A 48,125-nucleotide genomic window follows, 5' to 3' on the forward strand; every position below is an offset into this window, starting at 1 on the left:
CTCACCACCGCGGCCACCTGCGGGGGGGCGTTGGCGGCGCACGAGATTTTCAGCGGCTAGCCCAACTAAAAAAGTAGCCCCCACCAACCTTCTGGTTGCTGCGGGCTACTTTTTGGTCAGGTCAGTTGCCGTTCGGGTTGGGCGTGGAGGCGCCCGCGCCGGAGCCGGCAGCGGTGCCACCGATGGCGACCGGGAGCTCGCCGGTGACCAGGTAGACGACCCGGCGGGCCATCGCGACCGCGTGGTCGGAGATGCGCTCGTAGTACCGGCTGAGCAGGGCCATGTCGACGGCGACCTCGACGCCGTGCGGCCAGTGCTCGTCCATCATCAGGCGGAACTGGTTGGACCGCAGCTTGTCCATCTCGTCGTCGCTGGCCTCGAGCTTCTCGGCGGCCTCGACGTCGCGGGAGGCGATCACGTCACCGGCGGCGTCGACCATCTTGCCCGCCACCGAGCCCATTGCCTCGATCACGTCGTGCAACTCGTTCGGGATCGCGGGCGCCGGGTAGCGCATCCGGGCGATCTTGGACACGTGCGAGGCCAGGTCGCCCATCCGCTCGAGGTCCGCGACCATCCGCAGCGCCGCGACCAGCATCCGCAGCTCGTTGGCGACCGGGGACTGCCGGGCCATCAGCTCGAAGACCTTCTCCTCGACACCCTCACCGGCGGCGTCGAGCTGGATGTCGGCCGCGATGACCTCTTCGGCCTTGCGGATGTCGGCCTCCAGGAGGGCGGCCGTCGACCGGCGGACGGCGGTGGACACCGTTCGCGTCATCCGTTCCAGCTCGGCGAGGATGTCGTCGAGCTGCTCGTGGTAGCTGTCACGCATGGTGTTCGAATCCGATCTGTGGTGTCCGGTGCCGCGGGAGAGCACCCGCACGGTACCCGTCCCACCGGGACCGTATGCCGTCGAGGTTGCCGATCGGCGACGCGTGGTGAACGCCTGGTGAACAGTTGAGACGTGTCCCGGTCATCGGGTGCTCATTCGGTCTTTCCCTGCTGGTCGCCCGCGTAGCATCGTTGCCGTGGACCCCACGCTGGCTGCGGTGCTGGGCGGCGTCATCGGCGCGGCCCTGGCTCTGCTTTCGCTCGGGGCGATGATGCTTTCCGAGCGGGCTCAGCGCAAGATCCCGGAGACCTCGGATCCGATCGTCCCGGCCGGCGTCGCCACCGTGCTGTCGGTACTGCGCTCCTCGGCGGTCGTGATGGGCCCCGAGGACCAGGTCCTGCAGGCCAGCGCCCCGGCGCACGTGCTCGGCATCGTCCGCGGCGAGCGACTGGTCGTGGACGACATCCTCACGATGGTCCGCCAGGTCCGCCGCGACGGTGAGATCCGCCAGCAGGACCTGGAGATCGTCCGCGGCCGGCTCGGCGCCACGCAGTACGTGAGTGCCCGGGTGGCGCCGCTGGGCAGTCAGTTGGTGCTGGTCCTGGTCGAGGACCGGACCCGGGAGCGCCGCCTGGACGCGATCCGGCGGGACTTCACCGTCAACGTCAGCCACGAGCTGAAGACCCCGGTCGGCGCGCTGATCCTGCTCGCCGACGCGGTCTCCGAGGCCTCCGACGACCCGGAGGCGGTGCAGCGGTTCTCGGACCGGATGCGGGTCGAGGCCTCGCGGCTGAGCCGGCTGGTCAAGGAGATCATCGAGCTGTCCCGGCTGCAGGGCGACGACCCGCTCGAGAACCCGGGCCCGGTGGACATCAACGCGATCATCGAGACCGCGGTGGACCGCTGCCGGATCGACGCCGAGGACCGCGACATCAAGATCGTCGTCAAGACGGAGCCCGAGCTCGAGGTCCTCGGCAGTGAGGACCAGCTGTCGATGGCGATCGGCAACCTGGTCGAGAACGCGATCAACTACAGCCCCGACGGCACCCGGGTCGCGGTCGCCGCGCACCCGATCGGGGACCTGGTCGAGGTGACCGTGTCCGACCAGGGCGTGGGCATCCCGAGCAGCGACCTGGAACGCATCTTCGAGCGGTTCTACCGGGTCGACCGGGCCCGCAGCCGGGAGACCGGCGGAACCGGCCTCGGCCTCTCGATCGTGAAGCACATCGCCTCGATCCACGGCGGCGACGTGCGGGTCTGGAGCGTCGAGGGCCAAGGCTCCACCTTCACCGTGAGACTCCCGTTGCGGCTCGAACCCGCGCCGGGCCAGACCGGCTCCACCAGCCAGGAGGAACCGGCCATATCCCTGACGCCCACCCCGTCAGGTCAGATCGCAAAGGAGACAGCTTCGTGACCCGAGTGCTGGTCGTCGAAGACGAAGAGAGCTACAGCGACGCACTGTCGTACGTGCTGCGCAAGGAAGGGTTCGAGGTCGCCGTCGCGGAGACCGGGCCGGATGCGCTGGACGAGTACGACCGCGCCGGTGCGGACATCGTCCTGCTCGACCTGATGCTGCCGGGTCTGTCCGGCACGGAGGTCTGCCGGGCGCTCCGCAGCCGGGGCAACGTCCCGGTGATCATCGTGAGCGCCAAGGACACCGAGGTCGACAAGGTCGTCGGGCTCGAGCTGGGTGCGGACGACTACGTCACGAAGCCGTACAGCCCGCGTGAGCTGCTGGCCCGCGTCCGCGCCGTACTGCGTCGTGGCCAGGACGTCGAGCTGCTGCCGGACACCCTCGAGGCGGGGCCGGTCCGGATGGACGTCGAGCGGCACGTGGTGACGGTCGCGGGCACCGAGATCCGGTTGCCGCTGAAGGAGTTCGAGCTGCTCGAGATGCTGCTGCGGAACACCGGCCGGGTGCTCACCCGCGGTCAGCTGATCGACCGGATCTGGGGCGCCGACTACGTGGGTGACACCAAGACCCTCGACGTCCACGTGAAGCGGCTGCGGTCGAAGCTGGAGAAGGACCCGTCGAACCCGGCGCACCTGGTCACGGTGCGTGGCCTGGGCTACAAGTTCGAGTCCTGAGTCACACCCCCACACGTCGCGACGGTCTGTGGGGTTAGCTTAGGCTCTCCTTAGTTGAGGCAAGCTAAGGAGAGTCATTCATGTCCTGGTCCCGTACCAAGGTCGTCAGCGCGGTCACCACCGTGCTGCTCGCCACGACCTCGCTGGCCGCCTGCGGCAGTGACGGCGACACGAAGGCCGACACGTCGGGCGGTACGGCGTCGTCCGGGTTCCCGGTGACGCTGAAGAACACGTTCGGCGAGACGACGATCGAGAAGAAGCCGGAGCGGATCGTCACGCTCGGCTGGAACGCCCAGGACGTGGTCTACGCGCTCGGCGAGGCCCCGGTCGGGATGCCGAAGGTCACCTACGGCCAGACCGCCGACGGCGTCACCGCGTGGGACGCCGAGAAGTTCGACAAGTCGAAGACGACGCTGCTGGACGCCGGGGACAAGTACCCGTTCGAGCAGATCGCGGCGCTCAAGCCGGACGTCATCCTGGCCCCGTACGAGGGCTTCGACGAGGCGACGTACAAGACCCTGAGCGGGATCGCGCCGACGGTCGCGTACCCGGGGGCGCCGTGGCAGACCAGCTGGCAGGACCAGACGCTGCTGGTCGGCGAGGCGCTCGGCAAGAAGGCCGACGCGGAGAAGCTGATCACCGGCATCCAGGACAAGATCAAGCAGGTCGCGACCGAGCACCCGGAGTTCAAGAACAAGACCATCACGGTCGGTTCGTTCGGTCCGGAGAACTACATCTACATGCCGGGCGACCCGCGGGTCCAGATCCTGAACGAGATGGGCTTCAAGAACGCGCCGGGGGTCGAGGCGCTGGAGAAGACCAACACCAAGAAGGAGTTCTCGCTGACGGTCAGCAAGGAGAAGGTCGCCGACGTCGACGCCGACGTGCTGATCGCGTACGTCGACGGCATCGGCACCCAGAAGTTCCTGGCCGACCCGGTCTACTCGTCGCTGAAGGCGGTGCAGGGCGGCGGGGCCTACCCGCTGCAGGACCAGCAGGTGATCTCCGGGATGAGCGCGGTCAGCGTGCTCAGCGTCCCGTGGGTGCTGGACAAGGTGATTCCCGGCCTGTCCAAGGCAGCCGCGGCCAGCAAGGGTTGAGAGCGGGTACGGCGAGCCTCGGCCACAGGCTCGCCGTACCAAGCAGAACGGGCCGTCCCGCGCCGGGGCGGCCCCTTCTGTCGTAGGTGGGGACTACTCGGCCGAGGTGGGCGGCGAGTAGTGGTCGTCGGTGAGGACCGGGACGTAGGTGGAGATCGGCGCCGCGTGGCCGAAGCTGATCGTCACGTTGACCATCTGGCCCGGCTTCGCGCCGGTGACGACCACCGCGGGGCCGTTGTCCTCAGCGCCCGGCGTCGTGGCCGACGGGGTCTCGGTCGGACCCGCGCTGGGGGTCCCGGACGGTGTCGCGGACGGGGTGGTCGACGCGCCCACGGGCTCCGTCGAACTGCTGCCCGGCAGCATCAGTGCGGTGTGCGGCGCGAGGTCCACGGGGTCGCTCAGGCCATCGAACTTGACCGTGCCCGACTGCGGCTGGTCGCCACCGGCCTGGCCGTCCTGCGTCCCGGCCGGGGCCTGCGTGATGCTGACCAGTGTGTCGGCCACGTCGCCGTCGTTGACGATCACGCTGTGCAGTTCGCCCTTGCCTTCGGCGTCGGCCAGCACCAGCATGTTGCGGACCTTGATCTGGCCGGACTCGGCGTTCGTGCCCTCGGCGGCCTGGTACGGCTGCAGGGTCGGCGCATCGAAGCTCGCGCTGCACGCCGCCAGCGCGATACTGAGAGTGGCGGCGGCACCCGCCAGCGCGGTGCGCCGGGCGAACCGCGAGGACAACGTGATCGGCACTGGAATCCCTCTCGTGCAAGCTGAATCGAGCTGGTCTGCGACAACTGTGAACACCGTCAGGCGGCCGCCTCCGGCGCCCCACAGCGTAGCCCTCGGCCGTCCCGGGCCCGACGCCGGGATGCCCCGGCCGGGACGTCGCGGTGCTCCCGGACCGGTGCCCGGAGCAAAGGCCCACACGCGCACGAGGCACGCAAGCGAGCGTTTGTCAAGGCGGGAAGTGGGCTCTGACCAGCGCAAACGTCCCGACCGGACCATGAGCTACGTGGTAATATGGTTCTCGGAAAGGGGCACTTCACACATGACTTTCACAGTCGGCGAGACGGTTGTTTACCCCAATCACGGAGCGGCCGTCATCGAGGACATCGAGACCCGTCAGATCAAAGGTGAGGACAAGACCTATCTGGTCTTGAGGATCGTCGCCCAGAACGACCTGGTCGTCCGGGTCCCCGCGTGCAACCTCGATCTTGTCGGCGTGCGTGACGTCGTGGATCAGGCCGGCCTGGAGCGCGTCTTCGACGTGCTGCGTGCACCGCACACGGAGGAGCCGACCAACTGGTCGCGACGTTACAAGGCGAACCTGGAGAAGCTGCACTCGGGTGACGTGCTGAAGGTGGCGGAGGTCGTTCGCGACCTTTGGCGCCGGGAACGTGATCGTGGCCTGTCGGCCGGTGAGAAGCGGATGCTGGCGAAGGCTCGCCAGATTCTGGTCTCCGAGCTGGCGCTGGCCGAGCACACCAACGAGGACAAGGCCGAGGCCATCCTCGACGAGGTCCTCGCTTCGTAGTTCGGTCGAACACCAACCGAAGTAGTCCTGATGAGTAGCGCGGTCGTGATTCCCGCGGCCGGGCTGGGGCTGCGCCTGGGTGGCGACACCCCGAAGGCATTTCGAGAGGTCGGTGGCGACTCGCTGCTGGTCCACGCGGTGCGTGGGCTGCGGGCAGCGACCGCCGCCGACCTCGTTTGTTTCGTGGTCGCCGTGCCGCCCGGATCCGAGGAGACGGTCGGCAAGGAGCTCGAGCCGTACGTCGGGGACGCGCGGCTGCTCGTGGTCGCGGGCGGGGCCGAACGCCCTGCCTCGGTCCGGGCCGCGCTGGACGTGGTCCCGGTGGACGGCATCGACTGCATCCTGGTGCACGACGCGGCCCGGGCGTTCGTCCCGGCGGACGCCATCGAGCGCGTCGTCGCGGCGGTGCGAGCCGGCGCCGAAGCCGTCGTACCCGTGGTGCCGGTGACGGACACCATCAAGCGGGTCGGGCCCGGTGGCGAGGTGGTCGAGACGCCGGACCGTTCGACCCTGGCCGCGGTGCAGACGCCGCAGGGTTTCGCTCCTGAGGTGCTGCGGCGGGCGCATGCCGCCGGCGCGGATGCCGGTGTCACGGACGACGCGATGATGTGTGAGCGGCTCGGGGTGACCGTGCAGACGGTCGAGGGATCTCCGGACGCGTTCAAGGTGACGCGCCCGCAGGACTTGTTGCTGGCCGAAGCGCTGTTGGCGGAGAGGCGGACCTCGTGAAGCTCCCTCGGGTGGGCAACGGGATCGACGTACACCCGCTGGAAGCCGGGCGCCCGATGTGGCTGGCCGGTCTGCACTGGCCGGACGAACCTGCTGGGTTGTCCGGACACTCGGACGGCGACGCGGCAGCTCATGCCATCTGTACGGCGCTGCTCACCGCCGCGAAGCTGGGCGATCTCGGGTCGAACTTCGGCACGGCCGAGCCGGAGTGGGCCGGCGCCGCCGGGACCGCGCTGGTGAGCGAGGCGGCGCGACGGGTCCGGGCCGCCGGTTTCGAGATCGGCAACGTCACCGTCCAGATCGTCTGCAACCGGCCGCGGATCGGCACCCGCCGCGTCGAGGCCGAGAAAGTACTGTCCGCGGCCTGCGACGCAGAGGTCTCGGTCAGCGCCGCCACCACTGACGGCCTCGGCTTCCCCGGCCGCGCCGAAGGAATCGTCGCGATGGCGACAGCTCTTATCTACTGACCGGCTCCGAAGAGAACCGGGCCTCGCGCGGGTTCAGTTCGTTGCCCATCGGCTGGGTGAGCAGGGCGTAGAGCTCGGGGCGGCGGCCGCGAAGCCAGCGGCGTCCGGTTGCCAAGGGCACCAAGTCGACATCCAGGTCGGCGGGGACCACTGCCTCGATGCAGCTTGCGGTGCACGTGGACGTGCCCGTCGGGCAAGCAGACGGCGTACGCGTTGAAGAGCGTGCCGTCCGCGCTCTCCAGGAAGCCGACGCCGAGGCCGGCGCCGAGTTCCTTGGCGAGAGCAAGGACCCGGCTGACCAGCGGTCCGTCGGCCGGCTCGGCGAGTTCGTGCAGGCGCTCGGGGGTGTGCCGGCGGAGGTGCCAGTAGCCGAGCAGGCACAGCTCCGGGAACACCACCAGCCGGGCGCCGTCGGCGACCGCTTCCCGGGCCAGTCGTTCGACGGTGGCGAGATTGGCGGCGGGCTGGTCAGGAACGGCTTCGAACTGGACAACGGCTGCGCGGAAGATCGTCATACCTCCATCGAACGCCGCTCGATCCATGACGTCCAATAGTGGTTCTTGGGCTTTCCATATCCTGGGGTTATGGATCTCCGTCTGCTGCGGGCGTTCGTCACGGTGGCCAGACTGCGGAACTTCGGCGCCGCGGCGGCGGAGCTGTCGACCAGTCAGCCGGCGCTGACCAAACAGATCCAGGTACTGGAGCGCCGGCTCGGCGCGGTGCTGTTCAGCCGGGGCCGCAACGGTGCCCGGCTGACCCCGGCGGGAGAGCTGCTGCTTGCTGACGCTCTGGAGTTGCTCGCCCGGTCCGAGGCCTTCGAACGGCGGGCCGCGCAGGTGGCGTCCGGGGCGGAAGGATCGCTGGCGATCGGGTTCGGGCTGTCCGGGATCGAGCTGGCGCCCCGGGCGGTGGCGCTGTTCCGCAGCCGATGGCCGAGAGTGACGATCTCGCTGACGGACCTGCCGTCATCGGTGCAGTTCGAGCGGCTGCTGGCCGGCAGTCTGCAGATCGGGTTCGTGCGGCTCCCGGTCCCCGCCGGGCTCGAGCACCTTCGGTTGCGGCGGGACCGTCTGGCGCTCGCCGTACCGGCTGATCAGGGGCTGCCGCGGGACCTGGTCGGCTGGATCGACGCGCGGCCGCTGATCCGCCTGACCCCGCGACGCGGGCCGGGGCTGACCGCGCAGATCAACAGCCTGTACGCCGAACTCGGTTGCCACCCGCAAGTACTTCAGGAGGCCGACGACCTGCAGACCGTGCTCGCCCTGACCGCGGCGGGTGCCGGGCCGGCCGTCGTACCGCAGTCGGCCGAACGGATCGCGCCGCCCGAGATCCGGCTGGTCCCGCTGCCGGGGCGCGCGGCGACCTGGTGGACCGGGGCCGCGTGGGCGACCAGGACACCGCTGACGGAACGGTTCGTGAAGGCCGCGGTCGAGGTGGCCCGTTCGGGCTAAGGGCCCGAGGAGAACCCGGGATTGACGACCTGCTTGACCTGCCCGCCGAGCTTGCGTCGGTGCCGGGCCGCGGCGACCACGATGGCCGCCGCACCGAGCAGGCAGAGGATGCCCGCGACCAGGTCGACCTTCGCGTGGGCCTGGCCGACGAACTGTGCCTTCAGGATGTCGTGCGGGTCGACGATCACCTGCGCCCGGCCGCCCGGGAACTGATGCAGACGATCGGTGGTGAAGTCGTAGTGCCGGCCGTTCGGGCAGTCCACCGTGAAGTCCGAGACGCCGTAGGAGTGGTAGTCGCGCACCGTGCAGGTGAGCGTCTGGCCGACCTTCGCGAGCCCGACCGGCGTCGGCGTCATGAAGAACGGTACGGCGGCCAGTCCGCTGGCGAGCGCGCCGAAGTAGCCGTAGTACCCGCCGCCGAGGATCGCGATGCCGAAGGTGAAGAACGCGGCGCCGAGGACCATCACCAGTACCGCGGTCACGACCGAGTGTGGCGGGAACGTGGCGAGCAGACCGGCGACCACGAACAACGACGTACCGAACGCGATGTAGCCCCACATCGGCCCGTGCGGGGACCCGCGCCGCCGGAGTGGCTTCCCGGCGACGATCGCGATCGCGAGGATCGCCGCGACTCCGAGGAAGAACTCCAGCGGCACGTACTTCATCTGCGCCGCCGGGGAAGTGGCGGCAGCTCGTAGGAGTCCAGCCAGGCGGCGAACAGGTGCCGGAGCGCGTCCTCGTCGGGGCTGAACACGGTGGCCAGTGCGACGAACTCCGCCGTCGTGACCGAGCCGTGGCGATGGTTCCTGGTCCAGGTCCGCAGCAGCTCGAAGAACGCGTCGTCGCCGAGATGCCTCCGCAGGACGTGCAGGGTGATCGCGCCGCGCTTGTAGAGCCGGTCGTCGAACATCAGCTCCGGACCGGGATCCGACAGCAGCAGGTCCTGCTGGAGGCCGCGCAGCCGGGTGTGTGCCTTGGTCGCCTGCTGGTCGGCGGTGAGGCCGCCGGAATGCTCCGACCACAGCCACTCGGAGTAGCAGGCGAAACCCTCGTTGAGCCAGATGTGCTGCCAGTGCGCCGGGGTCAGGCTGTTGCCGAACCACTGGTGCGCCAGCTCGTGCGCGACCAGCCGCTCCGACCCGCGCCGACCGTCGACGTGGTTGCTGCCGAACACCGAGATGCCCTGCGCCTCCAGCGGAATCTCCAGCGGGTCGTCGGTGACGACGACCGTGTAGCCACCGAACGGGTACGGCCCGAACAGCCGGCAGAACAGCTTCATCATGTCCTGCTGACGCCCGAAGTCGTGCCGGAACGCGCGGATCTGCGCGCCCGGGAGAACGCCCCGGATCGTCACCGGCGAGGTCGCCACGTCAACCTCGTCGTACCGCCCGATCTGCACGGTCGCGAGGTACGTCGCCATCGGCGCGGCCTGGTCGAACACCCAGGTCGTGCGACTCGCCTTCACCCGGCGCGACACGAGCCGCCCGTTCGCGACCACCTGGTACGGCGAGTCGGTGGTGATCGCGATCCGGTAGTGCGCCTTGTCGCCGGGCTCGTCGTTGCACGGGAACCAGGTGGCCGCGCCGCTCGGCTGGCTGGCGACGATCACGCCCTCGGTGAGCTCTTCCCAGCCGAGCTCGCCCCACGGGCTGTCCTCGGGCCGCGGGTTCCCGTTGTACTGGACGTCGACCGAGAACTCCGAACCGTCCGGGATGTCCGCGGTGATGTAGAGCTTGCCCGACCGGTGACTGTAGCGGCGCGGGCGGCGGCCGTTCACCGACACCTTCGTCACCCGCAGGCCGTTCAGGTCGAGGCTGAACCGGGACAGCGCCTCGGTGGCGAAGGCGGTGATCGTCGCCTTGCCGCTCAGCCGGTTGCTGTTGACCCGGTAGTCGAGCTCGAGATCGTACGACTCGACCGTGTAGCCGGTGTTTCCATGGGTGGGCACATACGGGTCAACCATCAGCCCTGCCAGGGACCGATCGGGTTCCCTGCCCAGCGCGTCCCGGCCGGCACACCTTCACCACGCATCACGAGCGACACCGGCCCGATGGTAGCTCCGGCGCCGACGGCGGCGGCCGGCAGGACGATTCCGTGGGGCCCGAGGGTCGCTCCGGGCCCGAAGGTGACTGTGTTCATGGAGAGAACTCGATCATGAAAAAGGTGCGTCTGCAGCACGCAACCGCGATTCACCGTGGCGCCGTCGCCCAGGGTGACCAGATCCGCCTCCGGCAACCAGTACGTTTCGCACCAGACACCCTTGCCGATCCTGGCCCCGAGTGACCTGAGCCACAGGTTGAGCACCGGCGTACCGGCGGCGGCGTTCGCGAACCAGGGGGCGGCGACCAGTTCGACGAAGCTGTCGACGACCTCGTTGCGCCAGACGAACGAGCTCCACAGCGGGTACTCGACCGCGCGGGTGCGGCCGACGATCGCCCACTTGGCGACCGTTGCCAGCCCGCCCGCGACCGCTCCGGCGGCCAGGATCACCGCTCCGGACAGCAGCAGGGCCGGCACCGGGCCGAGCCAGATGTCGAGCGCCTGCAGCGCGAACAGCACGCCGAGCGCGATCAGGACCGTGCACATCATCGGCACGAACCGGCACAGCTCGACCAAGGCGCGCAAGACCTTGAGCTTGAACGGCGGGTTGAAGGTCCGGCTCTGGTCACCGGAGACGGCCTGGCGGCGCAGTTTCACCGGCGGCGACCCGAGCCACGACGTACCGGCCTTGGACTTCTTCGGGGCCGCGGACAGGACGGCGACCAGGCCGTTCTTCGGGACCGAACGCCCGGGGGCGGTCATCCCGGAGTTGCCGAGGAAGGCGCGCTTGCCGACCTTCGCGCCGGCCACGTGCAGCCAGCCGCCACCGAGTTCGTACGACGCGATCATCGTGTCGTCGGCCAGGAACGCGCCCTCGCCGACCGTCGTCATCTTCGGCAGCAACAGCACGGTCGACGCCTCGACATCGCGGCCGATCTTCGCGCCGAGCGCCCGCAGCCACCACGGCGTCAGCAGGCTCGCGTACAGCGGGAAGAGCAGCGTGCGGGCCGAGTCGAGCAGCCGCTCGGTCGCCCAGACCTGCCACCCGATCCGGCTCCGGACCGGGTGGTGGCCGGGCTTGATACCGATCCCGAGCAGCCGGACGCCGAGCAGCGTGAGGACGGCGATCGTCGCGAAGCCGACCAGCGTCATCAGCGGGATCGCGGTCAGCGCCTTCAGCGCGGCGTCACCGAGTGTCTGGGTGCCCCGCAGAGCCTGGCCGAGGACGATGAAGGCCGCAGCCGCGCCGGCGACCGGAATGAGTGACATCAGTGCGGACTGGGCGCCGTACGCCGCTACCCACCAGGGCGCCCGGGCCGGACGGTTCTCGGGCCACGGGTGCCGCGCGCGGCCGATCCGGGCCGCGGGGGAGCCGGACCAGCGCTCGCTCTCGGGGACCTTGCCGGAAACCGCGGAGCCGGCCATGATCTCGGCGTTCCGGCCGATCTCCGTCCCGGGCAGCAGCGTGCTCCGGGAGCCGACGACCGCCTCGGCGCCGACGGTGATCGAGCCGACGTGCAACCGGTCGCCGTCGATCCAGTAGCCGGCCAGGTCGACCTCGGGTTCGATCGAGGCGCCGCGGCCCATGGTGAGCATGCCGGTGACCGGCGGGAGCGTGTGCAGGTCGACGCCGCGGCCGACCTTCGCGCCGAGCGCGCGGGCGTAGTACGCGATCCACGGTGCGCCCGCGAGGTTGGCGGCGCCGGCCGCGTCGGCGAGGTTCTCGGCTGCCCAGAGCCGGACGTGGACGTTGCCGCCGCGTGGATACGTGCCGGGCTTGAGGCCGCGGAGCAGGATGCGGGCGCCGATGACGGCGATACCCATCCGGCCCGCCGGGCTGATCAGGAGCAGCCAGCCGGCCAGGATCCACCACCACGACACGGTCCGCGCCCAGGGCAGCGGGTCGACCAGCTCGGCGAGCAGGTTGTTCAGCGTGAACAGATAGACCAGCCAGCGGACGCCGACGACGGTCTGCAGGATCAGCGTCAGCGCGGTCTGCAGCAGTTGGGTACTGCGTGGCGTCGGCCGGATGTCGCGGATCTCCACCGGCTCCATCGCGGCCGGGCGGAAGTCGTCGAGACGCTCGGCGAGCGCGCCGAGCCGCGGGTACTCGTAGATGTCGCCGACGGTGACCTCGGGGTACCGCTCGCGGAGGGCCGAGACGAGTTGGGCCGCGGCGAGGCTGCCGCCGCCGTGCAGGAAGAAGTCGTTGTCCGCTCCGGTGACCTTGGCGCCGAGGACCTTCGTCCAGCGCTCGGCCAGCCAGCCCGCAGTGCCACTGAGCTCGGCGGCCGGGGCGTCGCTGTCCATCCCCGGCAGCGGCCACGGCAGCGCGTTGCGGTCGACCTTGCCGGATGTTCTGGTCGGCAGGGTGTCGACGATCGCGAGCAGCGGTACGAGGGCTGCGGGCAGGCCCTCGCGGAGCCGCTCGGTGGCCTTCGCGGTGTCGAAGCCGGCCGGCTCATCCGGTACGACGTACCCGACGAGAAGCTGATTACCCGCGGCACTGTTGCGTACGGCGGCTGCGGCGCCGGTGACCCCCGGGAGGGCCTGGAGGGCGGCGTCGACCTCGCCGAGCTCGATCCGGCGGCCACCGAGTTTGACCTGCTCGTCGGCGCGGCCCTGGAACAGCAGGCCCAACGGGTCGGACCTGACCAGGTCGCCGCTGCGGTACGCGCGTTCCCAGCCCAGCGTCGGCATCGGCGCGAACTTCTCGGCGTCCTTGACCGGGTCCAGGTACCGGGCCAGGCCGACGCCGCCGATGATCAGCTCACCGATCTCGCCGGTGGCGACTTCGTTGCCTGCAGCATCTACAACGGCGAGGTCCCAGCCGTCCAGCGGAAGGCCGATCCGGACCGGTCCTTCGCCGGTGAGCTGCGCCGCGCAGGCGACGACGGTCGCCTCGGTCGGACCGTAGGTGTTCCACACCTCGCGGCCGTCGACGGCGAGCCGCTCGGCCAGCTCGGGCGGGCAGGCCTCGCCGCCGAAGATCAGCAGCCGAACCTGGTCGAGCGCGTCCGCCGGCCAGAGCGCGGCCAGCGTCGGGACGGTCGAGACAATTGTGATGCCCTGGGCAACCAACCACGGACCGAGGTCCATGCCGGTACGGACCAGTGAGCGCGGCGCCGGGACCAGGCAGGCGCCGTGCCGCCAGGCCAGCCACATCTCCTCGCAGGACGCGTCGAACGCGACCGACAGACCGGCGAGCACCCGGTCGTCCGGGCCGATCGGCTCGTGCTGCAGGAACAGGCGCGCCTCGGCGTCGACGAACGCCGCGGCCGAGCGGTGCGTGACGGCGACACCCTTCGGTACGCCGGTCGAGCCCGAGGTGAAGATGATCCAGGCGTCGTCGGTGGTCTCCGGGCCGGACGTGCCACGCGGGGAGACCGGCGTACCGGAGGAGTCCATGCGGGCGGAGTACGGGTAGTCGAAGGCGCCGTTGGCGGCTTCGTTGTCAGTGATCGGCGGCTGCTGCGGGCGGGTGATCGTCAGCGCGAGTTCGTCACCGACGGTCGCCGCCACCGCTGCCTCGCCGAAGACCAGCTCGGCGCGCTCCTCCGGGTCGTCGGCGTCGACCGGGACGTACGCCGCTCCCGCCTGCAAGGTGCCGAGGATCGCGATGTACAGATCGTTGTGCCCCGACGAGATCCGGATGCCGACCCGGTCGCCCGGGCCGATCCCGGACGCGGTCAGCCGGTGCGCGAACTTGGTCGTCTGGTCCAGCAGTTCGCGATAGCTCAGGCTGACGCTGCCGTCGTCGAGCGCCGGCTCGTCGGCGTACTTGGTGGCTGTTTCCCCCAGCACATCAACCAGCGTTCGCGCGGCCGTCGCCCACTCCCCGCGTCGCAACGTCACGGCCGGATAATACGCCGCTCAGTTACCAGTTCGATAACCCGAAACGAACAAGTGGGTCCAACCATCAACCGTTTGCAGCGTCCCATCGCGCAGCGTGCGCGAACGTCTTGAAGGAGCGGGCGGGTCGGCCGAGTGCCTGTTCGACGTCGCCGGTCGGTTCAGCGGCCTGACCGTTGGCGATCGACACCAGGATGCTCGTGAGCAACTCGGCGCCGGATCGTGGGACTCCTTGAGCCACGTGCTGTTCGGTGTAGTCGGCGGGTTCCATGGCGACGTACTCGACGCGGCGACCGCTTGCCTCGCTGATGTGGTTGGTTGCTTCGGCGAAGGTGATGGCTTCGGGGCCGGTCAGTTCATAGGTCTTGCCGTCGTGGTTGGACGTCGTGAGGGCCCCGGCGGCTACGGCGGCGATGTCGTCCACGTCGATGAACGGAGTGCGGCCGTCGCCGGCGGGAAGAGCGAGGACCCCGCTGTGGACGGCCGAGCGCCACGCGCCTTCGCTGAAGTTCTGCGCGAACCAGTCGGGGTGCAGGATCGTCCACGCGGCGTTCGAACCGCGCACGGTCTGCTCGACGGAGTGCAGAGGGTGCGCGGGGTCGGCGGCGCGGGCAGCAGACAGCAGTACAAGGCGGCGTACCCCGGAGGTCAGAGCCGCCTCGGTGAAGCGCGCCAGTCGGCCGCCGGGGCGGACGGTGGGTTCCATCAGGTAGGCGGCGGTGATGCCGGTCAGTGCCGGCTGCCAGGTCGCGGGGTCATCGAGATCCAGCGGTACGTCGCTTCCGGCGCGGGACGCCGTACGGACGGAGTGGCCGGTTGAACGGAGGAGGTCGGCGACGCGGCGACCTGTGGTGCCGGTGCCGCCGAGGACCAGGTAGTTGTGCATGGAGTCCAGTCAACGACTGCAGGACTGGACGGATCCATGGGAGATCGTCGCCGATGCCTTTGTGATCGTCTAACCTCGGGCGTGTGGACGTGCTGAGCGACCTGCTGCAGCGTGCGCAGGCGAAGGACGCGGTGGCCCGGCAGATGATCGCCACCGCGCCGTGGTCGGTGACGTACGCCGACGTACCGTCGCTGTCGGTCGTCGCGACGCTCGGTGGTAGCGCCTGCCTTCGACTGAGTGACGACCTACGGACACTTGCGGCTGGTGACATCGCGCTGATCACCGGCGTCGACAGCTACACGATCGCGGACAGTCCGGAGACGCCGCCGTACTACGTCATTCGCGGTGGGCGGAAGCTTACGGTTGATGGTGAGCTGGTGGAGTGGCATGAGTTCCTGGCGCCGCGGACGTACGGCGACGGACTGCCCGGGGCGACGACGATGGTGCGAGGTGCGTACGACCTACGTGGTGCGGTCGGGCAGCGTGTCCTGGCGCTGCTGCCGCCGGTCGCCGTCGTGTCCGCTACACCGCAGACCCGTCCAGCGCTCGACCTCCTCACCACCGAGGTCGCACGCGAGGAGCCCGGGCAGGACGCCGTACTGCGGAGGCTCCTCGACTTCGTACTGGTCCTCGCACTCCGCGCGTGGTGCGCGAGCCCCGAGGCGAAGCTCCCGTCCTGGTACGAAGCCCTGACTACTGCCGGAGTGGGCGATGCGCTCCGTCTGATCCACGAGGACCCCGCACGCAGGTGGTCAGTCGCAGAACTGGCCTCCAAGGTCGGCCTCTCCCGCGCCACCTTCGCCGCCCGCTTCACCACCCACGTAGGCCAGCCACCCCTGACCTACCTGACCGCCTGGCGCATGACCCTCGCCGCCGACCTCCTCCGCACCACAACCGCCACCATCGCCACAGTCGCCCACCAGGTCGGCTACGAAGACCCCTTCGCCTTCACAGTCGCCTTCAAACGAGTCCACCACCAACCACCTACCACCTGGCGAAATGACCAGGGCTAGGCGACGACGTACACCTCGAGCAGGTGTTCGCGGTCGTTGGAGCCTGGGACGAATAGTTGGGTGTAGCCGGGCTCCAGTGGCGTCGGGTCCTCGCCTGCGAACAGCTTCTGCTTCTGTGAGGACCGCAGTGGCAGGCGGCCGGTCACTGCGAGCCACCACTGGCCAGACCGGTAGCTGATCGCCCCGTGCATCCGGCTGACTCGCGCATCGTCCTCGCCGACGCACACGTGGACCTCAGGGCGGTTTCGTCCGAACAGAATGGTGCGGTGCGGTCCGGGGTCGACGGAAACACCACCGCCTGCGGTCAGCACGAACAGCGTGCTGGGCTGGGCGTCAGGCACCCCTTGGGCCAGGCTGGCCTGCTCCTGCGGGAGTTTATAAATCGCGTCCATCTCAGACCTTCGCCGGCCGGTCGGTCACTTCACCAGGTCCGCGGACACCGCGAACGTGTCACAGGCCTTGTTGGCGCCGATGTTGAAGCCGTTCTGGATCCAGAAGCCCTGGCTGGTCGCCAGACCATGCGTGCGTTCGTCCTCCGGGGTGTCCGCTGACTCACCGAAGCTGTTGCTGGACTGCTCCTTGAACTCAGCCAGCCGATCCGTCAACGGATACGACTTCTCGACGGCCTTGCTGAACACTCCGCCGAAGCAGGAGGCCTGCAGCTCGTTCCGCCGCGAACTCTCCAGCTTCTGGTCCGGGTGGTCCTGCAGGTACGCCGCACGCGCGTAGAACAGACCGGTGACGCCCTGCACGTGGTGGCCGTACTCGTGCGCGATCGTCATCAGGTACGCCAGGTCCTGCTTCGGACCGAACGCACGGTTCATCTGCTTCACGTCGACGTACATCACCTGGTTGCCGTAGCAGTAGAACGCCAGCACGCGGCCGGACAGCGGCTGGAAGTTGCCGCAGGCGGTCGTGACCGGCTTGTCGAACACCACCAGGCCTGGGTCCGGCTTGTCCTGCCCGACTTCGTGGAAGACCGGGCGCCAGGCGTCGTTCAGGCACTTGAAGAGGCGCTGGTAGTAGACCTTCTGTACCGCCAGGCTGCCGTCACCGAGGTTCGCCGCTGGGCAGTTCTCCTCGGTGAGCGGGCCGGTGCGGTAGACGTCCGCGTTCAGCAGGTAGTCCTCGGCCGAGCCCTTCTCGGGGTTGGTCGACGGGGTCGGCACGATCGACGGGCCGGTCACTCCGGGCTCCGCTGTGTCCTGGCTGCTGCTGCCGCCGAGGACGGTGGCCAGCACCGCGACCGACACACCGATGAAGATCAGCAGCACGAAGCCGAGCAGGATCAGCCGGAGCGGCCCACCGCGCCGGCGTGGTGGCTGGAACCCGTTGAAGTGGCCCGGGCCGCCGTAGTACGGCTGCCCCCACTGACCGCCGTACAGCGGGCCCTGCATCGGACCGCCTTGCATGGGGCCGCCCTGCATCGGGGGACCTTGCATCGGCGGGCCCTGCATCGGAGGGCCTTGGAACTGGCCCGGGCGCGGCGGGAACTGGCCCTGCTGCGGAGGCCACGGAGCGGACTGCGGCGGTGGCAGGACGCCGGGCGGCGGGCCGAGCGGGCGACCCTGTGGCTGGCCCAGTGATTGGCCCTGCGGTTGGCGCTGTGGTTGCCCCTGCGGCGGGCCGCCGTAGCCATACGGGCTGCTCACAGCTTGGCCTCCATGCTCGTCGGTCACGCGGTCGGTCGGGTTCGCAGGGCGAACCGGCACGAGACTACTCTCGACCCATGTCACCGAAGCGCCGCCTCCTTCCGGCTGCCCTGCTGATGTCCCTGACCGCCCCGGTCGCCGCCCTGTTCGTTGCCCTCAGCCCGCTCTCCGCGCAGGCGGCCGGCCAGGCCGACGACCAGATCACGGCGTACACCGCGGACGCGACGCTCACCAAGGACGGTGCGCTGCAGGTCAAGGAGACCGTCGACCTGACCGCCGGCGGTACGACGTTCAGCCGGACGCTGGCCACCCGGGTCCGGTCCGACTCCGAGCGCGACCGCACGTACGACCTGAAGGACGTGTCCGCGACGGTGAACGGGCAGCCCGCGCAGGGCTTCCAGAACCAGAGCACCGACGACGGCCGCAAGCTGACGCTGAACGTGTCCGGCCAGTCGAAGATCGTCTACAGCTACACCGTGGACAACGTGGTCGCCGACTCGATCGAGGGCCGTGAGGTGAGCTGGCCAGTGGTCCAGGGCTTCGGTGTGTCGATCCCGAAGGCCGACCTGAGCATCAGCGTCCCGTTCGCGACCTGGGTGACCTGCTTCGCCGGCCGGACCGGTTCGAGCATGCCGTGTACGTCGTCGCAGCTGGCCGAGTCGGCGGCGCTGGAGATCCAGCAGAACGGCGTACCCGCTGGTGGCCGGGTGACGTTCCTGACCGGGCTGAGCGACCAGGCCACGGTGCAGCCGAACGCGAAGTTCGCGGACCGCTGGTCGCTCGGCCGGGCGTTCACGGTCGACTCGAGCACCGTCGGTCTGGCCGTGATCGTCTTCGGCATCGGGCTGCTCGGTGCGGTCGGGCTGTGGTTCTTCCGCGGCCGGGACGCGGCGAAGGTCCACGACGGCGGGCCGGAGCGCCCGGTGCTGGACGGCACCGACGGGCCGCAGTTCGCCGCGCCGGACGGCATTCGGCCGGGCCAGGTCGGCACGGTGGTCGACGAGTCGGCCGATGTCGTCGACATCACCGCCACGCTGCTGGACCTTGCCGTGCGCAACTACCTGACGATCGTCGAGCAGCCCCGGGAGTCGCACTTCGGCAAGCTGGACTGGGAGCTGCAGCGGTTGCACCCGGGCGGACCGGAGCTGCTGGCCTACGAGAAGGCCTTGCTGGACGCCGTGTTCGCCGACGGCGACACCGTGCTGGTCTCCGGGCTCGGCCCGTCGCTGCGCCCGCGCCTCAACCTGGTCCGCGAGCAGCTGTACGCCGACGTGGTCACGCAGGGCTGGTTCAAGAGCCGCCCGGACGCCGACCGGAACCGCTGGACCACTGCGGGCCTGGTGCTGCTCGGCGCCGGCGTCGTACTGACTGTGGTGCTGGCGATCGTCAGCAAGTTCGCACTGGTCGGTTTCGCCGTGATGGCGGCCGGACTGGTGCTCGCACTCGTCGGCCAGGCCGCACCGGCGCGGACCGCTCGCGGTGCCACCGTGCTGGGCCGAGTGGCCGGTCTGCAGCACTACCTGGCCAACGAGTCCTCGGCTGACCTGCCGGAGAGCCACCGGCTCGAGTTCGCGTCCCGCTGCCTGCCGTACGCCGCTGTGCTCGGGCTGACCGAGAAGTGGGCGCTCGAGATCGCGGCGACCGATGACGACGACGACCCCGACGCGGGCATCGGCTGGTACTCCGGTCCGGAGAACTGGCACCTGTCCGACATCGGGGAGTCGCTCAGCAACTTCGTGACCGCCTTCGGCGGTTCGCTGACCACCGCCCGTCGCCTCTTCGGCTGACGGGCGGCGGGCCAGCCCCGCGGTCTAGTTCACCCGGACGTCGGCCGCGGTGAAGGTGTTGCAGGAGTCCGGCTTCTTGCCGTTGAAGCCGGTGATCGACCACTGGTAGTTGCTCACCCGGTTGCCGTGATCGTGCACACGCGGCCGGGCGTAGTCGTCACCGGAGTGCGCGATCAGGAACTTCCAGTTGACCAGCAGCGGGCCGTTCATCGGGATGGCGGCCGCGTTCGCGCCCAGGTAGGCGGCGCCCAGGCAGGTCGCCTGCAGCTCCCGGCGGCGGCTCTCGGTGAGCTTCTGGTTCGGCGTCAGCGTCGCCTGCCGGGTCATCGACGCGGCGAGGATCCCGCTCAGCTTCTGTACGTGGTGCCCGTACTCGTGGGCGAACGTGTTCAGCATGATCGCGCGGGCGTACACCGGGTTCGCCTTGTAGTACCGGTTGTCGACGGCGAACGGGAGGTAGATCGTCTCGTTCGCACCGCAGTACGCCGCACGGACGCTGCGCTGGATGCCACACGGGGAAGGGGTCTTGCCGACGTACACGACGGCCTTGGGGTTGCGGAACGGCAGCTTGACCTTCGTCAGTGCCAGCCACCAGGTGTGGTTCATGCAGGGCAGCAGACGGTTGTAGTACTGCTGCGCCGCGGCGACCGTCACCGGGGCGAACGGCGGCTCCGTGCACTTGGCCGCGGCGACCGGGCCGATCGTGTACAGCTTGCTGTTCTTCACGACCTCGTCGGCCGTGGGTCCACGCGGGGCGGTCGGGGACGGGGACGGGCTCTCCGACGGCGACGGGGACTCCGAGGCCGGCGCCGACGGGCTGTTGTTCGCCTGCGGGTCGTCGTTGCCGCCGACGCTGCGGACGATCAGCGTGACACCGGAGCCGACCACCAGGACCGCGAGCACGACCAGGCCGATCAGCAGGCCGCGGGACAGCTTCTTCTGCTTGCGCCGGCGGCCGCCCGGGGGCTGCGGGATCGGGATCGGCGGGTACTGCCAGGTCGGCGCCTGCTGAACGGGCTGACCCATCGGGCCGTGCTGGCCGGGTCCGCCCGGCGCGGCGTGGCGGGGGCCGGACTGCTGCTGCGGTTGCGGTTGCGGTTGCTGTTGCTGTGGTGGGAGCGCGTTGCTCCACGGTGAGGATTGTTGCTGCTGGCCCTGACCTGGGGAGCCCCACAGGTAGGAGCCTTCGGAGTGCGGGCCGTTCTGCGGACGCTGGGGTTGCTGGGACGGCGCGGACTGCCAGGCGCTCGACTCCGACTGACCGGTGGCGGACCAGCCGGACGACTGACCGGAGTCGGACTTCGCCGAGTCGGTCTCCAGGCCCCACGACTGCCCTGCCCAGGAGTCCGACTGGTCGGACGCGGGCTGGTTCGGTGCCGGCCGCTGCGGAGCTGACTGGCCCGGCCCGGGCGGCGTCGGCCCGGACTGCCACGACTGCTGTCCCGGCTGCTGCCCGCTCTGCGCAGGACCCTGCTGGTTCGGACCCGACTGAGCCGCCCCGGACTGCCAAGAGCCCGACTGACCAGGACCGGACTGCGCGGGACCGGACTGCGCGGGACCGGACTGCGCGGGACCGGACGATGCGGTGCCGGACTGCGCCGGGCCGGACTGCCACGGGCTGGACTGACCAGGACCTGACTGTGCGGGACCGGACGATGTGGGGCCGGACTGGGCGGGATCCGACTGCCACGGGCTGGATTGAGCAGGACCCGGCTGAGTGGGACCGGACTGCCACGAGTTCGACTGCGCCGGACCAGACTGACCGGGACCCGACTGGCGCGGACCTGACTGCGCAGGGCCGGGCTGGTTGGGGCCGGAGCGGGGCGGCGGGCCGGAGTAGTTGCCGGACTGGTTCGAACCCCGCTGGGCCGGACCTGACTGATTCGGACCGGACTGCTGGGGACCCGACTGCGGGCCCGACTGGTTCGGGCCGGGCTGGTTCGGGTTCTGGGTGGGGACGGGCTGGTCGGGGTGTTCGCGGCGGACCGGGTTCCAGCCGCCGTCGAACCAGTTGTTGGCGGGCTCGTCGGACTGCGACGGGTTCTGGAACTCGCGCTTGGCCTCGTTGTCGCCGGACCACCACGAGGCGGCCGGCTGTCCGTCGCCGGGCCCCTGCCTCGCACCACCCTGGCCGCCCCGCGGACCGGAGTCCTCCCGAGCACCGAACCAGCTGCCGGGCGCCCCCTGGTCGCCGCCACCGCTTTGACCAGCGTTCTGGCCTGCGTTCTGACCTGCACCAGGACCGGCCGGGTCCTGTCCGGGACCGGTCTCCGGTGGGGGCGACGGCTGATGATCAGCCGGGTCGCTCCCCGGGGGCTGGTTCCAGTTGTCCGACATCGATGCTCCTCACGACCTTGCTTGGGTCTGTCTCCACGCTTTGTGGGGGCCCGAAGCCGCCTCCCCCTGAAACATCCTGCGCACCATCTCGCGCGACATACTCTGCGCGATCAGGGACCCACCAGGCTAGCTACCCCGGCCAGTCGTCTCGAACGAGATCGTGCCCAGCGCCCCCGGCCACCGTCACTGCACCTTGCTCGACGACGACGCGAAGGTGTTGCACGCGCTCGGGTTCCGGGCGTCCCACCCGCGCATCGCCCAGTACTTGTGGTTGGCCGGTGCACCGTGGTCACGGCCCTTGTCGATGGTGTTGGCGATCAGCCAGCGCCACTGGAACAGCGACTGCCCGGTGATCGGGTAGGTGCGCTTGTTCGAGCCGATGAAGATGTCCGAGAAGCAGGACGCCTGCAGCTCGAGCCGCCGGCTGTCCTCCAGTTCCTTCGCGTACGTCGGCCGCTCGTACCGGATCCGCGCGTACGCCTGCAGGATCCCCATGTTGTTCTGCACGTGGTGCCCGTACTCGTGGGCGAACTGGTGCAGCATCCACATCCGCGCCCAGACCTTCTGGTAGGACTGCGAGTACCTGTTGTAGTTGCCGACGTCCTCGGTCAGGTTCATGTAGATGGTGTCGTTCGTCCCACAGAAGAACGGCGGGGCGGTGTCGTAGTGGGTCCCGCAGGGCGTCTCCACCGAGCCGCTGAAGACCAGCACGTTCGGCGCCCGGAACCGGCCACCGGCCTTGGCCACCAGCGGCGCCCACGACTTGTTCAGGCAGCCCACCAGGTTCTTGTAGTTGGCCTTGGCGCCGGCCGCGGAGCTCGGGCGGGTCTTCGACTCCTTGCAGCCCACCGGCGACATCGCACCGGCCTTGTACAGCCGGTTCTTCAGCACCAGGTCGCTGTCGGACGGCCCCGGGTTGGTCGTCGGCTTGGTGGTTGTCGTCGACCGGGTCGTGGTCGGCCGCGGCGCCTGCGTGGTCGACTGCGTCGTCGTCGGCTTGGTCGTGGGCCCGCTCGAGGACGGCCCCGTCGTCGGCTCGGTCGTCGGGCTGTACGACGAGGTCGTGGTCGGCTCGGCGTACGACGGGTCGCCGTTGTGTTTCAGCGTGTTCGACAGGATCTTCAGCCCGACCACGCCGACGACCAGCACACCGAGCAGCGTGAACACCGCGATCGCAGCGCCGCGGCCCTTCTTCTTCGGCGGCCGCTGGCCACCCTGCGGAGCGCCCCAGCCGAACTGCGGCTGACCGGGCCCACGCCCCTGCCCCTGCCCCTGGAACTGAGGTCCCTGGAATTGCTGCCCGTGGAACGGCTGCCCCTGGAACCCCTGCCCTTGGAACGGCTGGCCAGGTCCTTGGAACGGTGGCCCCTGGGGCGGTCCAGGCGGGCGGCCGGGCTGCGGCTGGCCGCCGTACCCAGGTCCTTGTTGCCACGGCTGAGGCGGCTGCTGGGAGTTGGGCGGTTGGCCGGGCGGCGGGCCCCATTGGTTGCCTGACACATCCGAGACGCTACCGGAGCCCAGGCTCAACTTATCCCTGCGGGGGAGGCCGACCAGGTGCCCGTTGGTGGCCTGACACTGCACAGACGTTAAGGTGCCCGGTGTCAACCTGACCCTCTTTCTACGGTGTGATTGGGCGATGCGTCTACGTCTCCTCGGGCTATCCCTGTGTGCCCTCGGCCTGCTCGGCCTGTCCGCTGTCCCCGCCGGCGCAGTCGCTACCAGCGCTGCCGCCGACCCGGTGGTCACCAACTACGACAGTCAGGTCCGGGTCGAGCGTGACGGCCTGCTCCGGGTGTCGGAGACCTGGAAGCTCAGCAACGTGTCCGGGACCTTCACCCGGTTCGTCGTCACGCGGGACCACCTGCCCGACGACATCGACCACGTCCAGGAGATCGGCGACTTGCAGGTCAAGGCCGGCGGCCAGGACAAGAAGGCCGAGCTGAAGACCGACGGCGATGTGACGTCGATCGGAGTGCCGGACGTCACCACCGGTACGACGGAGCTCGACTTCACGTACACCGTGAAGGGCGCGGTGGCGAAGACCCTGGACGGCACCGAGGTCCGGTTCGCGCCGCTGACCGGCATCAACCTGCCGATCCAGAGCGCGAACGTGGTCTTCAGCGCCCCCGAGGTGTCGCACGTCTCCTGTGTCGCGGGCCCGATGGACAGCAACATCCCCTGCACGCTGGCGCAGATCGGTGAGACGTCCGGACCGACGTTCCAGCAGACCAACCTGCCGCCGGGGAACACGGTGAAGATGGCGGTCGGCTTCCCGGCCGGCCAGATCGCCGCGAACTCGATCGTCGAGTACCGCCACACCTTCGCGCGCGCCTTCTCCACCGACGCGGCGCAGCTGATCACCGCGCTGGCGGTGCTGCTGCTCGGTGCGATCGCGCTGCTCGTGCTCTACCGGATGCGCGGCCGTGACCAGGTCGACCCGCGGCGCGTCGTACCGGCGTCGCTGTTCAGCCTCGGGACCGACGCGCGGATCGACTTCACCCCGCCGTCCGACCTGCGGCCCGGCGAGGTGGGCACGCTGATCGACGAGCGCATCGACCCGGTCGACGTGACCGCGACGATCATCGACCTGGCCGTCCGCGGTCACATCACGATCGTCGAGCTGGAGCGCACCACCGAGTACGCGCGCCCGGACTGGGAGCTGCGCCGGGTCTCGAACGCCCGGTCGGAGGAGCTGCAGCGCTACGAGAACGTCCTGATCCGGGCGATCTTCGGTGACGCCGACTCGGTGCTGGTCTCCGAGCTCGGCAAGCAGGTCCGCGAGAACCTCGAGCAGGTCCAGGACGCCCTGTACGACGGTGTGGTCAAGCGCGGCTGGTTCAGCGAGCGCCCGGACCGCACTCGGTCGCTCTGGGCAACGATCGGTATCGCCACCACCGCGATCGGTGTCGTCGCCACCGTCCTGCTGGCACTGCTGTCGACCTGGGGTCTGCTCGGTATCGCGATCACCCTGGTCGGTGTCGGCCTGCTGGTCGTCGGCCGATACATGCCGGCCAAGGCGCCGGCCGCTGGTCGCGTCCTCGGTCAGGTCGCCGCCATCCGCGGTGAGCTGCTGGAAATGGACGTCAGCGAGCTGCCGACCGACCAGCACGCGGAGCTCTGCTCGCGCGCCCTGCCGTACGCCGTCGTACTCGGCGGCTCGGAGCGCTGGATCGACGCACTGGTCGCCACCGACACCACGCCGGACGAGGCGGACGAGGGCTTCCCCTGGTACCGCGGTCCGTCCGGCTGGCACCTGCAGTACCTGCCGGACTCGCTCCGCAACCTCACCACGAACCTGACGGGTGCGCTGTTCGCCCGCTGAGCCGTTCGAGGGTCTGACATGACAGAGCCCGCCACGCCGCCCCGGCGTGGCGGGCTCTGTCGTTCCTGGGGGTTGTTACCAGTTGTGCTGCGGGTCGGACGGTGCCGGCAGTGGCATGCCCTCCGGGTGCAGCACGTAGACCAGTCCGCCCGAGTGCGGTACCCAGGCGTTCTCGAACGCGGTCCGGTCGTACGTCGTGCGCACCTGCTCGTCACTCGCGATCAGATGCGACGCCGGGTCGTTGACGACCACATTGCCGTCCTGGTCGAACCCGACGATCACCATCAGGTGCCCGTTGGTCCCGTACCCCGCACCGGGCAGGTCGCCCTTCTTGAACGACAGCGAGGCGATCAACGGGATCCCCGCCTTGATGAACTGCTCCGCCTCGGTCAGCGACCGCAGCCGGGTGACGAAAGCGTCCACTCCCCGCGAACCGGCGTACGCCGTGTTGAACGGCCAGTTCCCCGCTCCGTCGTAGGAGTAGTCGAAGACCGAACGGGCGGAGTGGTCCACCTGTGGGTCGGCGTCGGACGGGTCGACCCAGCCGCTCTCGGCCCGTGTCGGTCCGGCACCGTAGTAGTCCAGCACCATCGCGGTCGACGTCGCCGAGCACCAGGCCTCCCCACCACCGTCCCACTGCGGGTAGTGCCCGATATGCGTCTCCTGCGAGTACGTCGGTACGTCGAGCACGGTCCCCTCCGCGCCACCAAGGGGGCTCGCGGCAACCTTCTTGTCGGACGGCAACCGGGAGGCCATCGCCCCGACTGACCGGACCACGGGTGACTGCGTCGTACCGCTGAGCCGGTACAGCGTGACCTTGAGCTGCCAGCGGTCCAGCCACTGACCGGTCGCGGCCCGGAAGGTGTCGACGGCAACGGATCCGTTCGCATCACCCTGGCTCGGCACCGAGGTGCGGTGGATGTCGCCGGCCGTGGTGTCGTCGCCACCGGACCAGCGGCCGAGCACGTACCACTTGGTGGCCGTGCCGAGGTTCGTAGTACCGGCCATCGAGACCTCGACCCAGGTGCCCGGTGGCGTGCTCGCGTTCCAGGACGCGACCAGTTCGGTGAGGCCGAAGCCGGTGCTGACGTGTGGCGAGACCCAGCTGGTCTGGTCGTAGGTCTTCGCGGTGCCGTCGCCGAACGGATCGACGTACGACGTGGTGCCGGTCGACGTACCGAACGTGAGGGCGCCGTCCGTGACGGTCGTCCCGGACCCCTCGCCGGCCAGGAAGTCGGCGCTCGAAGTCCAGGTGCGGTAGGCGATCTCGCGCGCGGGCGCGACCTTGACAGCTTCGCTCGGCAACGCGCCGGCACTGAGCACGACCGCGCCGACAACGAGCGCGGTGACGGATCGGGCGGAGGTCATAGTTCGACGGTAATGGCCGCGACAGTCCCTGTCACTGGGGCGGCGTGGCGCGGTAAAAACTTACGAGCGCTGTTTCCATTCGTCGGCGAGCATCGCGAAGACCAGTTCGTCGGTCCACTCGCCCTTGAGGTACTCGTTCCGCACGAAATGCGCCTCCTGGCGCAGGCCGAGGCGCTTCAGCAGGTTCACCGAGCCGTCGTTGCGGTAGTCCAGCCGGGCGATGATCCGGTGCATCCCGAGCTCCTCGAACCCGAGCCGCAGCAACTCGACCGCCGCCTCCCGGGCGAACCCGCGACCGTGGAACTCCGGGTGGAACACGTACCCGATCTCGCCGGTGCGCTGCTCGACGTTGTTCATGAACAGCACGACCTCACCGACGTGCTGACCGGTGTCCCGGACGATGACCGCGGCGGTGAGCGCTTGACCGTCGCGGTCCATCGGCACGTCGGCCATCCGGCCGGCGAGCGCCTCCTGCACCTGCTCCGGCGTACGGACGTCGTACAGCAGGAAGCGGGTGACATCGGGGTTCGACTGCAGTTTCAGCAGGTCGTCGAAATCGGTCTCGACGTAGCGGCGCAGGGTCAGGCGGTCGGTCTCGATCGGCAGCGAATAGCTCACCGATCGAGACTATGCGACCGCCGCAACAGGTTTAGCCGTTGGCGAGGGCCTGCAGCCGCGACATGTCGCCGTTGAATCGGTCCTGGTCGATCGGCGACGAGCTGTACTGCCAGATGGTGTGGAACGGCCAGCCGCCCGGCAGCGTGCCCGGCGAGGAGGCGTACTTCGCGACCCACAGCGGGTTCGTGGAGTTGAAGGCGGTGCTGTTACCGGTGCAGCGCGTCCACCAGTCCAGGTTGGTGTAGATCGGTACGTCGCGGCCGGTGCGAGCCTTGTAGGTGTTGGCGAAGTCGCGGATCCAGCTGACCATCGCCGACGCGCTCAGCCCGTAGCAGGTCGCGCCGTACGGGTTGTACTCGATGTCGAGCGCACCCGGCAGCGTCTTGCCGTCCTTGGACCAGCCGCCGCCGTGCGCCAGGAAGTACGTCGCCTGGTTGGCGCCGCTGGAGTCGTTCGGGGTGGCGAAGTGGTAGGCGCCGCGGATCATGCCGACGTTGTAGGAACCGTTGTACTGCTGAGCGAAGTACGGGTTCGTGTAGTAGTTGCCCTCGGTCGCCTTCGTGTAGGCGAACCGCTTGCCCGCGCTCCACTGCGCGGCCCAGTTGACGTTGCCCTGGTGACTCGACACGTCGATACCTTCAACAGTTGCCGCCGGCGCCATCACGGCCGGCGTTGCCGCGGCAGTTGCTGCCGTGGTCTTGTTCTGCGTCCAGCCCATGTAGGCGTCGCCGGCGCGGTCGATGCCGTGCTGCCGGGCCTGGGTGGTGGGCTGGTGCGGGGTGCTTGCTTGGGCGGAGCCGACCGAGGCCAGGAGCAGGCCAAGGGTGACGGCGGCACCCGTGAAAAGGGCGGACTTCACGGTTTCCTCCAGAGCGATGAGGGGCGGACAGAGCGCTCGGAGTTGATTCTTACCCGGCCCGGGAAAGAATCAACCATTTCGTCTGTGATGCAGGTGAACAATTACCGAACCAGTCTGGCCGCCGCGATGAACGTGTTGCAGGACGCCGGACTCCGGCTCTTGAATGCGGGCGTGGTCCACAGCGGAAGGACTTCGCGGCTGCCGTGGTCCGGCTGCGTGCCGTACTCGTCACCCTGGTGGGAATGCAGGTAGTCCAGCTGGTACTTCATGTCGCCGGTGATCCGGAAGCTGGACTTGTTCGCGCCGAGGAAGACGTTGCCGAAACAGCTTGCCTGGAGCTCTTTGCGGCGACTGATCTCCAGCGCCTTGGTCTGCGACGACTCGTACTGCAGGTTCAGCTGGGCGGTCAGGATGCCGGTCATGTACTGGACGTGGTGGCCGAATTCGTGGGCGACGGTGTCCGCCATCGTCATCCGCTTCCAGTGGTTCTGGTACGAGACGTTGCTGTTCTGCCGCCAGAACTGGACGTCGGTACCGGCGTCCATGTAGATCGTGCGGTTCGTCGAGCAGTAGAACGAGATTCCGCCACCGCCACCACCCCCGCACGGACTCTCGGCGTACCCGGTGAACACGAGGAGCGTCGGCGCCGTGAACCGGCCGCCGGCCGCGGTCACCTGGCGTGGCCAGGCGCGCAGCAGGCAGGTGAGCACGCCGGCGTAGTACTTGCGGGCGTTGGGGAGGCTGGTCGGCCGGGAGGCCGGCTCGCGGCAGTTCACCGTCTTCATCACGCCGGTCTTGTAGATCCGGTTCTTCGTGACGATGGTGTTGTCCGACGGCTGCGGTGCCGTGGTCTGGGTCGGCTTCGGCTGGGTGGTGGTCCGAGTGGGGACCGGCTTCGGCTGTGTCGTCCGCGTTGCGGGCACTGTCGGTACCGTCGGCGCTGTCGTCGACGTCCCGGGGGTCGGCGCCGCGGAGGTCGTGTACGTCGGCTCGGGTTGCGTGTACTGGTCGTCGCGGTTGTGCTTGAGGATCGTGCTGACGGTCAGGAGCCCGACGACGGCCAGGCCCAGCAGCGCGATCGGAATCACGATGTACGGGGCCTTGCTCTTCTTCCTGGGCGGTGGGAAGCCGTTCGAACCGAACCCGAAACCCGGGCCCTGCGGAGGGCGCGGCGGCGGACCCCAGTACTGCTGCTGTCCACCGGGTGGCGGTCCGTACTGCGGCGGCGGTCCCTGCGGCGGCGGTCCCTGCGGCGGCGGTCCCTGAGGAGGTGGTCCTTGCTGCTGCCCGGGGGGCGGCCCGTACGGTCCCTGGTACGACAAGAGTCCTCCTTTGCCTGGTGCCCGACATCTTGTCAAGAGGGCGTGTCACTTCCCGGTACCCTTGGTCGGTGACACTTCGCTTGTACGACACCGCGACAGCAGTAGTGAGGGATTTCGAACCGGTCCATCCGGGCAAGGTCGGGATCTACCACTGTGGGCTGACGGTGCAGGGTGCCCCGCATGTCGGGCACATCTACAAGGAAGTGGTCTTCGACGTCCTGCGCCGCTGGCTGGAGCGCTCCGGCTACGAGGTCACCGTGATCGCGAACGTGACCGACATCGAGGACAAGATCCTCGCCAAGTCCGCCGAGCGCGGCGTCCCGTGGTGGGCCCACGCCTACGAGTTCGAGCGCGAACTGCACTGGGCGTACGACGTGCTCGGCTGCCGCCCGCCGACGTACGAGCCGCGGGCCACCGGGCACATCCCGGAGATGCTCGAGATGATCGAGCAGCTGATCGAGCGCGGCCATGCGTACGTCGCTCCGGACGGCTCGGGTGACGTCTACTTCGACGTCCGCTCCTGGCCGGAGTACGGCGCCCTCTCGCACCAGAAGATCGACGACATGGAGGCCGCCGAGGACGCGGACCCGCGCGGCAAGCGCGACCCCCGCGACTTCGCCCTCTGGAAGGGGTACGTCGAGGGCACCCCGCGGACCGCCTCGTGGCCGACCCCGTGGGGCCGCGGCCGCCCGGGCTGGCACCTGGAGTGCTCGGCGATGGCGGGCAAGTACCTCGGCGACGAGTTCGACATCCACGGCGGCGGTCTGGACCTGCGGTTCCCGCACCACGAGAACGAGCTGGCCCAGTCGACCGCGGTCGGGCAGAAGTTCGCCCGGTTCTGGATGCACAACGCGCTGGTCACCACGGCCGGCGAGAAGATGTCGAAGTCGATGGGCAACAGCGCCGTCGTCCGGAACGTCGTCGAGCGGGTCCGTCCGATCGAGCTGCGGTACTACCTGGTGCAGTCGCACTACCGCTCGGTGGTCGAGTTCTCCTTCGAGGCGCTCGACGAGGCCGCGAAGAGCTTCCAGCGGCTCGAAGGGTTCGTGGACAGGGCCACCGAGGTGACCGGTGGGGTCGAGCCGGCGGCGGAGCTGCCGTCGGACTTCGTCACCGCGATGAACGACGACCTCGGGACGCCGGCCGCGGTCGCCGTTCTGCACAACACCGTCCGGGACGGGAACAAGCTGGTCGCCGACGGCGACTCCGCGGACCTGCGGGAGGTGCTCGCCTCGGTGCGTGGCATGCTCGGCGTGCTGGGCCTGGACCCGCTGACCGAGCCGTGGGTGTCGCGGGCCGGCGGCAGCGACGAGCTGACCGAGGTGGTCGACGGGCTGGTGAAGGCGCTGCTGGAGCAGCGGCAGGCCGCTCGGGAACGCAAGGACTACGCCGCCGCGGACGCCGTCCGCGACCGGCTGAAGGCGCTCGGCGTCGTCGTCGAGGACACCCCCCAGGGACCACGCTGGTCCCTCGCCACAACAACTGACGAAGGAAACTGACGTGCCAGGCAGCAGCCAGCGCAAGGGAGCCATCCGGAAGAAGCCGAAGGGCAACCCGACGGCCGGATCCGGTGGGCGGGTCCGCCGCGGACTGGAGGGCAAGGGCCCGACGCCGAAGGCGGTCGACCGGGTCAAGCACCCGGCGCACAAACGGGCCAAGGCGGCCGAACGCGCCAAGGAGCGGGAGCAGCGCGGCCGGCGCCCGGCGGGGCGCAGGGACGGCGACGCGACGGTCGAGTGGGTCTACGGGCGCAACCCGGTGGTCGAGGCGCTGCGCGCCGGCGTACCGGCCGCGGCCCTGCACGTTGCCGAGGGCACCGAGCGGGACGCCCGGCTGCGCGAAGCCCTGCTCGTCGCCGTCGAGACCGGTGTCTCGGTGCTCGAGGTGCCGCGGACGGAGCTCGACCGGGTCACCGCCGGCGGTTCGCACCAGGGCGTCGCGCTGCAGATCCCGCCGTACGAGTACGCGCACCCGGACGACCTGCTGGACCGGGCGCACGACGCGGGCGAGGTGCCGTTGATCGTGGCGCTGGACGGCGTCACGGACCCGCGCAACCTCGGTGCGATCACCCGCTCCGCGGCCGCCTTCGGCGCGCACGGAGTGGTTGTCCCGGAGCGTCGTACGGCGTCGATGTCGGCGTCGGCGTGGAAGACCTCGGCCGGTGCCGCGGCCCGGATCCCGGTCGCTCGGGCAGGCAACCTGAACCGCGCGCTGAAGTCCTACAAGGACGCCGGGCTGCTGGTGATCGGCCTGGACATGAACGGCGCCGTCGAGCTGCCCGATTTCGAGGCCGCGACCGAGCCGATCGTCTTGGTGATCGGCTCCGAGGGTAAGGGCCTGGCCCGCCTGGTCCGGGAGAACTGCGACCTGATCGTCTCCATCCCGATGACCAGCGCCACCGAGTCCCTGAACGCCGGCATCGCCGCCGGCGTGACGCTGTACGAGATCTCGCGCCGCCGGGGCTAGAAGACGAGTGTGGGGCCGGGGAGAGCTTCCCCGGCCCCACAGTCATGTCTGGATCAGTAGACGCTCACGCCGTAGCGGGAGAGCGCTTCGGTGACGGGCTGGAAGTAGGTGGTGCCGCCGGAGCTGCAGTTGCCGGAGCCGCCGGAGGTCAGTCCGAGCGCGACCGAACCGGCGAACAGCGCGCCGCCGGAGTCGCCGCCCTCGGCGCAGACGTTGGTGCGGATCAGGCCGGTGACGGTGCCTTCGGCGTAGTTCACCGTGGCGTTCGTCGCGGTGACCGAGCCGCTGTGCACACCGGTGGTGCTACCGCTGCGCTTGACCGCCTGACCAACAGTCGCGTTGCCGGCGGACGTGATGTCCTGCGTGCTGCCGTTGTACAGGTCCACCGTGCCGGGGTGGTTCGTGTACGACGTGCTGTACTTCACGATCGCGTAGTCGTTCCCGGGGAAGCTCGACCCGTAGGTCGTCCCGAGCAGCGTGGTCTTGCTGGAGTTGGAGTACCAGCTGGAGGCGATGTTGCCGCAGTGACCGGCGGTCAGGAAGTAGTAGGTGCTGCCGCTGCGCACGTTGAAGCCCAGCGAGCAGCGGTACTGCCCGCCGTAGATGGCGTCGCCGCCGGCGATGTACTTCGTCAGCTTGCCGGAGATCTTCTCCAGCGTGACCCGGTCACCGAACTGCTTGGTGACGCCGGTCAGCTTCGACAGCTTGGTGCCGCTGACGGTGTCGTCGTACGAGACGATGATCCGGCCGTCGGGATTGGTCTGCCACGCCGTACCGGGGATCGTCGCGTCCTTGCTGAGCGTGGACGTGATCGCGGTCGCGGACAGGGTGGACGGGTTGACCGGTGCGGCCGAGGCCTGCGTCGCCAGAAGTCCGGCGGTGGCAAGCCCGGCCGCGGCCAGGACAGCAGTGGTACGGCGGAAAGATGACAGGTTCACGGTTTCAGCCTCCTCACGAATCAGGACGCCAACGGGGCGGGACGTCCTTGACTTCAACCGTGAGCAGTCCTACCCACTCTTCTCCCTGAGTATTCAGGCAAACTCGGAGAGTGTCGGAGAGTAGGGGAAACCTCCGTCGCGAGAACCCTTAGTAGATGTAGACCCCGTACGCGTTCAGTGCCTCCACGACCGGCTGGAAGTAGGTCACGCCGCCCGACGTGCAGTCGCCGGAACCACCAGAGGTCAGTCCGAAGGCGTACTGCCGGTAGAACAGCGGACCACCCGAGTCGCCCGGCTCCGCGCACACGCTGGTCCGGATCAGGCCCGCCACGCGGCCGTCGCCGTAGTTCACGACCGCGTTCAGACCCGTCACCCGACCGCTGTGCAGACCGCTGGTGGCGCCGGAGCGGTACACCAACTGGCCGATACCCGGGTTCCTCGCGACGGTGATGTCCTGCGAGCGCCCGTTGTAGAGGTAGACGCTGCCGCCCGGCGGCTTCATCTTGATGTCGGTGCGGTAGACGACCAGCGAGTAGTCGTTCCACGGGTAGCTCGCGTGGTGCACCGCGCCGGTGTAGACCCGGTGGTTCGGGTCCTGGTACCAGCGGGCCGCGTCGACGCCGCAGTGACCGGCGGTCAGGAAGTAGTACTTACCGCGCCGCTGCACGTTGAAGCCGACCGAGCACTTGTAGTCGCCGCCGTACGTCGCCATTCCGCCGCTGATGTATTTCTGCAGCTTGCCGGGCAGCTTCTCCAGCTTCACGTTCGAGCCGAGCTGCTTCGTCAGACCGGTCAGCTTGGTCAGCTTCGTACCGGTGACGGTCGGGTCGTACGACACCACGACGGTGCCGTCCGGCTTGGTCATCCACGCCGTACCGGCGGTGTGGATCTGGTCGTTCAGTGTCTCGGTGATCGCTCGGGCGGACAGCCGGGGCGGCTTCACCGGATCCGCACTGGCCGGTACGGCGGCGGCCAGTGCGAGACCGGCGGCCGCCACCAGGGCCGCGGTTCTGCGGAGAGATTTCATGGTCATCAGCCTTCCGGGGCGTACGGCTCTGATGCGCTGTGTGGCAGCAAGAGGACGGGCACCCACCCTAATTGGCCGTGCGGTTCAGTCGAGGCGTAGGGAGTGCAGCACGAACGACGCCAGTTCGCGGTACGCCTCGGCGTCGTTCAGCCCGGTCCGGCGGGCGATGTCGCCGCGCTGGATGGCCTGCATGGTGTGCGCGATCATCTCGGCCGCGAACGCGATGTCGACCTGCCGGAACGTCTTGTGGTTGATGCCGTCCTCGATCAGCTGCCGGACCCGCTCGGCCGCGATCCGGGTGTTCCGCTCGTACACCGACCGGGCCGGCGCGAACGTGGCCACGTCGTCGAGGAAGGTCCGGCTGGCCGGCCGCAGCGCGTCCGCGACCGCACCCAGGTACGCCGCGATCCGGCGGTCGTGCCGGGTCTGCCGGCCGACCGCGGATTCCACCTGCGCGGTGGCATTCTTGAAGTAGTGCTTGACCACCTCGACGGCGAGCTGTTCCTTGCTCGGCGCCAGTGCGTACAGCGTCGTCTTGCTGCAGCGCAGCTCGGCGGCCAGGTCATCCAGGGTGAACCGGCTGAAGCCCTGCTCGAGGAACAGCGAGAGGAGTCGGTCGAGCAGCTCGGACTGCCGGCGGGTCCGCCGCCCCGGAACGACTGTTGTCATATCGAGACAGCATAGAACGATACTCAGCTATGTGCTTCAGTATCGTTCCGAGTATCATTTTGGGCAGTTGCGAGAGGGGGGTTCCAGATGGCTGTCGACCGACTCCTGCCCACTGAAGAATCCGTTGATCTGCTCGCCCTGGTCCGTGACCTGTGCGAGCACGAGCTCGCTCCGCACGCCGCGCGCGCCGAGGAGAGCGAGACCTTTCCCCGGGACGCGTTCCGCACCCTCGGGAAGGCCGGCCTGCTCGGCCTGCCCTACCCGGAGCAGTACGGCGGCGCCGAGCAGCCGTACGAGGTGTACCTGCAGATGCTCGAGGAGATCGCGTCCGCCTGGATGTCGGTCGGGGTCGGGCTCTCGGTGCACACGATGACCAGCTACGGCCTGGCCACGTTCGGTAGCGACGAGCAGAAGGCGCGGCTGCTGCCGGAGATGGTCGGCGGGGAGTGGCTGGGCGCCTACGCGCTGTCCGAGCCGCAGGCCGGGTCCGACATCAGCTCGATGACCACGAAGGCCGTCCGGGACGGCGACGATTACGTCCTGAACGGGACGAAGGCGTGGATCAGCCACGGCTCGCACGCCGACTTCTACACGACCTTCGCCCGGACTTCGGACGACCGCAAGCACGGCATCACCGCGTTCCATGTGCCGGCCGGGGTGGCCGGGCTGAGCTTCGGGGCGCCGGAGCGGAAGATGGGCCTGACCGGTTCGACGACCACACTGGTGAACTACGACGACGTCCGGGTCCCGGCCGCGAACCTGATCGGCGCCGAGGGGGACGGCATGCGGATCGCGCTGTCCGCGCTCGACTCCGGCCGGCTCGGGATCGCCGCGTGTGCGACCGGCCTGGCGCAGGCGGCGCTCGACCTCGCGACGGCGTACGCGAAGGAGCGGCAGCAGTTCGGGCACGCGATCGCGGACTTCCAGGGTATGCAGTTCCTGCTTGCCGACATGTCCGCCGCGGTCGAGTCCGGGCGGGCGACGTACCTGCATGCGGCCCGGCGGCGGGATCTCGGCCGGACGTTCACCCGCGAGGCGGCAATCGCGAAGCTGGTCTGCACGGACGCGGCGATGAAGGTCACCACCGACGCGGTCCAGGTGCTCGGTGGGTACGGTTACACCCGGGAGTTCCCGGCCGAGCGGTACATGCGCGAGGCCAAGGTGACCCAGATCTTCGAAGGAACGAACCAGATCCAGCGGCTCGTCATCAGCCGCGACCTACTCAGGAGCGCTTCATGATCCTCAGCCCGTCCGATGTCGCCCTGGTGACCGGTGGTGGTTCCGGGCTCGGAGAGGCGACGGTACGGCGGCTTGCCGCGGACGGGCTCGCGGTCGTGATCGTGGACCTGCCCTCGTCACCGGGCAAGGCGGTCGCCGACGAGCTGGGCGACCGGGTGGTGTTCGCGCCGGGCGACGTCACGGACGAGGCCGCGGTGACTGCTGCGCTGGATGCCGCGGCGGAGCTCGGCACGCTGCGGGTGGTGGTGAACTGCGCCGGCGTCGCGACCCCGGGCCGGGTCGTCGGTCGTAAGGGCCCGTTGCCGCTGGCAACGTTCCGGCAGGTGATCGAGGTCAATCTGATCGGGACCTTCAACGTGCTCCGGCTCGCCGCCGAGCGGATGATCGCCGCGGAGCCCACCGCGGACGGTGATCGTGGCGTCGTGCTGATGACCGCGTCGATCGCGGCGTACGACGGTCAGATCGGGCAGGCGGCGTACGCGTCCAGCAAGGGCGGGATCGTCGCCCTCACGCTGACCGCCGCGCGCGACCTGGCCGACAAGGGCATCCGCGTCGTGACGATCGCGCCGGGCACGATGGAGACGCCGATGCTGGCCGGTCTGCCGGAGGAGACCCGGACGGTGCTCGAGCAGCAGGTCCCGCACCCGTCCCGGCTCGGCAAGCCGTCGGAGTACGCCGCCCTCGTCCGGCACGTCCTGGACAACCAGCTCCTGAACGGCGAGGTCATCCGCCTCGACGGCGCCCTCCGGATGCCGCCACGCTGATGCGGGTTCCCGCCGTTCTGCTGCGTGCGGGTTCGCCGTTCGTTCAGCTGTGGTGGCGGATCCGCAGGCCGACCACGTTCGGCGTCAAGGCCCTGCTGCGGCAGGCGGACGGCCGCTTCCTGGTCGTCCGCCACTCGTACGCCGACACCCGCCGCTGGGGCTTACCCGGTGGCGGCTACAAGCCCGACCGCGAGACCCCCGCCGAAGCGGCTGCGCGGGAGATCCACGAGGAGCTCGGGATCGTCGTACCGGCGGATGACTTCACCGTGCTCGACACCACCGTCACGACGTTCGAGGGCAAGCACGACACGTTGACGACGCTCACCGCGACCGTCGCCGGTGACGAGCTCCGCCGCTCGCCGGAGATCGCCGAGGCCCGCTGGATCAGCAGCCTCGACGACCTGGGCGATGCCCCGATTTCCCGCTGGCTCGTCAGGGCGCTGGACTGAACTTCAGCCACCGCACACCGTGCGCCGGCACGTCCCCATCGATGGGGTCACCCCACAGGTTCTGCGCGGAACCCTGCGCTGCAAGGGATTCCAGCGGAACGGACACCTCGCGTGGTGTCGACCCGGTCCAGAAGATCGCGGCGTACGAGCAGTCCTGTCCTCTCGCGGTCCACACGATCAGCTCGCCGTCGTCGAGCGGCTCGCGGATCACCTCACGGCCGTCGAAGGACATCGTCAGGAGCTCGGCGAGCGCTGGATTCGCCAACAGGGCAAGGGTTTCCGGGGACGAGGTGGGGAGATCGCCACCCATCATCAGCGGCGAGCGACCCATCACCCACAGCGTGAGCAACGTCTTCTGCTCGTCGACAGTGAGTCGACTCGGGCGGTCGTCGCCGCGTTCGGCGCGGATGCCGATGTGGCCGAGCGGGAGCATGTCCGCGTCCGCCCAGGCGCCGGCCTGCTGGAACGGCGCCCACCGCGCCAGCCGGGCGAACTGCGCGTGCACGTCCTCCCACCGGTCCCACAGGTCGTCGGAGATCCGCCACATCCGCGCGTTGGCCCGCAGATGGTCGACGTGATGCGTCGACAACTGCGTGCCGGGCGACAGCGACAGCACGATGTCCCGCCCGCTCCGCTCGATCGCCCGCGCGTACGCCGCGATCTCACGCTCGTGGTACGGCGCCAGCATGTCGTCCGCCTTCACGAAATCCACCCCCCACGCGGCGAACTGCGCGACCTGCGCGTCGTAGTACGCCTGCGCGCCGGGGTGGTCGTGGTTCAGCCCGAAGTTGTCCGGGTTCCACGTGCAGACGTGCTCCCGGTCCGCGACCTCGCTCGCCGTCCACGACGTGCCGTGGATCGGCAGGTCGAGCTCGACCGCCCGCCGCGGGATGCCGCGCATGATGTGCAGCCCGAACTTCAGCCCTAGCTCGTGCACCTTGGCGGCCAACGGCCCGAACCCCGCACCGTCGACGGCCGACGGGAACCGGTTGGGCGCGGGCAGCTGCCGCCCGTAGTCGTCGAGCACCACCGGCGCGTTGTCGTCGTACCCGTGCGAGCGGGCGGTCGGGTCGTACCACGCGATGTCCACGACGATCGTGTCCCAGCCGGCGCCGAGCAACTGGTCGTGCATGACCTGCGCGTTCGCGAGTACTTCGGCCTCGGCGACCGTCGTACCGAAGCAGTCCCAGCTGTTCCACCCCATCGGCGGGGTCTGCGCGCTCACCATTCCGCGAACGAGCCGTCGTCGTGGCGGAAGACGGGGGAGCGCCAGCGGTGCGGGTCCGCTGCGGCCGCGCGGACCACGTCCTCATTGACCTCGATCCCCAGCCCGGGTCCGGTCGGGCGCTGCACGTGCCCGTCGGTGAAGGCGAACACCTCCGGGTCGACCAAGTAGTCGAGCAGGGCGTTGCCGCCGCCGTACTCGATGCCGAGGCTTTGTTCCTGAATCAGGAAGTTCGGGATGGCGAAGTCGATCTGCAGACTCGCGGCCAGCGTGATCGGTCCGAGCGGGCAGTGCGGGGCGACGCTGACGTCGTACGTCTCGGCCATCGCGGCGATCCGCCGTACCTCGGAGATGCCGCCGGCGTGGGAGATGTCGGGCTGCGCGACGGCGATGCCCGTGGTCAGGACGTCGCGGAAGTCCCAGCGGGAGAAGAGCCGTTCACCGGTGGCGATCGGGATGCTGGTCGACTCGGTGATCCGCCGCAGGTCGCGGGAGAACTCGGGGAGTACGGGCTCCTCGATGAACATCGGCAGCAGCGGCTCGAGCAGCGGCAGGATCTGGCGAGTGGCCGCCGTACTGAACCGGCCGTGCAGATCGAGGGCGATGTCGATGCCATCACCGAGGGCGGAGCGCAGCGCCTCGACCCGGCTCACCGCCGCCCGCAGCTGAGCGGCCGACGGGATCGGCGGCAGCGCCTCGGACAGGTTGAGCTTGAGGGCGGTGAACCCCTTCGCCACCTTGGCCTGAGCCTGGTCGACGAGCTCCGCGTTGTCGCGTCCGTGCACCCAGGTGTACATCCGGGCCCGCTCACGCACCGGGCCGCCGAGCAACTCGTGCACCGGAACCTCGTGGTACCGCCCCTTGATGTCCCACAGCGCCTGGTCGATCCCGGCCACCGCACTCGACAGCACCGGACCGCCGCGGTAGAAGCCACCCTTCGCCATCACCTGCCAGTGCTCCTCGATCCGCAGCGGATCCGCGCCGACCAGGTACTCCATCAGGGCCGCGACGGCGCCCTGCACGGCCTCAGCACGTCCCTCGACGATCGGCTCACCCCACCCGCTGATCCCCTCGTCGGTGTCGATCCGCAGGAACTGCCACCGCGGCGCAACCAGGAACGTCTCGTACCCAACGATCTTCACAAAGCCTCATTCGGTTGGCGGTCTACGCGTGTAACCCTACTCAGCGCAACGGGGTCGAGGTGAGCAGAACTGCCTTGTGGACAACGCCTTCGCGCGGCCGGAACACCCGTACCTTCTCTGCCGACAATCAACACAGAGGCGGTGTCAGACAAATATGTACTATTTTGGAGTCATGGCTGAAGTTCCGATTCGGACGTTGAACCAGGAAACGGCCCGGGTGCTGGCCCGGGTCAAACAGGGCGAAGAGATCGACATCACCGAACGCGGCGTGGTCGTCGCCCGCCTCGTCCCGGCGAAGCCGTCGCCGTTGGCGCGCCTGATCGCGTCAGGCAGCTTCAGGCCGGCGTTGTACACAAACCCGATACCCCGGCCGAAGGGTGAGCTGCGCACGGACAACGAGGCCGGGGAGCTCCTCGAGCGGATGCGGGACGAGGAACGGTACTGATGATCTACCTGGACACGGCGGCGCTGGTGAAGCTTGTCCGGCTGGAGGTGGCATCGAACGAGCTCGCGGACTGGCTCGATGCGCAGGAGGATCGACTGCTGGTCTCATCCGCGCTTGCAGAGGTGGAGCTGCCACGAGCGCTTCGACGGAACGAGCCTGCCTTGGTGACCAGCGCACCCGTCGTGTTGTCGCGGATCGGCATCTGTGACGTCGACTCGACAGTGCGTTCGACCGCCGCCGGATACGACGATCCCTTGATCCGCGCGCTCGACGCTATTCATCTGGCAACAGCGGAGGTGGTCATCGGCGACGATCTGACCGCGTTCGTCACCTACGACCGCCGGCTCCTGGCCGCTGCCAAGGCGATAGGTCTGCCTGCGGCCAGTCCGGGAGCGTCCTGATCAGCGGGGCAGCGACGGGATGGGTTTGACGGCGTCGAAGAGGTCGGCGCCTTGGGTTTGGTGATGCGGGCCGGTCTGGATGAGGTTGAGGCCCGGCGGGCGGTAGTGAACGGAGCAGGTGGTGTAAGAGACGTGGACGGGCCACGACTGTTTGGCGGTGCGGAGGTGGACGACGTACTCACGAGGTGCCGGGTCCTGGCAGCCGGCTGGCCGCGGGCCTGGGCCTGAGTGTGGCTCGGGTGGACTGAGAAGTTCGCCGGCCAGTTCGGCAACCTGGTCCGACGGGACGCTCGAGCCGGCGATCAGCGTGCCGTTCCAGTACTCGCAGATCGAGGCCGCGGTGACCTGCGCCGTTGGCTCGCGGTCCGGTCCAGCGGCCGGTTGCCGGAAGCTGCAGCCGTAGTAGTCGGTGTCCGTTCGACGATGTCCAAGCGCCAGGAATCAAACGGTACGACGGTGGCTGGACCGAGGAGACGCGACTCATCGGCGGCGTGAATCTGAGCGTGCGGACCTGGGACGACGCGCTCCGCCGTACCATCCTCGACTCGGCGCGACCGACGGCGCCCCGTTGGGTGACCCACTCGTCGAAGTCGGGTGTCTGCATCCGGCGCCTCCCACCCTGTTCACGCCGGTGCGGCCCCGAACGTTGCAAGGGTCAGTCGGGCTCGGGGACGCCGGGGGTCGGGAGGGCGAGCTTCTCGTCGGGTTTTGCGGAGAGTACGTCGTTCACGTACGAGCGGGCCGCTTCCATGGTGTCGACCTCGTGGCCGGCCTGTTCGGAGAGGAACCAGCGGTGCTCGAGGACCTCGTGGAAGACCTCGGCGGGCTCGAGCTTGCGGCGCAGGTTCCGGGGGACGGACCGGACGACGGGCTCGAAGACGTCGGTCAGCCACTGGTGGGCGACGATCTCCTCGTCCTCGTTCTGCTGGTCGGTGGCGGCGGCGAACGAGTCCAGGTCGTTCAGCAACCGGCGCGCCTGGTTCTCCTCGACGTCCAGGCCGGTGAGCCGCAGCAGCCGCCGCGAGTGGTGGCCGGCGTCGACGACCTTCGGCTGGATCCGGACCTGGCTGCCGTCCCAGTCGGTGATGATGTCGATCTCGGCGACGTCGAAGCCGAGCTCGTTCAGGCGCCGGATCCGCGAGTCCAGCCGGTGCATCTCGTCGTTGGCGAACTCCTCCGGCGCGGTCAGCTCGGCCCACAGCGCCTCGTACCGCTTCTGGATCGACTCGACGGTCTCCTGCGGGTCGATCGACTCGTCGAGCAGACCGCCCTCCTGCAGGTCGAGCAGTTCGCCGAACAGGTTGATCTCCGCGGCGTAGAGGTCGTGCGCCCGCTGGCCGTCGGAGATGTCCTGGTGCAGCTCACCGGTCTCGGCATCCACCAGGTACGCCGCGAACGCGCCCGCATCGCGCCGGAACAAGGTGTTGGACAGTGAACAGTCGCCCCAGAAGAAGCCGAGCAGGTGCAGCCGGACGATCAGCGCGACGAGCGCGTCGATCAGCCGGTTCACCGTGTCCGGCCGCAGCGTGCTGGAGAACAGTGCGCGGTACGGCAGGGAGAACTGCAGATGCCGGGTGATCAGGATCGAGTCGATCGGCTCGCCGTTGCGGTCCACCCGGTCGGTGATCACACCGACCGGTTCGACCGAGGGGGCCTCCAGGCGTTCGAGGTCGCGGAGCAGGCGGTACTCGTGCATCGCGAGATGTTCGAGGACCTCCTTGATCGCGTACACGCTGCCGTTGACCCGGACGAAGCGGACCACGTGCCGCGAGATACCGCGCGGCAGCGCGACCAGCTGGTCCTCGGGCCAGTCCTCCAGCGGGACGTCCCACGGAAGCGACAGCAGACCGGTGTCCGGGCGGGTAGCGACAAATCGGGGCACGGACACCAGTCTGTCAGCAAGCTGACCTCGCAGGGAGCCGATCCGCCCCGCGAAACGGCGTACGCAAGCTCTTGCAAATTCTTGCGTTGAAAGGCGTAGGGTTTGCGTCATGACACGACGACTTGCAGAGGTGGCCAAGAAGGTCGGCGTCAGTGAAGCGACCGTGAGCCGCGTCCTGAACGGGAAGCCCGGCGTGTCCGAGGCGACCCGGGAAGCCGTCCTGACCGCCCTCGACGTGCTCGGGTACGAGCGGCCCACGCAGCTTCGAGGCGATCGCGCGCGACTCGTCGGCCTGGTGCTGCCGGAGTTGCAGAACCCGATCTTTCCCGCGTTCGCCGAGGTGGTCGGCGGCGCGCTCGCGCAGCAAGGGTTCACGTCGTTGCTCTGCACCCGGACGGTCGGCGGCGTGTCCGAGGCCGATTACGTCGACCTGCTGCTCCAGCAGCAGGTGTCCGGCGTGGTGTTCGCCGGCGGTTTCTACGCCCAGGCGGACGCGCCGCACCAGCACTACGAACTGATCCAGGAGCGGAAGCTGCCGACCGTGCTGGTGAACGCGGCGGTCGACCACCTCGGCTTCCCGCAGGTCTCGTCGGACGATCACGTCGCCGCGGAGATGGCGATCGGGCACCTGCGGGCGCTCGGTCACCGCCGGATCGGGATGGTGCTCGGCCCACGCGACCACATCCCCTCGCGCCGCAAACTGGACGCCTACCTGGCCGCGGAGGAGGCGGATCCGGAGCTCGTCGAGCACACGATGTTCTCCCTCGAGGGCGGGCACGCGGCCGCCACCCGGCTGGTCGGCCGCGGCGTCACCGGCATCGTCTGCGCCAGCGACATCCTTGCCCTCGGCGCCATCCGCGCGGTCCGCCGGGCCGGTCTGAGCGTCCCCGACGAGGTCTCGGTGATCGGGTACGACGACTCCGCGATGATGAACTGCACCGACCCGCCGCTGACCACCGTGCGGCAGCCGATCGACGCGATGGGTCGGGCCGCCGTCGACATGCTGATCGCGCTGATCGAGCGCGCCGTCCTCCCCGCCGACGAGCTGCTTTTCGAGCCGGAACTCGTCGTACGCGCCTCCACCGCGCGGGCTCGCAGCTAAGCCTCCGGGCAGCTCCCAGCAGCCGCTGACCTCTCAGGTCGGCGGCTGCTGTCGTCTGCCTTCTGGCGCCCAATCTCCAGAGAAAGTCACGTTTTTGCAATCCCCAATTGAAGTATTGCGTCCATGCGTCGAGTTCCCTACGGTGTCCCCACGATCTGAGGGAGAGGGTGGAAATGAGGACAACGCGCCGCGGGCTCAGCCTGCTGCTGGTCGCGGGACTCGGGCTGGTGGCCGCGTCCTGTGGGTCGGACGACGCGAAGAAGTCGTCCGCCGGGGGCTCGGCCGACGGGCCGGTGACGATCACGGTCGGCTGCGAGCCGCCGAAGAGCAACCCGAAGGAACGCGAGGCCTGGGAGGCGGACGTCGCCGCGTTCCAGAAGCTGCATCCGAACATCACGGTCCAGGGCAAGGACGCCTTCCCCTGCATCAACCCGGACACGTTCCAGGCGAAGCTCGCCGGCGGGACGCAGGAGGACGTCTTCTACGTCTACTACACCGACGTGCAGAAGATCATCGCGAAGAAGCAGGCCGCCGACATCAGCCAGTACGTCGGCAGCGTGAAGCCGCTGAACGACCTGCGCAAGGACGTGATGAGCGTCTTCAAGGACGCCGACAAGACCTACGGCCTGCCGCGGAACAACTACAACATGGGCCTGGTCTACAACCGGAAGCTGTTCACCCAGGCCGGTCTGGACCCGGCGAACCCGCCGAAGACCTGGGAAGAGGTCCGCGCGGCCGCGAAGAAGATCGCCGCGCTCGGCCCGGCGTACGTCGGGTTCGGTGAGTACTCGGCCGGGAACACCGGCGGCTGGCACTTCGCCGCGGAGCTGTACGCGCGGGGCGGGTCGATGGTCGGCGACGACGGGAAGACCGCCGCGTTCAACAGCGACGAGGGCAAGGCGGTGCTGGAGAACCTGCAGAAGATGCGCTGGGAGGACAACTCCATGGGCAGCAAGCAGCTGCTCCAGTGGGAGGACCTGATGCGCATGATGGGTGGCGGCAAGCTCGGCATGATGATCGGTGCGCCGGACGTCGTGCAGTCGGTGAACAACGACTTCAAGGGCAAGTTCGACGACTACGGCGTGACCGCCGTACCGGAGTCCGAGGGGAAGTCGTCGCTGAGTGGTGGTGACGGGTACATGTTCAACCCGAAGGCTTCGCCGGAGAAGATCAAGGCCGGTCTGCAGTGGCTCGAGTTCCACGAGCTGACACCGGGGCAGGGACAGTTCAACTACGAGCGGTCCAAGCAGCAGGGCCGTCCGGTCGGGTTGCCGATCCCGGACCTGTACGGGACGAGTGCCCCCGGCAACGAGATCAACGCGCTCCGGAAGCAGTACGCGACGGTTCCGGTGGACAACTTCACGCCGTACGTCAGCGCGCAGGGCGACATCACCAACAAGCTCGAGCCCCCGAAGGCACAGGAGCTGTACGCCGTCCTCGACGTCGCGATGTCCGCGGTCCTCACCCGCCAGAACGCCGACATCAACAAACTCCTGAGCGACGCCGAGTCGAAGGCCAACAAGATCCTCGCGAAGAACACCTGATGGTCGAGGACACCACAACAAACACCCGCCGCCCCCGCTCCGCGGGGACGGCGGGTGCGGGGCGGCGGTCGGTGGTGGTGATTGGCTCTGACGAACACCCCACCCCCGACACCACGGGTGCGCTGCGAAGGGCCGTGGGGCGAAATCTCACGGCGTACGGGTTCTTGTGTGGGGCTTTGGTCTGTTTCGCCTTGTTCTCCTGGTATCCGATGGTTCGCGAGGTGGTGCTGAGTTTTCAGCAGAACAACTTCGTGGATCCGGGCCAGTGGGTCGGGTTCGACAACTTCCGCACGGTGATCGCGGACCCGGCGTTCCGCGCGGCGTGGTTGAACACGGCGGCGTTCAGCGGGCTCGCGCTGGTGATCGGGTACGCCGTCCCGTTCGTCCTCGCCGTCGTACTCAACGAACTGAAGCACGCGAAGGCCTACCTGCGCTTCGTCGTGTACCTCCCGGTGATGCTGCCGCCCGCAGTCGCCGTACTCCTGTTCAAGTGGTTCTACGACCCAGGAGCCGGCCTCTTCAACCAGGCGCTCGACGCGGTCCACCTCCCGCCGCTCAGCTGGCTCGACTCCACGAGTACGGCGCTGATCAGCCTGGTGATCGTGTCGACCTGGATGAACCTCGGCACCGGCACCCTCATCTACCTGGCAGCGCTGCAGAGCATCCCCGGCGACCTCTACGAGTCGGCCGAGCTCGACGGGGCAGGCCTGTTCCGGAGGGTCTGGCATGTGACGATCCCGCAGACCAAGCTGATCCTGCTGGTGATGCTGCTCCTGCAGGTCGTCGCGACCATGCAGGTCTTCATCGAGCCGTACCTGCTCACCGGCGGCGGCCCCGAGAACGCGACCGTCACGGTCGCCTACCTGATGTACCAGTACGCGTTCAACTTCGGCGACTTCGGCGGCGGCTCCGCGCTCGGTCTGATGCTGATGATCGTGCTGCTGGTCTTCTCCACCATCTACCTACGCGTCTCGCGAGAGGAGGACGCCCGATGAGGACCCTCGTGTCCCCGCTCGCCCTCCGGACCCCGCACGGCCGGATCATCTACTGGACGATCCTGGCCGTGACGGTGATCGGCTTCACCGGCGCGTTCGTGTTCCCGCTGTACTGGATGGTGACCGGCGCGCTGAAGTCACCCGACGAGCTCGCGCAGATCCCGCCGAGCTTTTTCCCGAAGCACTTCGACGTCAGCGTCTACAAGGACGCGTGGGATCAGCTCCAACTCGGCGTCTTCCTGAAGAACACGGTCCTGTACGCCGGTGGCGCGTGGCTGTTCACGCTCGCGGTCGACGTCACCGCGGCGTACGCGCTGTCGAAGCTGCGCCCGATGTTCGGGAAGCTCGTGCTCGGGGCGATGCTGGCGACGTTGATGATCCCGCCGATGGTGCTGCTGCTGCCGACGTACCTGGTAGCGAAGGATCTGCCGATCTTCCATCTGGATCTGCTGAACACCCCGTGGGCGATCTGGTTGCCGGCGGCAGCGAACGGCTTCTTCGTGTTCCTGCTGAAGCGATTCTTCGACTCGATCCCGAAGGAGCTGCTGGAGGCCGCCGAGATCGACGGCGCGTCGCCGCTGCGAATCCTCTGGTCGATCGTGCTGCCGGTGTCCCGGCCGATCATCGGCGTGGTGTCGATCCTGTCGGTGGTGACGGTGTGGAAGGACTTCGTCTGGCCGCTACTGGTGCTGCCGGAAACCGAGAAGATGTCGATCAGCGTCGGCATCGCGTCACTGTCCGCACAGATGCCGCAGAACGTCCTGATCGCGTCGCTGGTGATCGCCAGCCTTCCCACAATCCTCGTGTTCTTCGTGTTCCAGAGAAGCATCATGGCGGGCCTCACCGCCGGAAGTCTGAAAGGTTAAGGAGATTGATGGCCGGCGAATGGTGGCGGGGAGCTGCGATTTATCAGGTCTATCTGCGGAGTTTTGCCGACGGCAACGACGACGGTGTCGGCGACCTCGCGGGGTTGCGCGCGAAGTTGCCGTACCTGGCGGATCTCGGCATCGACGCGATCTGGCTGAACCCGTGGTACCCGTCCCCGATGGCCGACGGCGGGTACGACGTCGCGGACTACCGCGCGATCGACCCGGCGTTCGGCACCCTCGCGGAGGCCGAGGCGTACATCGCGGAGGCGCACGCACTCGGCATCCGCACGATCATCGACATCGTGCCGAATCATGGGTCCGACCAACAGGACTGGTTCGTCCAGGCGCTGCAGGCCGGCCCGGGCTCACCCGAGCGCGCACGGTTCCTGTTCCGCCCGGGCCGCGGTGACGGTCCGCCCAACGACTGGCAGTCGATCTTCAACGGTCCCGCGTGGACCCAGGTCCCGGACGGCGAGTGGTACCTGCACCTGTTCGCTCCCGAGCAGCCGGACTTCAACTGGCGCAATCCCGAGGTGGTCGAGGAGTTCCACGACATCCTCCGGTTCTGGCTCGACCGTGGCGTCGACGGGATCCGGATCGACAGTGCCGCCGTACTGTTCAAGGACCTGGACAGCGTCGAGGAGTCGTACACCGACCACGACGAGGTGCACGAGGTGTACCGCGGCTGGCGGCAGGTCTCGGACGCGTACGACGACCGGTTCTTCGTCGGCGAGATGTGGATGCCGGACCAGGAACGGTTCGCGCTCTACCTGCGGCCCGACGAGATGCAGACCGCGTTCAACTTCGACTTCCTGTCCCGCCCCTGGGAGGCCGCGGAGCTCCGGGCGTCGATCGATCTCACGCTGTCGACCCACGTCCCGATCGGCGCGCCGCCGACCTGGGTGCTGTCGAACCATGACGTGACCCGCCCCGTGACGAAGTACGGCCGGCCGGACACGTCCTTCTCGCACCAGGACCGGAAGCACGGCATGCGGACCGATCTGGTGCTCGGCGAACGCCGGGCCCGCGCCGCGGCGCTGCTCGCGATGGCGCTGCCGGGCGGTCTGTACGTCTACCAGGGTGAGGAACTCGGCCTTCCCGAGGTCGAGGACCTGCCGGACGACGTACTGCAGGACCCGATCTTCGCCCGCTCGGGAGGTACCGATCGCGGCCGAGATGGTTGCCGAGTGCCCCTACCGTGGTCCGGCAAGGAGCCGCCGTTCGGCTTCGGCAGCGGTACGCCGTGGCTCCCGCAACCGCGCGACTGGAAGAACCTCACCGTCGAGTCCCAGCACGACGACCAGAACTCGATGCTCACGCTCTACCGCACCGGCCTCCGCCTGCGCCGCGGTCTCCTCGGCGACGGCACGCTCACCTGGCGCGACGCGCCCGCCGACGTCCTCGTCTTCGAACGCGAGAACCTCACCTGCATCACCAACCTGAGCGCCGCCCCAGTCGACCTCCCGCCCCACGAGGAGGTCCTCCTCACCAGCATCCCCCTCGACAACGGCCGCCTTCCGAGCGATGCGACCGCTTGGATCCGCTGACCTCGAACAGCAGCAGAGGTGGCGGGGGGAGGCAGAAATTTTGGGGGGGAGGGGAGGCTGGGGGGGGAGGGGGGGGGGGGCGGGGGGGTGATCCGGGTGGGGGGGGCGGCGGTCGGGGTGTGGGCCGCACTCCCCCTCCTCGGCCTGACCGGCTGCGCGGCATCGGACGGTGC

43 protein-coding genes are annotated in these 48,125 nt (G+C 69.0%); 22 read left to right on the top strand and 21 right to left on the bottom strand.

The window, feature by feature from the left end; genetic code table 11:
• Nucleotides 1-121: 121 nt before the first annotated feature.
• On the bottom strand, nt 122-829 hold the full coding sequence (phoU, locus tag ACWGID_RS33095; RefSeq protein WP_452203258.1) for a phosphate signaling complex protein PhoU: 708 nt from the start codon (nt 827-829) through the stop codon (nt 122-124).
• 196 nt (nt 830-1,025) lie between these two features.
• Here phoU and ACWGID_RS33100 point away from each other — a divergent pair, with 196 nt between their 5' ends.
• The 3 genes from ACWGID_RS33100 to ACWGID_RS33110 all read left to right on the top strand — a co-directional run bounded on the left by ACWGID_RS33100 (nt 1,026) and on the right by ACWGID_RS33110 (nt 4,017).
• Nucleotides 1,026-2,243, top strand: coding sequence for a sensor histidine kinase (locus tag ACWGID_RS33100; RefSeq protein ID WP_452203259.1), 1,218 nt, complete (start codon nt 1,026-1,028; stop codon nt 2,241-2,243).
• Nucleotides 2,240-2,917 carry a response regulator gene (locus tag ACWGID_RS33105; protein WP_184837161.1) on the top strand — a complete coding sequence of 226 codons (678 nt, stop codon included), beginning with the start codon at nt 2,240-2,242 and terminating at the stop codon, nt 2,915-2,917. Before ACWGID_RS33100 ends, ACWGID_RS33105 begins: the two co-directional genes overlap by 4 nt.
• Before the next feature lie 80 nt (nt 2,918-2,997).
• Nucleotides 2,998-4,017: an iron-siderophore ABC transporter substrate-binding protein gene (locus ACWGID_RS33110; protein ID WP_452203260.1), complete on the top strand. Its 1,020-nt coding sequence runs from the start codon at nt 2,998-3,000 to the stop codon at nt 4,015-4,017.
• Nucleotides 4,018-4,110: 93 nt separating this feature from the next.
• Here the strand turns inward: ACWGID_RS33110 and ACWGID_RS33115 are convergent, their stop codons facing one another.
• Nucleotides 4,111-4,761 (bottom strand): hypothetical protein, encoded by a 651-nt coding sequence (locus ACWGID_RS33115; protein ID WP_452203261.1) that lies wholly within the window; start codon nt 4,759-4,761, stop codon nt 4,111-4,113.
• A 298-nt stretch (nt 4,762-5,059) separates the two neighbouring features.
• On the opposite strand from ACWGID_RS33115, the gene ACWGID_RS33120 reads away from it, so the two are divergent.
• The 3 genes from ACWGID_RS33120 to ispF are packed head-to-tail and all read left to right on the top strand — an operon-like array spanning nt 5,060 to nt 6,741.
• A complete protein-coding gene (locus ACWGID_RS33120; RefSeq protein ID WP_130446326.1) occupies nt 5,060-5,545 on the top strand; it encodes a CarD family transcriptional regulator in 486 nt (161 codons plus the stop codon).
• Nucleotides 5,546-5,575: 30 nt separating this feature from the next.
• Nucleotides 5,576-6,274, top strand: a complete 699-nt coding sequence (gene ispD / locus ACWGID_RS33125) for a 2-C-methyl-D-erythritol 4-phosphate cytidylyltransferase (RefSeq protein WP_452203262.1) — start codon at nt 5,576-5,578, stop codon at nt 6,272-6,274.
• Nucleotides 6,271-6,741, top strand: coding sequence for a 2-C-methyl-D-erythritol 2,4-cyclodiphosphate synthase (gene ispF, locus ACWGID_RS33130; RefSeq protein WP_452203263.1), 471 nt, complete (start codon nt 6,271-6,273; stop codon nt 6,739-6,741). Before ispD ends, ispF begins: the two co-directional genes overlap by 4 nt.
• Here the strand turns inward: ispF and ACWGID_RS33135 are convergent.
• Nucleotides 6,735-7,256: a nitrilase-related carbon-nitrogen hydrolase gene (locus tag ACWGID_RS33135; protein ID WP_452203264.1), complete on the bottom strand. Its 522-nt coding sequence runs from the start codon at nt 7,254-7,256 to the stop codon at nt 6,735-6,737. The genes ispF and ACWGID_RS33135 overlap by 7 nt on opposite strands.
• Nucleotides 7,257-7,325: 69 nt before the next feature.
• Between ACWGID_RS33135 and ACWGID_RS33140 the strand changes: the two genes are divergently transcribed.
• Nucleotides 7,326-8,192 carry a LysR family transcriptional regulator gene (locus tag ACWGID_RS33140; RefSeq protein ID WP_452203265.1) on the top strand — a complete coding sequence of 289 codons (867 nt, stop codon included), beginning with the start codon at nt 7,326-7,328 and terminating at the stop codon, nt 8,190-8,192.
• Here ACWGID_RS33140 and ACWGID_RS33145 read toward each other — a convergent pair.
• From ACWGID_RS33145 to ACWGID_RS33160, 4 genes are all read right to left on the bottom strand, one after another.
• A complete protein-coding gene (locus ACWGID_RS33145) occupies nt 8,189-8,857 on the bottom strand; it encodes a hypothetical protein (protein ID WP_452203266.1) in 669 nt (222 codons plus the stop codon). The two genes, ACWGID_RS33140 and ACWGID_RS33145, sit on opposite strands and share 4 nt — an antisense overlap.
• Nucleotides 8,854-10,155 (bottom strand): M1 family metallopeptidase, encoded by a 1,302-nt coding sequence (locus ACWGID_RS33150; RefSeq protein ID WP_452203267.1) that lies wholly within the window; start codon nt 10,153-10,155, stop codon nt 8,854-8,856. Before ACWGID_RS33150 ends, ACWGID_RS33145 begins: the two co-directional genes overlap by 4 nt.
• Entirely contained in the window at nt 10,155-14,087 is a 3,933-nt protein-coding gene (locus tag ACWGID_RS33155; protein ID WP_452203268.1) for a Pls/PosA family non-ribosomal peptide synthetase, read from the bottom strand. Before ACWGID_RS33155 ends, ACWGID_RS33150 begins: the two co-directional genes overlap by 1 nt.
• Before the next feature lie 64 nt (nt 14,088-14,151).
• Nucleotides 14,152-14,970 carry an NmrA family NAD(P)-binding protein gene (locus tag ACWGID_RS33160; protein WP_452203269.1) on the bottom strand — a complete coding sequence of 273 codons (819 nt, stop codon included), beginning with the start codon at nt 14,968-14,970 and terminating at the stop codon, nt 14,152-14,154.
• Nucleotides 14,971-15,053: 83 nt separating this feature from the next.
• Between ACWGID_RS33160 and ACWGID_RS33165 the strand changes: the two genes are divergently transcribed.
• On the top strand, nt 15,054-15,983 hold the full coding sequence (locus ACWGID_RS33165; RefSeq protein ID WP_452203270.1) for an AraC family transcriptional regulator: 930 nt from the start codon (nt 15,054-15,056) through the stop codon (nt 15,981-15,983).
• Here the strand turns inward: ACWGID_RS33165 and ACWGID_RS33170 are convergent.
• Together ACWGID_RS33170 and ACWGID_RS33175 are read right to left on the bottom strand one after the other, a co-directional pair.
• Nucleotides 15,980-16,375 carry a hypothetical protein gene (locus ACWGID_RS33170; RefSeq protein ID WP_452203271.1) on the bottom strand — a complete coding sequence of 132 codons (396 nt, stop codon included), beginning with the start codon at nt 16,373-16,375 and terminating at the stop codon, nt 15,980-15,982. The genes ACWGID_RS33165 and ACWGID_RS33170 overlap by 4 nt on opposite strands.
• A 24-nt stretch (nt 16,376-16,399) precedes the next feature.
• On the bottom strand, nt 16,400-17,380 hold the full coding sequence (locus tag ACWGID_RS33175; RefSeq protein ID WP_452203272.1) for a neutral zinc metallopeptidase: 981 nt from the start codon (nt 17,378-17,380) through the stop codon (nt 16,400-16,402).
• 332 nt (nt 17,381-17,712) lie between these two features.
• Between ACWGID_RS33175 and ACWGID_RS33180 the strand changes: the two genes are divergently transcribed.
• Nucleotides 17,713-19,422, top strand: a complete 1,710-nt coding sequence (locus ACWGID_RS33180; protein WP_452203273.1) for a DUF2207 domain-containing protein — start codon at nt 17,713-17,715, stop codon at nt 19,420-19,422.
• Between the two features lie 24 nt (nt 19,423-19,446).
• Here ACWGID_RS33180 and ACWGID_RS33185 read toward each other — a convergent pair whose 3' ends face one another.
• Complete coding sequence (locus ACWGID_RS33185) at nt 19,447-21,759, bottom strand: neutral zinc metallopeptidase (protein WP_452203274.1); 2,313 nt, start codon at nt 21,757-21,759, stop codon at nt 19,447-19,449.
• Nucleotides 21,760-21,942: 183 nt separating this feature from the next.
• Nucleotides 21,943-23,256 carry a neutral zinc metallopeptidase gene (locus ACWGID_RS33190; protein WP_452203275.1) on the bottom strand — a complete coding sequence of 438 codons (1,314 nt, stop codon included), beginning with the start codon at nt 23,254-23,256 and terminating at the stop codon, nt 21,943-21,945.
• A 139-nt stretch (nt 23,257-23,395) separates the two neighbouring features.
• On the opposite strand from ACWGID_RS33190, the gene ACWGID_RS33195 reads away from it, so the two are divergent.
• Nucleotides 23,396-25,081, top strand: coding sequence for a DUF2207 domain-containing protein (locus tag ACWGID_RS33195; RefSeq protein ID WP_452203276.1), 1,686 nt, complete (start codon nt 23,396-23,398; stop codon nt 25,079-25,081).
• A gap of 75 nt (nt 25,082-25,156) precedes the next feature.
• On the opposite strand, the gene ACWGID_RS33200 is transcribed toward ACWGID_RS33195, so the two are convergent.
• The 4 genes from ACWGID_RS33200 to ACWGID_RS33215 all read right to left on the bottom strand — a co-directional run bounded on the left by ACWGID_RS33200 (nt 25,157) and on the right by ACWGID_RS33215 (nt 29,248).
• Complete coding sequence (locus ACWGID_RS33200) at nt 25,157-26,449, bottom strand: peptidase C39 family protein (RefSeq protein ID WP_452203277.1); 1,293 nt, start codon at nt 26,447-26,449, stop codon at nt 25,157-25,159.
• Between the two features lie 60 nt (nt 26,450-26,509).
• Nucleotides 26,510-27,067 (bottom strand): GNAT family N-acetyltransferase, encoded by a 558-nt coding sequence (locus ACWGID_RS33205; RefSeq protein ID WP_452203278.1) that lies wholly within the window; start codon nt 27,065-27,067, stop codon nt 26,510-26,512.
• Nucleotides 27,068-27,098: 31 nt separating this feature from the next.
• Nucleotides 27,099-27,926: a lysozyme gene (locus tag ACWGID_RS33210; RefSeq protein ID WP_452203279.1), complete on the bottom strand. Its 828-nt coding sequence runs from the start codon at nt 27,924-27,926 to the stop codon at nt 27,099-27,101.
• A 101-nt stretch (nt 27,927-28,027) separates the two neighbouring features.
• A complete protein-coding gene (locus tag ACWGID_RS33215) occupies nt 28,028-29,248 on the bottom strand; it encodes a neutral zinc metallopeptidase (RefSeq protein WP_452203280.1) in 1,221 nt (406 codons plus the stop codon).
• A gap of 68 nt (nt 29,249-29,316) precedes the next feature.
• On the opposite strand from ACWGID_RS33215, the gene cysS reads away from it, so the two are divergent.
• Complete coding sequence (gene cysS, locus ACWGID_RS33220) at nt 29,317-30,747, top strand: cysteine--tRNA ligase (RefSeq protein ID WP_452203281.1); 1,431 nt, start codon at nt 29,317-29,319, stop codon at nt 30,745-30,747.
• A gap of 1 nt (nt 30,748) precedes the next feature.
• Nucleotides 30,749-31,714, top strand: coding sequence for a 23S rRNA (guanosine(2251)-2'-O)-methyltransferase RlmB (rlmB, locus tag ACWGID_RS33225; protein WP_452203282.1), 966 nt, complete (start codon nt 30,749-30,751; stop codon nt 31,712-31,714).
• Nucleotides 31,715-31,767: 53 nt separating this feature from the next.
• On the opposite strand, the gene ACWGID_RS33230 is transcribed toward rlmB, so the two are convergent.
• The 3 genes from ACWGID_RS33230 to ACWGID_RS33240 form a co-directional block, all read right to left on the bottom strand.
• A complete protein-coding gene (locus ACWGID_RS33230) occupies nt 31,768-32,652 on the bottom strand; it encodes a S1 family peptidase (RefSeq protein ID WP_452203283.1) in 885 nt (294 codons plus the stop codon).
• A gap of 148 nt (nt 32,653-32,800) precedes the next feature.
• Nucleotides 32,801-33,679, bottom strand: a complete 879-nt coding sequence (locus ACWGID_RS33235; RefSeq protein ID WP_452203284.1) for a S1 family peptidase — start codon at nt 33,677-33,679, stop codon at nt 32,801-32,803.
• An 84-nt stretch (nt 33,680-33,763) separates the two neighbouring features.
• A complete protein-coding gene (locus ACWGID_RS33240; RefSeq protein WP_452203285.1) occupies nt 33,764-34,348 on the bottom strand; it encodes a TetR/AcrR family transcriptional regulator in 585 nt (194 codons plus the stop codon).
• Nucleotides 34,349-34,435: 87 nt separating this feature from the next.
• Between ACWGID_RS33240 and ACWGID_RS33245 the strand changes: the two genes are divergently transcribed.
• The 3 genes from ACWGID_RS33245 to ACWGID_RS33255 are packed head-to-tail and all read left to right on the top strand — an operon-like array spanning nt 34,436 to nt 36,800.
• Entirely contained in the window at nt 34,436-35,587 is a 1,152-nt protein-coding gene (locus ACWGID_RS33245) for an acyl-CoA dehydrogenase family protein (RefSeq protein ID WP_452203286.1), read from the top strand.
• Nucleotides 35,584-36,351, top strand: a complete 768-nt coding sequence (locus ACWGID_RS33250; protein ID WP_452203287.1) for an SDR family NAD(P)-dependent oxidoreductase — start codon at nt 35,584-35,586, stop codon at nt 36,349-36,351. The genes ACWGID_RS33245 and ACWGID_RS33250 overlap by 4 nt, the downstream gene beginning before the upstream one ends.
• Nucleotides 36,351-36,800 carry an NUDIX domain-containing protein gene (locus ACWGID_RS33255; protein WP_452203288.1) on the top strand — a complete coding sequence of 150 codons (450 nt, stop codon included), beginning with the start codon at nt 36,351-36,353 and terminating at the stop codon, nt 36,798-36,800. Before ACWGID_RS33250 ends, ACWGID_RS33255 begins: the two co-directional genes overlap by 1 nt.
• Here ACWGID_RS33255 and ACWGID_RS33260 read toward each other — a convergent pair.
• Both ACWGID_RS33260 and dgoD read right to left on the bottom strand, forming a co-directional pair.
• Entirely contained in the window at nt 36,784-38,004 is a 1,221-nt protein-coding gene (locus tag ACWGID_RS33260; RefSeq protein WP_452203289.1) for a glycoside hydrolase family 27 protein, read from the bottom strand. The two genes, ACWGID_RS33255 and ACWGID_RS33260, sit on opposite strands and share 17 nt — an antisense overlap.
• A 17-nt stretch (nt 38,005-38,021) precedes the next feature.
• Entirely contained in the window at nt 38,022-39,167 is a 1,146-nt protein-coding gene (gene dgoD / locus ACWGID_RS33265; protein ID WP_452203290.1) for a galactonate dehydratase, read from the bottom strand.
• Nucleotides 39,168-39,339: 172 nt separating this feature from the next.
• Between dgoD and ACWGID_RS33270 the strand changes: the two genes are divergently transcribed.
• Both ACWGID_RS33270 and ACWGID_RS33275 read left to right on the top strand, forming a co-directional pair.
• Nucleotides 39,340-39,612: a type II toxin-antitoxin system Phd/YefM family antitoxin gene (locus ACWGID_RS33270; protein ID WP_452203291.1), complete on the top strand. Its 273-nt coding sequence runs from the start codon at nt 39,340-39,342 to the stop codon at nt 39,610-39,612.
• Complete coding sequence (locus tag ACWGID_RS33275) at nt 39,612-40,013, top strand: type II toxin-antitoxin system VapC family toxin (protein WP_452203292.1); 402 nt, start codon at nt 39,612-39,614, stop codon at nt 40,011-40,013. Before ACWGID_RS33270 ends, ACWGID_RS33275 begins: the two co-directional genes overlap by 1 nt.
• Nucleotides 40,014-40,668: 655 nt before the next feature.
• Here ACWGID_RS33275 and ACWGID_RS33280 read toward each other — a convergent pair.
• The gene (locus ACWGID_RS33280; RefSeq protein ID WP_452203293.1) at nt 40,669-41,895 is read right to left on the bottom strand and encodes a DUF4032 domain-containing protein; all 1,227 of its coding nucleotides are present in this window, start codon (nt 41,893-41,895) and stop codon (nt 40,669-40,671) included.
• A 109-nt stretch (nt 41,896-42,004) separates the two neighbouring features.
• Between ACWGID_RS33280 and ACWGID_RS33285 the strand changes: the two genes are divergently transcribed.
• The 5 genes from ACWGID_RS33285 to ACWGID_RS33305 all read left to right on the top strand — a co-directional run bounded on the left by ACWGID_RS33285 (nt 42,005) and on the right by ACWGID_RS33305 (nt 47,952).
• Nucleotides 42,005-42,997, top strand: coding sequence for a LacI family DNA-binding transcriptional regulator (locus tag ACWGID_RS33285; RefSeq protein WP_452203294.1), 993 nt, complete (start codon nt 42,005-42,007; stop codon nt 42,995-42,997).
• Between the two features lie 173 nt (nt 42,998-43,170).
• Nucleotides 43,171-44,541, top strand: a complete 1,371-nt coding sequence (locus tag ACWGID_RS33290) for an ABC transporter substrate-binding protein (protein WP_452203295.1) — start codon at nt 43,171-43,173, stop codon at nt 44,539-44,541.
• Between the two features lie 209 nt (nt 44,542-44,750).
• Nucleotides 44,751-45,536, top strand: coding sequence for a carbohydrate ABC transporter permease (locus ACWGID_RS33295; protein ID WP_452203296.1), 786 nt, complete (start codon nt 44,751-44,753; stop codon nt 45,534-45,536).
• Nucleotides 45,533-46,402: a carbohydrate ABC transporter permease gene (locus ACWGID_RS33300; protein WP_452203297.1), complete on the top strand. Its 870-nt coding sequence runs from the start codon at nt 45,533-45,535 to the stop codon at nt 46,400-46,402. Before ACWGID_RS33295 ends, ACWGID_RS33300 begins: the two co-directional genes overlap by 4 nt.
• An 8-nt stretch (nt 46,403-46,410) precedes the next feature.
• Nucleotides 46,411-47,952, top strand: coding sequence for a glycoside hydrolase family 13 protein (locus ACWGID_RS33305; RefSeq protein WP_452203298.1), 1,542 nt, complete (start codon nt 46,411-46,413; stop codon nt 47,950-47,952).
• The last annotated feature ends 173 nt before the right edge of the window (nt 47,953-48,125 follow it).

Source organism: Kribbella sp. NPDC054772 (genome assembly GCF_053611945.1).

Bases quoted from the DNA above. Each gene is read 5' to 3' on its own strand.
- ACWGID_RS33260 (WP_452203289.1), bottom strand. From the start codon at position 38,004: ATGGGGTGGAACAGCTGGGACTGCTTCGGTACGACGGTCGCCGAGGCC.
- ispD (WP_452203262.1), top strand. From the start codon at position 5,576: ATGAGTAGCGCGGTCGTGATTCCCGCGGCCGGGCTGGGGCTGCGCCTG.
- ACWGID_RS33195 (WP_452203276.1), top strand. From the start codon at position 23,396: ATGCGTCTACGTCTCCTCGGGCTATCCCTGTGTGCCCTCGGCCTGCTC.
- ACWGID_RS33305 (WP_452203298.1), top strand. From the start codon at position 46,411: ATGGCCGGCGAATGGTGGCGGGGAGCTGCGATTTATCAGGTCTATCTG.
- ACWGID_RS33255 (WP_452203288.1), top strand. From the start codon at position 36,351: ATGCGGGTTCCCGCCGTTCTGCTGCGTGCGGGTTCGCCGTTCGTTCAG.
- ACWGID_RS33145 (WP_452203266.1), bottom strand. From the start codon at position 8,857: ATGAAGTACGTGCCGCTGGAGTTCTTCCTCGGAGTCGCGGCGATCCTC.
- ACWGID_RS33295 (WP_452203296.1), top strand. From the start codon at position 44,751: ATGGTTCGCGAGGTGGTGCTGAGTTTTCAGCAGAACAACTTCGTGGAT.
- ACWGID_RS33285 (WP_452203294.1), top strand. From the start codon at position 42,005: ATGACACGACGACTTGCAGAGGTGGCCAAGAAGGTCGGCGTCAGTGAA.
- ACWGID_RS33235 (WP_452203284.1), bottom strand. From the start codon at position 33,679: ATGAAATCTCTCCGCAGAACCGCGGCCCTGGTGGCGGCCGCCGGTCTC.
- ACWGID_RS33250 (WP_452203287.1), top strand. From the start codon at position 35,584: ATGATCCTCAGCCCGTCCGATGTCGCCCTGGTGACCGGTGGTGGTTCC.
- ACWGID_RS33135 (WP_452203264.1), bottom strand. From the start codon at position 7,256: ATGACGATCTTCCGCGCAGCCGTTGTCCAGTTCGAAGCCGTTCCTGAC.
- ACWGID_RS33290 (WP_452203295.1), top strand. From the start codon at position 43,171: ATGAGGACAACGCGCCGCGGGCTCAGCCTGCTGCTGGTCGCGGGACTC.
- ACWGID_RS33240 (WP_452203285.1), bottom strand. From the start codon at position 34,348: ATGACAACAGTCGTTCCGGGGCGGCGGACCCGCCGGCAGTCCGAGCTG.
- ACWGID_RS33245 (WP_452203286.1), top strand. From the start codon at position 34,436: ATGGCTGTCGACCGACTCCTGCCCACTGAAGAATCCGTTGATCTGCTC.
- ACWGID_RS33200 (WP_452203277.1), bottom strand. From the start codon at position 26,449: ATGACCTCCGCCCGATCCGTCACCGCGCTCGTTGTCGGCGCGGTCGTG.
- ACWGID_RS33140 (WP_452203265.1), top strand. From the start codon at position 7,326: ATGGATCTCCGTCTGCTGCGGGCGTTCGTCACGGTGGCCAGACTGCGG.
- ACWGID_RS33275 (WP_452203292.1), top strand. From the start codon at position 39,612: ATGATCTACCTGGACACGGCGGCGCTGGTGAAGCTTGTCCGGCTGGAG.
- ACWGID_RS33120 (WP_130446326.1), top strand. From the start codon at position 5,060: ATGACTTTCACAGTCGGCGAGACGGTTGTTTACCCCAATCACGGAGCG.
- ACWGID_RS33175 (WP_452203272.1), bottom strand. From the start codon at position 17,380: ATGCAGGGCCCGCTGTACGGCGGTCAGTGGGGGCAGCCGTACTACGGC.
- ACWGID_RS33110 (WP_452203260.1), top strand. From the start codon at position 2,998: ATGTCCTGGTCCCGTACCAAGGTCGTCAGCGCGGTCACCACCGTGCTG.
- ACWGID_RS33170 (WP_452203271.1), bottom strand. From the start codon at position 16,375: ATGGACGCGATTTATAAACTCCCGCAGGAGCAGGCCAGCCTGGCCCAA.
- ACWGID_RS33300 (WP_452203297.1), top strand. From the start codon at position 45,533: ATGAGGACCCTCGTGTCCCCGCTCGCCCTCCGGACCCCGCACGGCCGG.
- ACWGID_RS33185 (WP_452203274.1), bottom strand. From the start codon at position 21,759: ATGTCGGACAACTGGAACCAGCCCCCGGGGAGCGACCCGGCTGATCAT.
- ACWGID_RS33150 (WP_452203267.1), bottom strand. From the start codon at position 10,155: ATGGTTGACCCGTATGTGCCCACCCATGGAAACACCGGCTACACGGTC.
- phoU (WP_452203258.1), bottom strand. From the start codon at position 829: ATGCGTGACAGCTACCACGAGCAGCTCGACGACATCCTCGCCGAGCTG.
- ACWGID_RS33270 (WP_452203291.1), top strand. From the start codon at position 39,340: ATGGCTGAAGTTCCGATTCGGACGTTGAACCAGGAAACGGCCCGGGTG.
- ACWGID_RS33180 (WP_452203273.1), top strand. From the start codon at position 17,713: ATGTCACCGAAGCGCCGCCTCCTTCCGGCTGCCCTGCTGATGTCCCTG.
- ACWGID_RS33160 (WP_452203269.1), bottom strand. From the start codon at position 14,970: ATGCACAACTACCTGGTCCTCGGCGGCACCGGCACCACAGGTCGCCGC.